This window comes from Emticicia sp. BO119, from assembly GCF_013912375.1.
Lineage (GTDB): Bacteria > Bacteroidota > Bacteroidia > Cytophagales > Spirosomataceae > Emticicia.
In genome coordinates this window covers 230,687-288,357 of sequence record NZ_JACETV010000001.1, presented here as the reverse complement: position 1 = coordinate 288,357, position 57,671 = coordinate 230,687, and the positions used below count along the sequence as shown (strand labels likewise).

Genomic DNA, 57,671 nt, shown 5'->3' with positions numbered 1-57,671 from the left:
GTTAATGACTCTTCAAAAAAACTACTCTTCTGAGGGTCACTAAAGATATTTGCCAGGTCATTCAGGGTAAATTCTTCTGATAAATCATTGCTTCCTGATTGCGAAAGGCCGAAAGCATAATTTCTGAATTCCTTAAATTTAAAGTAATCTGCAAATGGATAAGAGGTAACGAGGTTATGTTTGTTGTAGAAAAGCCTGGCGCTTTTGATTTTCAAACCATAGGTTTGGATGATCTCATGGGCTGTTAAATCTACACCGATATTTATACTGCTACTGTTTTGAATGCCATTGACATTCTGGAAGAAGTCTATGCTTGGCTTTGCATTAAACGGATTACTATAGCAGATTTTATCTTCAGGGTTATTTCTTTGTAAATAAGCCTGATACATGGCAAGTATCAGGGGTTTGAGCCCTCCGCCTGTGTTCCAATAGATGGTATCATGAGGTTTGGTTTTGGTTTGAATATATACGTTTATTTTCTCTAATACGGAGAGTATCTGGGTATCTTCGCCACCTTTCCCATCGCCAACTTTTAAATTGATTTTATCTGTTTTCTTGCCTCTTTTCTGCAAGACTCTTATCATGCCATCAGCCCATTTCTTATTTTCAGCAATAGCAGATTCTATAATTACTACTTCCTTAACTTCGGCAATTTGAATTGCAGGAATAAGATTAGTGGTATTTTGTTCGGTTGAAAAGCAAATCATTATCATAGTCAAAAGCATTAAGTAATTTAGATAATAAATAATTCTACTAATAATAAAAATCCTATCTTGAAAAGGTCTTCATTTCTACAGAAAGAGCTGAACAATTAGTAAGTAAAATGGAAGGTCGTAATCCTATCTTGAAAAGGTCTTCATTTCTACGAGCAAGAAAAGCTTTTAAATGTATTGAGGAAGTCGTAATCCTTTCTTGAAAAGGTCTTCATTTCTACGCTGTGCGAAGACGCCGATGCGGCGGACGGTGGGTCGTAATCCTATCTTGAAAAGGTCTTCATTTCTACTAAATGAGGAATTTAAGTATTTCTTAGGTGTGGAAGTCGTAATCCTATCTTGAAAAGGTCTTCATTTCTACAAATAAAATGAGTCAGACTTCTCAAACTTCGTCCAAGTCGTAATCCTATCTTGAAAAGGTCTTCATTTCTACGATTGCTTTTCTTCTGCCTGTATTTCTTTTTTCTGTCGTAATCCTATCTTGAAAAGGTCTTCATTTCTACCTTTGCTAAGGATAGTATCAAAAATCCTTATACAGCGTCGTAATCCTATCTTGAAAAGGTCTTCATTTCTACAATTCCCGAGCCAAGTATTGGAGGCACTGTACCAGTCGTAATCCTATCTTGAAAAGGTCTTCATTTCTATGCCGTACTAAGATGATTGATCTGGAGCAGTTAGCAGTCGTAATCCTATCTTGAAAAGGTCTTCATTTCTACTTTTTATACTTTCGCTCGCCCAGGCGAAGAAATATGGTCGTAATCCTATCTTGAAAAGGTCTTCATTTCTACGCCGTCAGAAAAAGCTTAATGAAGTTGCAGATGTGTCGTAATCCTATCTTGAAAAGGTCTTCATTTCTACGGCGCTGCTGCGTGGGTTGCAAAGCCTGAAGATATGTCGTAATCCTATCTTGAAAAGGTCTTCATTTCTACCGAAAGAGGGTTCCGAGATTGTGTTCGTTGGAGAAAGTCGTAATCCTATCTTGAAAAGGTCTTCATTTCTACTGCAGTCACATATCGACGAGGCATTCGAAAGAAACGTCGTAATCCTATCTTGAAAAGGTCTTCATTTCTACTCTTAACCCCGTAAGCTTATGCGAGTAATCGACAAGATGTCGTAATCCTATCTTGAAAAGGTCTTCATTTCTACCTTATGACAATACGAAGAAGGCCGTGAAGATAGTGAAGCGTCGTAATCCAATCTTGAAAAGGTCTTCATTTCTACGGGGAGCGTAGCACTGAGCGTGATGACGATGACTGTCGTAATCCTATCTTGAAAAGGTCTTCATTTCTACTCACCGAGCGAATTTATGCCTGGAAAGAAATTGGAGTCGTAATCCTATCTTGAAAAGGTCTTCATTTCTACATTGGTAGCGAAATACTAATAGCAGAAGAGAATGTCGTAATCCTATCTTGAAAAGGTCTTCATTTCTACCCATAAGGGGTAAAAAAGCTGGGCCACTTAGACTTTTTTGTCGTAATCCTATCTTGAAAAGGTCTTCATTTCTACTGTGAAATGTTTTATTTTCAGTATTTAAGTTATTTTGGGTCGTAATCCTATCTTGAAAAGGTCTTCATTTCTACAGCGAAAGGCAAATTGATAAGATTGCCTAATGGTGTCGTAATCCTATCTTGAAAAGGTCTTCATTTCTACGTTGCTTTATAAAAAAAGCAGATTCTCTAAGAGGTCGTAATCCTATCTTGAAAAGGTCTTCATTTCTACCTACTTAGGAAAGAAAGACGATAAAGTCTTCAAGGTGTCGTAATCCTATCTTGAAAAGGTCTTCATTTCTACTTTATATATAGCAACACCATCTAAAAAGGAAGCGTCGTAATCCTATCTTGAAAAGGTCTTCATTTCTACAGGAAATGGACGCTATAGGTATAAACAAGGAAGAATGTCGTAATCCTATCTTGAAAAGGTCTTCATTTCTACACTCCTACTCAACCTGACTCTGGCATAGCTAACGGTCGTAATCCTATCTTGAAAAGGTCTTCATTTCTACCATACCAAACCTGATTGGAACTTACCATCACGAAAAGTCGTAATCCTATCTTGAAAAGGTCTTCATTTCTACCCATATCGTAGCAGATAGGGAATATAAAAATGACAGTCGTAATCCTATCTTGAAAAGGTCTTCATTTCTACTACGATCACAGCATCACATGGCTATCTATGCGGAAGTCGTAATCCTATCTTGAAAAGGTCTTCATTTCTACCTTATGAAGAACCTATTGTTCCAGATATTATTCAGTCGTAATCCTATCTTGAAAAGGTCTTCATTTCTACGTAGTTGAGTGAATGAAATGGTGGCTCTGGAGGATGTCGTAATCCTATCTTGAAAAGGTCTTCATTTCTACCTTATGAAGAACCTATTGTTCCAGATATTATTCAGTCGTAATCCTATCTTGAAAAGGTCTTCATTTCTACGTAGTTGAGTGAATGAAATGGTGGCTCTGGAGGATGTCGTAATCCTATCTTGAAAAGGTCTTCATTTCTACTGAAAAAGAACTGCACGGAGAATTCATTTTGCAAGGTCGTAATCCTATCTTGAAAAGGTCTTCATTTCTACATTATTTCCTGGGCATGCCGCCTGCACCGAAAGGGTTTAATGTCGTAATCCTATCTTGAAAAGGTCTTCATTTCTACATGACAACATTAATTTCAGAGCAACTGCAAGTTATGTCGTAATCCTATCTTGAAAAGGTCTTCATTTCTACTTGCTCTATTTTTACATTACGCCCTACAGTTGAGTGTCGTAATCCTATCTTGAAAAGGTCTTCATTTCTACATCATTGGCAAGACGCTTATGTGAAACCAGAAAGGTCGTAATCCTATCTTGAAAAGGTCTTCATTTCTACATTTTTTCAACAGTTGTCGGGTTGGTGGAGGGTACTGTCGTAATCCTATCTTGAAAAGGTCTTCATTTCTACGGTTTTTCCTTTACGATTACAGCAACACTAGGTGTCGTAATCCTATCTTGAAAAGGTCTTCATTTCTACAGTCCTATTGTCTCTATTAGGATTGGGATTAATTCTGTCGTAATCCTATCTTGAAAAGGTCTTCATTTCTACGTAGTTGAGTGAATGAAATGGTGGCTCTGGAGGATGTCGTAATCCTATCTTGAAAAGGTCTTCATTTCTACACCAATCAATTTGGTTTTTACGTCGATGGCAGCTTGTCGTAATCCTATCTTGAAAAGGTCTTCATTTCTACATGATGTTGAGACGAGTGAAGAGGAGGGAGAGGAAGTCGTAATCCTATCTTGAAAAGGTCTTCATTTCTACTCTATCACCGAATGGCGATGCAAGCCGGGCATAAGGTCGTAATCCTATCTTGAAAAGGTCTTCATTTCTACAGGAATTTGGAACAACTCCAAGAAGACTATTTAGTCGTAATCCTATCTTGAAAAGGTCTTCATTTCTACCCAAAGACATGTCTTCGGAGGAGGCTTGGCTAATACTGTCGTAATCCTATCTTGAAAAGGTCTTCATTTCTACACTGCAGCCCAGTCTATTGCAGAGCTTATTTACCAAAGTCGTAATCCTATCTTGAAAAGGTCTTCAATTCTACTTACTATGGTAGTGGCCAGCTATATCCCCGAATAGTCGTAATCCTATCTTGAAAAGGTCTTCATTTCTACCATACGGCGACGGCAATAACATATACGGAAATGTCGTAATCCTATCTTGAAAAGGTCTTCATTTCTACAGTTTGATAAAACATACGAAAATTTTGAAGCAAAGTCGTAATCCTATCTTGAAAAGGTCTTCATTTCTACCCGGTAGTAGATCCGAAGCCAACCAGGTCAGGAACGTCGTAATCCTATCTTGAAAAGGTCTTCATTTCTACAGAAAATGGAAGATTTAAGTATAAAAGTAACAAGTGTCGTAATCCTATCTTGAAAAGGTCTTCATTTCTACAAGCGACGGCTACGCATGGTATTCAGTTATCTGACTGTCGTAATCCTATCTTGAAAAGGTCTTCATTTCTACAACGCAAAAAGACGTGAAAACAGCCAAAAACTTAGTGTCGTAATCCTATCTTGAAAAGGTCTTCATTTCTACAGAAATATTAAAACAAACAAGTGCCGGAGTGTCGTAATCCTATCTTGAAAAGGTCTTCATTTCTACGCTGTTAGGTGTAACCGACGCTAAGCGTGTGTTCACTGTCGTAATCCTATCTTGAAAAGGTCTTCATTTCTACCGTGTGTTCACAGCTATCCGAGTATTCACCGAGGGAGTCGTAATCCTATCTTGAAAAGGTCTTCATTTCTACCGCTCTTTTGATAAGGGTGAGGGTGTGCCTAAGATGTCGTAATCCTATCTTGAAAAGGTCTTCATTTCTACTTCCTGGCTCTTGCCAGCCATAACTGACTTCCTCAGTCGTAATCCTATCTTGAAAAGGTCTTCATTTCTACAGTACCATTAGTAATGATGGCAATTTGTAAACATTGTCGTAATCCTATCTTGAAAAGGTCTTCATTTCTACATTGCACACGATAGCATAGTTTCCTCACCGAGCGGTCGTAATCCTATCTTGAAAAGGTCTTCATTTCTACATCACTTGCTCAATCTGTCACCATTAATCCGGGTGTCGTAATCCTATCTTGAAAAGGTCTTCATTTCTACAGTCAGGTTTACGAGCAACCAGTAATTTAACTAAAAGTCGTAATCCTATCTTGAAAAGGTCTTCATTTCTACGAAGAAAAACTGTCGAATCAAGCCCCAAAACTATGGTCGTAATCCTATCTTGAAAAGGTCTTCATTTCTACACAGCGCTTGGAGGCGAAAATAAGATCACCCCAACGTCGTAATCCTATCTTGAAAAGGTCTTCATTTCTACTCAATACAACCGAAAACAAAGACGTCATTGTAGATTGTCGTAATCCTATCTTGAAAAGGTCTTCATTTCTACGAGTTACATCAGCATATATTGGCCGAATACAAGACGTCGTAATCCTATCTTGAAAAGGTCTTCATTTCTACAGTAACAATCACTGGCAAGACGCCATATATGCAACACAGAGTCGTAATCCTATCTTGAAAAGGTCTTCATTTCTACATGGACACCAGTAGAAGAAGATATTTTTGAGTATATGTCGTAATCCTATCTTGAAAAGGTCTTCATTTCTACTGCGGACGTTATTCTCGGATTCGTTCGTTCTGAATTCGTCGTAATCCTATCTTGAAAAGGTCTTCATTTCTACGTCGTAGAGATCTATAAGACTTCAGATATAGAGGTCGTAATCCTATCTTGAAAAGGTCTTCATTTCTACAGAAAAGTTACATGTGAACATCCAGGATGATGAAGAGTCGTAATCCTATCTTGAAAAGGTCTTCATTTCTACACGTAGTGTCGGAGACCTACATTTCCGACGAAGATGTCGTAATCCTATCTTGAAAAGGTCTTCATTTCTACTACGCCTAAGAGCTATCAGAACGAAGAGGACGAGTGTCGTAATCCTATCTTGAAAAGGTCTTCATTTCTACACAAAGAGCTTCTGAGAAACAGATTATTTAAGTCGTAATCCTATCTTGAAAAGGTCTTCATTTCTACTTGTTATTTTCATTTCACTACAAAAGAACGTACTGTCGTAATCCTATCTTGAAAAGGTCTTCATTTCTACTTCAAATCATCGCCTGCGTTCAGGCGGCACTTTTAGTCGTAATCCTATCTTGAAAAGGTCTTCATTTCTACAATCAGTACGCTGATTTGAAGTCGGTATTTTTGTGTCGTAATCCTATCTTGAAAAGGTCTTCATTTCTACAACTATTTTCAAATCCCTGGTTAAGTATGTTGTTGTCGTAATCCTATCTTGAAAAGGTCTTCATTTCTACTTGGCTGAATCAATTGAAGCCGTAGGTGTTCAGTGTCGTAATCCTATCTTGAAAAGGTCTTCATTTCTACAAGGGTTTTTGGGCGGGTTTGAGCCTGATGAAAAAGTCGTAATCCTATCTTGAAAAGGTCTTCATTTCTACAGAAAAGTTACATGTGAACATCCAGGATGATGAAGAGTCGTAATCCTTCTTGAAAAGGTCTTCATTTCTACATTGAGGAAAATGTACATCAAGAAAACGAAATTGTAGAGTCGTAATCCTATCTTGAAAAGGTCTTCATTTCTACCATAGGTATTGTAAGTATTTCTTACAATAAGAATTGTCGTAATCCTATCTTGAAAAGGTCTTCATTTCTACCTATCACCGTGTACACGGTGTATACGAGCGAGAACAGTCGTAATCCTATCTTGAAAAGGTCTTCATTTCTACACAGAAAAATCTCGCCAGTTCTCTCAAACAGTAGTCGTAATCCTATCTTGAAAAGGTCTTCATTTCTACCTAACTACAACGCGACTTCAGGACGGAACAACTGGTGTCGTAATCCTATCTTGAAAAGGTCTTCATTTCTACCGGACAAATCGCGGACGATTTGTACCGCCCCACTGTCGTAATCCTATCTTGAAAAGGTCTTCATTTCTACACCACGTTCCTAAAGCAACAGGGCGTGAAGAAGTGTCGTAATCCTATCTTGAAAAGGTCTTCATTTCTACGAGAACAATCCTCTGGATTGTTACACTACTCTTAGTGTCGTAATCCTATCTTGAAAAGGTCTTCATTTCTACACCACGTTCCTAAAGCAACAGGGCGTGAAGAAGTGTCGTAATCCTATCTTGAAAAGGTCTTCATTTCTACATACTTCAAATGACTGTTGAAGATTTACTTAATGTCGTAATCCTATCTTGAAAAGGTCTTCATTTCTACTTTGATAAGGGGGAGGACGTCCCTAAGATTGTAAGCGTCGTAATCCTATCTTGAAAAGGTCTTCATTTCTACGTCGCACCATTACTCTGTACGAGTATAGTCGAGAGTCGTAATCCTATCTTGAAAAGGTCTTCATTTCTACATTATCAGAAGTAACGAGACAGAACGTGAACTGTCGTAATCCTATCTTGAAAAGGTCTTCATTTCTACCGCTAAGACATCTGATACACATAACTTCAATGAACGTCGTAATCCTATCTTGAAAAGGTCTTCATTTCTACAAGTACAGAAAAATCACACATAACACAGGACAAGTAGTCGTAATCCTATCTTGAAAAGGTCTTCATTTCTACCTGTAGTTGCTCCGGTAATCCAACCGCTCGTTATGTCGTAATCCTATCTTGAAAAGGTCTTCATTTCTACAATGGAGAGAGTTCCAGACTAAGGCGATAGAAGAGAGTCGTAATCCTATCTTGAAAAGGTCTTCATTTCTACAACAATTTTTCTAATCTTATGGCATTATTAAATTATGTCGTAATCCTATCTTGAAAAGGTCTTCATTTCTACGAAAGCACAGGTGAAAAAGGTAGACCAATTAATCGTCGTAATCCTATCTTGAAAAGGTCTTCATTTCTACCCTTAATGGGTTCTAATGTACTGATAATCAATAAAATACTACTTATTTGTTTGTTTTTAGAATCAGGCAATTGATGCATTTGGTCTAAAATAAGCAATCAGATAATAAGTGTTAGCTGCTTCCCTAAAAGATACTCCCAATCTGGGGGTGTCTCTCCACAATGGTAAGCGTTTTCAATGTTTGTGGGGCTGAGGGGTATCAATAAAAAATTACTTTTAGATAAATCTCCTACTATTTTTTCGATGTCGGTCAGCAATTTCTTTTTTTGAGTATCGGTCAGGGGGCCAAAAAATACAGAATATTGTATCCGCTCAAGTCCTGCTCTGAGCAGTTTATCGGCTACCCGTGTTCTGATTCTATCTATTTCAATATCATAAAACGCCAGGTACATTTGCTGTATTACTCTGTAAAGTTATTTAATATTTCCAAAAAATCACCTGCTATTCTATAAATCTGTGCATTTCTACTGAGTGTTTTGTTTCTGAAGATTGTTTTCTCGGCAAAGAAACTATCAAAGCGGGGGATAAAAAATTGTTTGCCTGCCTTGCTAAGCCAGATACCTTCGTTTCTGGGTTCAAAAAAACTATCTTTCATCTCTGATTTCAGAATCGCTTCTAACAGGAGCCTGTCGGCCCAGGGCCGGAAGGGTTCTATCATGTCGAATGCGAGTGTGGGTTGGTTGTACTCGTCGGCATGGAGCAACCCCAGATAAGGGTCAAGACCTACGGTAAACAATGCGTTTTCGATTACTCCATAGAGCATGCCATAGAGGTAGTTCAGGGCGGCATTAAAATTATCGTGCGCGGGTCTTCGATTCCTGTTATCGAATTGCATATTGTCTGGCATACATAGGGTTAATGCCTGCCAATAGCAGCGTGCGATAGCTCCCTCTTTACCCATAACTGATGCTGCGCAATCAGAGAGTCTCTGGGTTTTGTGTGTATGCAAATCTGTTATTTTACCGGTAATTTGTTCAATGGCTTTTTCGATAGGGTCTGCCTGGGCTGTTTTTCTTGATTTCAGGTATCTCAGGTTTTTTATCTGCTCCTGTGCTTTGTAATCAAAGAGGCTGATTATCCATTCGGTGGCCTGGCAGGCTGTACTAAATAATACCTGCTGGCGCCGGTTGGTTGCGAGATGGCCAAAAGAAGCACTCCAAAGCCGAGCTTCGATATTGCCAAGCCCATTATGAAAGTAAATCGGGATACGATGCTGCACTGCCAAGCGGATAGCCGAGCTACTGAGCCAGCATTGCGAAAGAACCGATATGCTTGAAATCTTATGCGGATTGATGATCCGCTCGTGTTTATCGGTTTTAAGATAGAAGCAGGCGTTCCGCACCTGCATATTAATTCCTTTAGTATCGAGTACGAGGTGCATTTTCAGATAAATTTATGATACCCAAAATCTAACCAGCTGGTGGGCTGATAATTTTCTGCCATTTGTTGAGACTCTGCGTAGTACTGCCTGATCTGCTGGTAATCCGGGCTCTTAGAGGTTTCTATCTGACGTATAAATTCGATGGCGCCTTCGATTTGCTGATGAAACCGCTGCACCCATTCTGAGGCCTGCCTGCCTGTACGGTAATTGATTTCAAGCACTGTTCTGAGCTTGTCAATTTCTTTCCGGAGGTCTTCGAGATAGGTATGCGGTATGTCTACGCGGTTTGTGACGATTAATCCGGTTACGATTTTGGTTTGATGAGGCAAGAAAAAATTTATTTTATTTTCATTTAATTTCAGGCCGTAGAAGGCACAAATCTGCCTGATTCCGGTGAGGTGTTCAACCGAAAGCGGACTATTGGCAGAGAAGGTGAGGTCGTCGGCGAATCTGGAATAAACGAGATCTTTTTTTGTGGCAAAACCGAGCAGATCCTGATCGAGCAAAAGTGTTGCAAAGTTTGACAAGACCGGTGAGGTAGGCGAGCCCATCGGGAGGCGTCCTTTATAAGTAGTCAGTTTTGAAAGCAGAACAGCCAGTTCTTCACCGAAATTGAAAGGTGGGCACACAAATAATTCGTATATTTCTATCTGTTTTATCTGGTGGAAAAAATCAAGAAAATCTACATTGAGCATCCAGGGCCGGTTGCGGTGTTTTTCGGCATTTGAAAGAATATTACGGGGGGCTGTATCGTTGTCGGGTACTCTCACAAATCCATAAGCGGCATCGGATTTCCGGAAATAGTACACCGCTTGCAGGTAATCATTGAATAGGCGAAGTACGTTTTTAAGCTCATTGTCAGGGTCTTCGATGTGCCTGAAACCTCCGTTCTTTTTAGGCACATCGAATTCATTGTATTGGGGCCTTTCGGCCAGATAATCAAGTGTTCTGTGTTCAATTCCGAGGAGGCGTGCCATTTTTTCGACGGTTCGCGCCTGCAAAAGCTGGTTTTGAAGAGATTTAAAGTACCTGATATTTCCGGTTGCGCAAGCCATTGATTCAATACGGTTTCCCTGAAAATTTTTATTGCCGATATGTCAAAGAACGATTGTTTGAGCATTATCTGCTCCGTCGCCAACTCTTTTGCTGTTTTTGTGCCTGATAGTCTCTGAGCCTCTGAGGGTCTATCAGTTGATGGTGCTCTGTTCGGGTTTGCCAGCCAAAGCCTTTGCTCTTGCCTTTGCCCATGCCGAGGTATTCGGGCAGTTGAATATTGGCTTCGTAAATGACATCAAATGCTTCGTACTTTACTTCGTGGTGGTCGTTGTTGGGATATTTTATTTTTCCCAGTGTCCGGTAATCGAGCAGGCTTACTGTCAATTGTCTGTCGGGGATTCTAAAGCCGATTTCGCTACAAAAATCTTTGATATGCCCTGCCACAATTCCTTCAAGAAAGCTAATGCGCCCGGTCATTTTCATTTCTGTTTTCCACTTTTCATAATTATCCGTTTTTTGGTTTTCTTCTTTTCTGAAAATGGTATTAAGCGGCAGCCAATGGTTAATTTTATATTTCTGAGGGGTTTCTGTCATCATCACAGGGGTTTGATATTCTTCTACCTCAAAATGATACAAGCTTTCAGGTTTGCCTGTATGGTAAATCTGGTTGAGTAAATCAAGAATTAGATCAACGCCATCAGCAACGCCGAATAATGCGGCCAGATGAAAGTTTCGCTTATCGCCGAGATCATTCTGCATCAGGGTTTTAATAGAACGATATTGTATGTAGGGATACCCCAGCCTGGTTTGTTCGCTCCCTGCGATATGGTTATGGAACTCCTCCACCTGGCCATCCAGCAAACGGTTGATTTTAGTTTTAAAGTCCTGAATCTGGTCTGGCCGGAGTTCATATTCAAGGAACCGGACGAGGATGGAGGGGATGAGGAGGCTAATCATATATTGCGTTTTAGGCGTTTTTTTTCATATTCCATTTTTACTTCTTCTAAAGTAATAGCCTCTTTTCTTGGTTCCAGAATTAATTCTTCATTGCCAGAAACTTCACTATTATTATCAAACCATATTTTATATTCTTTAGGGTCGAATTCTTGACTTTTACTTGAAATTGATTTATAATTGCCACTTTCATCGAATTTTAAATAAATAGTCAATTCATAAAGCATAAAAGATTTTTTATTGAGTCTATTTATTTTTCCTATAAGTTTTTGACTCAGGTAAGGATAAAATGAAAGAAAATTTCCAAGGTTCATTTGTTGTCCGATTTGTTGTCCCCAATTTCGGATATCAGCCGGGCTTGAGAGATATACTTCAAAGCATGACATCACATAATGTTCTTTAAGCTTAAAATGTACTGTCAATTTTTTGTCCAGACTATCTTTCCATTCTTTGTCTAATAGAAAATACCACAGTAAAACTGGCACCAGAAAACCAAACAGCGTAAATACAGGATCAATGACATCTGTCCACAAACCATCTATATTACAGATACTATTGCGTTTGTTAATGCCCCAAAATATTACAAGGCAAATTAGAAAGGCTACAATCCAAAATGTAATTTTTCCGGAATATTTTTCTCTGATAAACACCCAAAGTTCTTTGTTCATAGTCGCTATACTTTAAATTATAAATCTATTAAATCTCCAATGTGAAATTCGGTTTCGTGTGTTTCAATCACAACCCCGGCATTGAGGCGAGGCTCAAAAGTGGCTATAAAACGTGTAGGGTGAAAATGATGAATCAATACTCCGTATAGCCAGATAGGGCCACGGCCGGAAATGATAACGCCTTTATTATAGAATTTTTTTATATCAGGCATTATCATTTTTTTCAAATCGGCGGGTTCTATATTCTTAGCCAATTCAAACTCCACGAAATTCCATTTGTCAGTTTGTGTAATTTTGTATTGTATCATGGTTTAGTTAGTTCTTCGTATAGTGCTTTTGCTTTGTCTGGGCCCAACCATTTGATAATATCTGACCAAGGATATTTTGGGAAAGCCCCTTTTTGCCATTCGGATTTTTTATTATTTTTCTCATGAACATAATTCCTCTTAAGCGACTCTTCAATTTCCTTTCTCCATTCCTCAGAAAACGCAATATTTTTTTTCTCACGTTTTTTTAATTCCGCTTTTATTTTATCAAAAGCAGAGTCGTCAAGGTTTAATTTTTCTTCTGCTGCTAATTGTAAAAGTCGTTTTCTTATATCAGTTTTAATCTGTTGAATTTTGTTTTGAAGTAGCTGATACCATTTAGTATGGTAAAAATCTTTTAATGAAGACTCCAATACACTTAGGTCATCAGATGTATTCAATTCTGTAAATTTTATAAAAAGTTTCTTAATCTTCTCAATCTCTGAAAGTGTTGTCTTTAAATCAAATTTTCGATTTGATTCAGCATATAACTTATAGCTTTTTGAAGCCTCATCGTAGGCATCGTTTTCCAGTTGATTTTTAGCAAGATTCAAATAATATTCTTTTCTTTCTTTATTAACATTTATTTCATTTTTGATACGTATTCTTGCCTCCTCAATCTCCGCAGGAGTAGCTAAAAACCTGATATTTTTGTTAATTTCACTTATTTTGGAATACTGTTGCAGATATAAACCCTGATTTTTAACCTTTTGAAAATTTTCTAAAGTCATATAATCAAGCGTTCTTTCGTCAGCAGCAATACTACTCATTGCCAATAGTTCTTTGAGGCTATTTTTCCAGGCATTTTCATTATGCACCCGCATAAACTTTTCAAATTCTTTCATCAAAGAATCTTGATCAAAATTCGTATCTATAGCAATTTTTACTCTACCAAAACCTAATGGCTTGATAGCACCAATATTATAAAACACATTCTCAGAGCCATGTAATGTAAGAGATGATATTAGCGCACCGATCTCTGTTCTTTTCAAGTTATGAAATCTGATTTTACCTTCAAAGACAGTTCCTTTTGATAAAGGCATCGACCTGGAAATTAATTTTTGTTTAGAAGAATCAATAGTTTGTTTGCTCTCATTTGCCCTTATCGGATATTTTTTAAATCCTCTAAGGCTTGGATTCCCAACCTGATATGTATTGTATGCAGATAAAGTTTGCTGATTAGTATCTTGATTTAAATAAAACGGAGAATAAGAAGATTTAGGACTTGAAAGTACGTTATCCAGAAGTGGCAAAACCTTCACTTTTCCTTTAGCTTTCATATCCGAAATGAAAACTCTTCCTTTCAGTTCATAATTCTTTTGAATTGAACCAAATATACATTCAGCTAAATCTAAGTCTGGTTTATAACTTAAAATCTCTTTTGTCGAAAACCTAACCGGTTGCTTATACATGAATGTCAATCCAAAATCTATTAGTGTACTATCTTTTTTTCTAAAAAATACAGGGATACCTGTTTTAATACTGTCTTTCCAGTATTTCCAGTCTTTCAGTATTTCCGAGTCTTTTTTCCCATCTCTATTCAGAAATAGAAAAGTATCCATTTGTTTTTGTAATACTTCTATTTTCCTTTTATCATCTTTCAAAATTTCCTCTTTTCTTCCTCTAAAAACATATTCCCCTCTTCTGCTGATTTTTGCCGAGTATTCACTGGCTTGTCCCGTGCAAACAATCCTTCCCCAAAAAGCATTTTTATCTACGGATTTTAAACGTACATACTTTAACCGCTGAAAAATGCTTACCCATGCTTTTTGCTTATCGGTCTCATCAAGTGGATGCTCTTCAAATATATGCTCCAGCTCAGTTCCTTTAATGATGTTTTCATATTTGAATGCACCAGTGCGTTCATCAAAATTATTACTTACGCCATTCTCAAAATTCCTTGAGAATCCACCATCAAAAATTTTGTCAAGGTCAGTGTACCTAATTTTATAGGGTTTATCACAAGAATAAATCCAATATCTATCATCTTTCTTTATCAGATACCCGCAATAAATATCATCTTTTTTGCCAGTTAGCTCATAGCCCTCATCTATAATTACATCTTTTGTCTTCATAATCTGACGAATAGAATGTCTACTATCATCAATTTGTTTCATTCCAGACTGACTTATTACTTCTAATGTATTCCTTATCAATCCTTTAAATGTAGTTGCCGGTATAAAATACTGCTTGTCAGCTTCTTTTCCCACATGACAAAACTCATTCATTTCCTCTCCTTCAGCATGTCCATTTCTCACAAAAATCGGAGTTTCAGCCGTAATACATACTGAAATTTCTCCGCTCTCGCCATCTTCAAACGGAATATCGTGGCTCACATCATCTGCCCAATGGGGTGTGAATACTTCGCCCTCAGAAGGCGCAGGAACAAAATTATAAGGTGACTTTACCATAATTATTTAATGTTTTCATAGACAAAACCAATAAACACAAGTGCTTTCATTTTTAATACTTCCATACCCTCGCAAAGAGGGTCTGTCTCAGGCTTCCATACTGGTTTGAACTTAAGTTTTTTGATACCTTCAATTTTATGAGGCAAGTATTGCTTAATATCTTTAGATAAATCTGAGGCATTCATATCATATTTATGAATTAAATACCTGCCTGTGTGCCTTATGTGTATAGATATACCTTCTTTTTTAGCCCAAAGAAGCCCCTCAACTATGAAAGGGTTTTGTTTAATTTCATTTGGCTTAAATTTCACATCTTTATATACAATTGGCTTATCATTATCCGACAGCCACACGTACCCCTCATATACGTAATCAGGTATGTCAGTTAGTTGATTGAGTTTCATAATTGAAAATTTGGTTGGAACCTTTTTTTAATATACCTGTAAAAATACCGTGACCCTTGGTGGTCATTCCTCCTAAAGGCAATAATCCTTTGCAAATATCTATCAGGGCTAATTCTAAAGCTTCTATAATTTTTGTATCATCAAAGTCATTTTTCTCCAGATAAATTTCGATTTTCAATCTTGATTCATCATTGGTAAATCCTGAGACTTTTTCAGAAAATAAAGCGCCTTCCATTGCCCCTCCTGTAAAACGGTCGATTGCTACATGATTAAATATTTTGTCGTTTTTTACCTCTTCATCGAAGTAGATATCATCAATCAATACAATACCTCTTTTGCCATCCGTGTCATTTTTTTCAATACCAAACAAAGCCTTTACTGCTTCATTGTTAGTACCTTTTTTCGCCTCTATGGTTCCACCTGCCCATCTGCCAAGAAGTTTATTATAATGAAAGGCCACCCGATGGCTTATGGCTCCTTTGATGGAAGAGGCAGGAATCAGTGTCTTGTTTTTGAATACCATTTTACCATTTGCATCATAAGAAACGGTATATTCCATTACAGGGCGGTTATCAACTTTATCATCGCCGTAGCCTTCACTGAAAATAAAGAAACTATCCGGCTTTAATTCAAGCGTATAACTTTGAAAACTGTATGCCTGTGCTGCTTTGAATTCAGTCAGTCCTTTATTCTGTGCGTTAAATGAGGGGTCAAAGTTCAGATAGTTATTGAAGTCTACGGCATCTGTCAGATTATAGCTTCTTTGTTCAATTCTTTTGATTTGTAAACTACCAAAGCCGTTTCTGGAACCCTGCCCTATTCTGAATGAAGGTTGATACAAGCGGGTAAGCATCTCTTTCCAGGTATTCTCATCTTCCTTTGTTCCAATCAGCTCTATCTCAAAAATGAACCGTGTACCGGCATATACTACTTCGTGGTTAAACAATCCGTGTTCATCGGCCACACCCTTATCGGTAATTCTGACGTGCTGCCTGGCGGGTAAATTCGCAAATTTTGTGAGAACCGATTCCACTTCACTTCTATCCAGACCCTCAGCTACCTTAGCTCTTTCATAGAGCATGTAAGCCGAGCTAATTTTAAGCCTTGAACCATAGCCTTTGGGTATTTCCTCATCTTTTTTGCCGTGATTATTTTTTTTAAAATAGAGATTATAGGCTTTTTGTTCATCCTTCGATAATTGGTACCCCCATAGTTTGATGAGTTTTTCTTTGGTTTCATCAAATTCTTTCTCAAACTCGTCAGGGCTATACCGGTCAAAAAATGAATGTCTTAATACTCCGGTCAAAGATGTACCCTGTATCATCGGCAAGCCAAGATGGTCTTTCTGAACGATGGCATCTTTCAGCAGAGATGTTTCTCCCGAGCCTACAAAAAGGCTTGTTTTGGCTTCCAGAACAACTCTTGCTATATATCGATAGTTATTTCCCATTTTCTTTGTTTGGTTTTAAGGATTTCTTAGCCATTTCTTCGGCATATCTGGTAACGAAAACAGTTCCTAAAAGGCAATTGGCTTTAATTATTGCCTCAAGTTTCTCTCTGTTGCGGCTTTTATCCCAGTATTTTTTTGCCGAAACGCCGGAAGTCAGGATACCTTTTTCCTTATCAAAGAGCAAGTTGTGTAAATCAAATACAGAGCTACATTTTGAAGCTTCGGCACGAATTGAACCCCACTGGCTTGCTGTAATATTTTTTGGGTTTTCATTACTTATGCCATAAACAGCCTCATGCACTGATTTGGCTATTACCACCTCTTTTTCACTTTCTTCTTTTTTGCTTTTGAGGTATAGCCCAAGCATAGAGCCAATTTGAACGGCGTTTGGCCGCTCATTTCCATTATCATCCGGTTCGGTTAAACTAAAATCCCATGTAGCATCATCTTTAGCTTTTAAAAAAGCCGGATTATAAATTACCCTGCCAAGGCCTTCATTGGTATATTCGCCCACAACGTTATACGGATTGTTGATTGTGCCGCCTTTTATATAGAAAACGGAGCCTTTCTGAATACAGTGTCTTTGTGTATTTGGCGTATTTCTTTTAAAATTCCAGGGTGCATAAGAATAGGTTCTTACCTGAGATTTTTCCCAGCAAATCTCACCTCCATCTATACCTAAATCATTGGCTGATGGTTGAAAGGTAGGGTGCCCTGACTCATTAAAGAAACATAGATTGCTTTCGGCATAGATGATGTGATAGCCATTATTCGATATCTGCCTGACAACAGGATTTACATCAATTGGCTGAATATTAACCTGACCAAATTGAGCCGTTTTTGACTTACCGATTTGTTTTTTTCCAATCAGAAAAGCTTCAACTTTTGCCTTTAAATCTTCTGATGCATATTTAACAGCAAATGTAAAAACCTGCCCCTTTGCCAAAGAACTAACACCAAACATCTGTCCTTCTGCCGAGCTTCTGGTTGAACGGTCCTGAGCTGATTTTAAAGCGAAATTCTTTTTGACATCCTTAAAAAATATTCCTGATTCAGAAATGTATCCAATACGCTCTTGTTTTAGCTGCTTATTCTTTAATCTAAGGTTCTCATCAATTTTTTCATCAATTTCATACTGAACCCAGGTTTGGCTTTTGTCTAATTTATCTTTAAATAATACCAAGGGCATTGCATAACTTCTTAAACCCGCTATATTGGAAATATGGGCATCGCCAAATAAAACTTTGTTGGAGTGCAGCATATCATAGGCTTCATCAGGCTTATAATTCTTATAGATATTGTTGGCAACTATACCTAAGAAATTACTTCCCGGAATAAAATCTAAAGTCTCCATATTGCCTTCTGTAGCCAGTTTGGCGTTCAAGACTATATCTGTCTCCAACGTGCATGTATATACTATTTCAATCATTTTCTTCTGGTGTTAGAATCTCAATAAATTTACATCTGCCCAATCCTCTGTTTCGGTTTACTCCTAAATGCCTTACCCATTTCAGCGTTTGCAGGAGTTTATCTTTTATTTCAGGGGTTTCAATGTTTGCTATAGTGCCTGTGAGTTTAAGCGGAATACATACTTCCATTACCCGTAGTGCTTGCTTTTGGGCTACTCCATTCGCATCAATAGCAGTGGAGGCTATATTTCTGTAGAGAAAATCACTGAGACCATTGGCTGTTATCTCCAGTTTTTCCTTAGGGCTTAGTTCTGCATTTGAAAAATTAATTACTGAACGGGTTCCAGAGTCTTTTTTACCAAAAATCTGTTCAACAATTATTTTATGTCCGGTTGCCTCCTGAATATCTTCCAAAGCATCACGCAAAAGCCCTTTGATTGTTTTACCAGGTATATAAGGCAGACTATCTTTATCTTTCAAAACGATGGCATCAGCTTCAGGGCCGCCTGCAAGCCCGGAACCAATGTGCCAATCGCTTAAAAAAGTAATTTTGTAGTGAATTTCTAACATATCTTATAAAAATGAGAATAATTGTAGTACATCATATATAATTGTTTTTCCTTTAAGCCCGGTTGTTTTGCCATCCGCATTAGTCATGTCTTCTTTTGCAATAGCTGAATCCAACTTCATTTTTTTGAAGAAGTCCCCATCAATTTCTTTCATACGCTTTAACATAAAATCAGCAGTTGATTCATTTTTGTAGAGTTCGGAAACCCATTGCCTTAGCTTCGAGACACCCTTCGATTTTTCGTCTTTACTGGCTTCTAATACCTTTATAAGGTCTGACAGATTATTGACCGTTGGATGGTTATAGCGTTCGCTTAGAAAATAAGGACCGTAATCAAAGCTCAAACTTCCGGCAGTTAAAGTCTTTTTCTCTATTTCCTCCAAATTTTCAATAAAAGAAGAATGGACTTTATAAAATGAAAGGCTCGATGGAGCTAATACTCCTTCAGGCACTGTGCTTCTGGAGGTTCTTTTGGCCTTCTTGGTTAACTCTTCTGCCAGATGTAAACCATAATGAATGGGATATGAGTATTTTATATAAGCAATGCCTGCACAGGCCGTCAGGCCTTCTTCAAATTCTGTCAATCCAAAATCTTTACTTAGAAATGATAATTTACTTTCCGTTTGGTTCTCAAACTCTTCTAAAAAATTTACAGTAAAATCAAAGGCTAAATCGGCTCTGATAATCAGTGTGATGTCATCACCACCTAAAATAATTGGGCGGAGAGGGTATTTTTCTTCTGTTGATATTATTAAGTCTAATTTTTCAAATGCTCTTTTGGCCGCGGTCTGTGTAGCATTATCCAATTCTCTTGAAAATCTCGCAAACGTATTTTTTGATAGTTCAGTATCTTTTTCTTTTAAAACGTTCCCTAACTGTTGAACCAGCTTGCCTAACCCGTTTCCATCGGCATGGATTACAGCCAGCCAAGGGTTCGAGGAATCTTTGCTTATTTCATTAAGATCAAGAGGAATTTGTTGCGCCTTTAGCTTACCACCGAAAAATTTCAGATATAAATTAGAGTAAATTTCAGAATTGCCCTCTCCAGGAGCTTTAGAATTGCTTGGTTTAATGCGTTTAATAGATTCATCAAACGCATCTAATTTTGCTTGAATTGAAGCGTCTATAACTTCATTTTCTAAATACTCCACCCCCACCCCTCCTGTTCGCCTTGCTCTTTCTAAACCCATAAATCCTATCTCAAACGGACTTTGAACTTTATTCCGTTGGGCTTTTAGACTATCTTCAAGTTTATTGATGGCATCTGAAAGTTTCTCAGATTCATCAAACTTCACAACCGCCTGACTAAGGGTAATTCCAGGAGCAAATTCAGCAATTGATTTAGGAAATTTTCTGACTAATGCCTTGCATTTTACTTCATCTTCGAAAAGATATTTTATATTGCCTGCCGCATTGATGATAATGTTTCCATCATTCGGAAGGATACCGGCTTCTTCAAAAAATTTCGAGGAACAGATTTGTTCTACCAATTCGCTTCCTCCACCAATTTCTTTTAGTTTATTGGTCTGGAAAATAAAATCCTGGATGCCCTGTACACTGGCACCATATAAAAAATAGCTCATTTGTTTTTATAATTAAAAAATAAAATTGTGGTATCTAATATAAAAAGGCGCTGTATTCATCTACAGCAAACTAAAAACCTTGCAAAGAAAAGTTCTTAATTTAAGATGCAAGTCAGTATAAGTATTTAACCTTATTAGATATACGAATCTGATATTAAGTTCTTTGTCAGCACCTAATAAGTTTTAAAACGACTCCTAAGAGAATATTTTATTGTCACAAATCTAAAGTTAAATAAAATTTATTGATTGGGACAAGTATTTTTTCAGATTTTTATATTTTTGTATCTATCCTATATACAAATACTTATGCTCTCTTCTAAAACACAAAGCGATCAGATTGAACGGGCAAAAAAAGCAATTACGAGAAAAAAGTATGAAGAGTTACCAGAGGCCATAAGCATTGAAGAGCAGCAAAATGAGCTTGAATCAATGAAGGAGGTCATCAGGCACGAAAAGTTTTTTTTTGTAGTGTCTTCAATTGAAAGCAGGATTGAACATGCTCATGGAGTTGAGAGGTGGCTGGGCTACGGTGAACAAGAGTTTACTCTTGAAAAGTACCTGAGTATTATTCATCCCAGCTATCTGGAATTTTTAACACATTTAGCGCAAATAACTTTCCAGATAGTTAGTTCTAAGGGTTTCAGGGTAGGTTTCAGAGAACAAAGATATGTAGTCGACGTTGCTTTAAGGCATTCGAAAGGACATTATGTTTTATGCAAACGGGCATTAAGCCCGTGGCAATGGCGTTATGACAAAATCCGTCAGGAACTTACTCATTATTTCAATGAATTTACTGTCATAAATCCTTATCTTGATGATATAAGTCCTGAACTACTTCCAAGAATAATAGATGCTAATGGTGACAAAATGTTCAACCTTGAAGATTTACTACACAAGAATGCATCTTTGTATTTTGAAGCCAATAAAATATTTTTCAGTATCCAGGAAATACGGATTATACGTAAGATAGCTTATCAACCGGATATAAAATCTTCAGATCTGGCAGCCATTTTTAAAAATCAGACAGGTACAATTAATACTCTAAAAAAAAGGATTATCAAAAAAGGGAGGCTACTCTTCAACGACTCTGAAATTGATAGTGCCAAAAGTATAGCAATACTGATGAAAAAAAATGGCTTTGTATAATTTTATCCCTAAAAATAACCTTCGGACATACACTTAAACCATTTGTATTATAACACCATTGCAATATTGGAATTATACGTAATTTTGAAGCAAATTTTGTAATAAATGTAACCGTAATAGGCTTGTTAAATCGTAAAATGCAAGAAATATAAGACAAATATCGGGTCAGGCTCTCATTGAAAAATTGGCAATCAATTTTTTAATAAAATGAAGAGTAAATTAGCTGAAAACCCATTAGATGTATTATTTTTTGCAAAATCTTATGATAGAGCTTCAGGTAACACCACCAATAATCTAAGTTATCTTGATAATGCCAGACCAAGAATGTTTTATGATACTAAACATCAGTTTTTGGGAGGTTATGTAGTTTCAACAACCAACCAGAATCAGAGTTTAAGGTATTATGATTTCCTCTCTTTCGAACAGCGTTCAAACATTTTGAAGCAAGGCTATAAAGAAGAAGAATGTGCCGAGATTACTTTTATTTTTTTTGAAAAACACACTAACCCCATTCAAAGATTATCGATTTTGATTCGTTCTTTGTTTGAGGCTCGTGCAAAGAAGAAAAAATATATTCTTGGTGGAGGTGTAGTAACCGCTTTTAATAACCGAATGAGAAGGGTGTTAAATGTAGAATTATATAATGGAGAGGTGCTGGTTTTCGGAAAAGTAAAGCCATTTAAAATTCTTTGCGTAGAAAGAAAACACTTTTTTTTCAAAATGTTTACCGCCTTTTTATCTGAGGTAAGGGTTTTATTATTTTAGGTAAAGAGATTGTAAATTAAACTGTGTTAATGTAAAATTTAGCTAAAATGTTAATTTTACTTTAAGCACAGTTTTTTTATGGAACAGAAAGAAGAATCTGATTTTGAAGAGTTTAAGAAACAAGTTATTAAAGACGTATATGATTTAAAGCCTTTTAGTGAAAAAACAAAATTTTTGCGCCCTTGATGAATCGGATCGCCGAAACGACATTTCTTAGAAACAGCTTTAGCCTGGAATTAAAAACCATTTGACAGAACCTAAGGTAAAAGGGGTATCTAATCGTATGCGTACAAAAAGTTACATTGTGCATGCGCTTTTTTGTGATATTGCATTCGTAAATCCACGGTTTATTACAAAAACATGGGCTTCAACAATCCTATGAGTTACAATCTAACTTACAATTTGAGGATACATAAAATTACGAATTATTTAATCTGCGCGTTGGAAGTCTCATTCTTTTACCAAGTTTAATTATTTCAAACCAGACAACCACTGTAAATCCGACCACGACACTAAGTGATAATTGCGATAGTGTTGGTGGATAAAACTGAAAAAAATCAGACAATGGCTTAATATAAAGAATAAGCCCAGTGAGTATTACAGTAATGCTTATGATAACCGCAATCAGGTTATTCTTGTATCGCATTGTTGTAAAAACTGAATAGTAAAACGACCTGTTTTCTAAAGTCAGAAATATATTCGCTGCTATCAGGGTAATAAATACCATTGTCCGGGTAATGGATTCGTTAAATCCTTGATAGGTAGCATATTGATAAATAAAAAGAGTACCTGCTGTTATTGAAAACCCTTGCGAGATGCTGTTGATCAGCTCTTTCCAGTTGAAAAACGTATTAGTAAAAGGTCTTGGTTTCTGAATCATTGTATTCTTTTCTATGGGCTCATTTTCATAGATAATTGAGCATGTAGGACCCATAATAAGTTCTAAAAAAATGATATGGACCGGAGAAAAAATATTGGGGTAAATCCAACCTAAAACCAAAGGCAGAAAAACTGTCAGAATAATCGGGATATGAATAGAGATAATATATTGAATGGCTTTTTTCAGGTTTGCATATATTTTTCTACCAATAGCGATAGCATCGACCATTCTTGATAAATCATCTTCTAATAAAATAAGTGAGGCGGCCTGTTTTGCTATTTCTGTTCCCTTTTTACCCATTGCAATACCAATATGTGCGGCTTTTAATGCAGGTCCATCATTTACTCCATCGCCTGTCATGGCTACAATTTCATGGTTCCTTTTCAGGGCATTAATGATTCTTAGCTTGGCTTCTGGAAACATTCTTGTATAAAGATTTGTCTCTTTCACTACTTTTTGCAGATCTGTTTCAGACAATTGCATCAGTTGGTCGCCGGATATACTTTGCTCATAGCCTTTAAAAGCGATTTGCCTTGCAATAGCAGCAGTAGTGGCGGCATTATCGCCTGTAATAATTTTCACCTCTATTCCTGCTTCATAAAAACTCTTTAATACTTCTGGAATATTCTTTTTTGGAGGATCGTAAAAAGAAACAATACCTTTGAACGTAAATTTAAAATCCTGTTGTTTTTCAGGGAAATCTGTTCCCTCAAAATTTGCTTCCCCTACTCCTAATACCCTATATCCATTTGAAGTGATAACTCTGATGCTCTCCTCGATCTGTTTCTTTTCAGTTGCTGTCAGATAACAAACGCTCATAATAGCCTCAGGTGCACCTTTGGCTACTATAATTCTATCTTTCTGTCCGTTCTCAAATAAATGAGTCATCATTGGTGGTTTTCCTTCTAACGGATATTCATGAATCATTTTATAAAGCTGCCTTTCATCAATGTCTGCAATTCTGACATAAGCATTGTGTAAGGCTATTTCCATCGGGTCGAATGGAATAGGTTCACTGGCAAACATGGCTAGTTTAATCAGTTCTTTTTCTTTATTGCTTAAAACCTCATCCGGGTTGGTTATTTTTTGAGAACCAACAACAAAAATATCTGCCAGGCTCATTTTATTTTCAGTCAGTGTTCCGGTTTTATCAGTGCAAATAACCGTAGCGCTACCAAGGGTTTCAACGGTTTTCATTTGTTTTACAATAATTCCGGTTTTCATGAGTCGCCAGGCACCAAGCGCCATAAAAGTGGTAAAAGCAACAGGAATTTCTTCAGGTAAAATACTCATTGCTAAAGTAAGTGCCTGTAGTAAACTATCTAAAATATGATGAGAGGTAATATAATTTATGAGCCAGACAATAATGAAGATAATAAGCCCTACGAAGATCATCATTTTCACGAAGTTGTTTATCTGCAACTCTAACGGAGTCTTCTCTTCTTCAATGTTTTCAATGCTTTTCCCAATCTGCCCTAAGCGAGTCTTATTTCCTATCGCTGTAATAGTAGCAATAGCTAATCCGCTTGATACTGTAGTACCTTGATAGATGAAGTGGTCTTGTTTGTCGTGGTCTTTGAAAACAGGAAGAGACTCCCCGGTAAGAATTGATTCATTTACAGAAAAATCATTTGCATGAATAATGATGCCATCGGCGGTTACAGAAGTGCCTTCTTCCACTACCAATTTGTCTCCTATTACCAACTCTTCGCTCGGAATAGCAATAACCTCCCCGTTCCTGATAACTTTACAGGTTGACTGGCTGTAGTTTTTTAGTTTTTCTAAAGCATTCAGGCTTCGGGTATCCTGATAAATAGAAATGAGAGAAACAAGAATAATGGCTGAAGCGAGAAAAACACCATCAGAAATGGATCCATTAATAAAATAAATGCAAGAAGTAGCCAATAACAAAATTATCATTGGCTCTTTAATCAAGCTTTTTATAACACGGATAAAATCATTTTCCTTTTTGTAAATTAACTGATTTGCCCCGTGTTTCTGACGAGAAATAAGGACTTCTTCATTGCTTAACCCTTGAATATTAAATAAGTTATTTATCAAAGTAAAAAGTTATTTATAAATAAAATTTTCTAAGTAATAATCAATTATTCAGGTATATCACAATTGTATTGAACATTGGAGATATTGAAAATTCCATAACATAAATCTCCTTCGGGATATTTGTATATAGCCTGAGCATAGCTGGCTAATTTATATCCGTTTCTTTCTTTATAATTTTTGAGAGGAGTTTCCCACGGAATTTTTCTCATCGCATTTCCTTCTTCAAAGGCGTACCGATCATCTGAAACAAAATTGATGAGTTCTCCGTTGTCGTTAAAATATAACCACGCCACAATAGTTATATGGTTATTCGTAAAAGACGCTTTCACCTGATTTCCTCTGGTCTCTAACCATTTAATTCTACTGTCTATCAGCGTGGCAGGGGCAAGGCAACACATATCATTAAAAAATGTTACGGTCTCGGCTTTCCCCATTTCATCACCTGATTGGTACTGAACTTTAAACAAAGATAATAAACGTATATCCATAAAAGCACTACCATTGTTAAAAAAATGAAACCCTTCTACAGGCAGGTGCTTCATGGTAGCCTTCATAAAAAAAATGCGTTTGGCGGTTTCTATAAAATTATATTGTTCTGAAGTTAAAGGCATCCATTCAGATTGTTTATTTTTTCTTATTTTTCCACTAAACTCGGCTTTAAAATCCTCAATTTTAGGTTTGTCTACAGATTGAGTGTAATACAGATATTTTTTAACCGGCTCTGGCAAATGTTTAATTGATACTTCATTTAATAATGTCTCCTGGTGGGTAGTTAGCTGTCTGAAACTCTTTCTTACTTCTTCTTTATATTTGTTATTAAACCTCCATGTGGGGTAAAGAATAAGGATAGCGAAAAGAATAATGATATTAATGATAGTTCCGAACCTGGCGTCATGCCACGAGTAATAAATAACTATCTGAGAAATAACGATTCCGAATACCCCATAAAGCATCCAATAAGGGTTTTTAAAAATAAATAACAGGGCAGAGTAAAATAGTAAAATGAGGGCTACTAACCATAAAATACCTGTTATTTTTGAGATCGGTTGCTTAAGAATCGTAGATTCGGATAACCCGAAAGCTATAAGGAAACCTATCAGATGAATACAGCTATGGATAACCAGAAAGATAAAAAATACGATTCTCATAACTACTAACAAAAGAGGTTAATTTCAAATGAAGATATTGGCATTTTCTTATACGAGGGTAAAAAAAAGTATATTAATTATTATTATGCCTGGATAAATTTTTGACAAATGCCTCAAAATTAAATTTTAAAGTCTGGTACTCCTTTTCAAGATAATTAATCTCCTCTTTGCAAATAGAAAGATAGGGGTTCCTGTCATCAGATGAAGCATTGTCAGGTTCGATTTTCAACTTAGCTTCTTTATCAATAATCTGCAATAGCCCATTCAGATGTTTAACCACATCAGATACATGTTGAAAATAATTAAAAAATATTGCTGTTTTTGCGTCGTGTCTTGCTGTAATCACATGCTCAATCTGTAATGTTACCAGAAGGTTTAATAAAAAATCATTATCCTGTTCAATCAACTCTAATTTGTTCCGCCAGAGTCTCCGTTCCCGATGAATAGGGTTCAGCAATTGATTGTTATGTGTTTTCATGTGAATAATGGCTTTTGCTTAAGCGAATATGTGTATTCGGCTTTAGTTCTGATTCAATAATCTTCTTCTCCATCACTCAAAAATCTTCATTTTTTTTATCATAAATTATGAGCAAGGTCATTGAAACAGATGAGGAAAAACAGATAAGTAAGTATTGGGTCAGGAAGAATACCTGCCGTGAATGAACCTGAATAATCAGCAAAATTTATAAATTAAGCGCTAATAAGAACTACTTTCACAATTCAATAATCGTATTAAGAATTATGTATTACTAAAAAGATATTCCGAGGGGTTTAAAAATTTAATCAAAGTAAGTTTCTATTTATGGCAAACTTTATCATACATAGAAACTTCCCTTAGTTAAATTCTGAGCAGATAAAGCTTTTAACTTTTCAGGCGCTTTCTTCTGGTAGAACAAGTAGAAATGCCTCCTGCCCAGTATAAAGGGCAAAATCCCAGAAAGGCCGTAAGGAATAAAATTACAGCAATAGTAATTAATACTATTGCCATCGTACCGGAAATAATACCGTTTAAATATAAGATGCCAATAGAAATAGCAATTAATGACCGTAAAATGCTATCAACAAAACCAACATTCTTTTTCATGATTACAAAATTTATTAAGATAATGATGAGTATTTAAATGATCTATACATCCTATAAGAAGAATAAATTTAATCAGTTTATTATTTTAGTTCTTATTTTACCTTGTTGCCTGATTCTGGCTACAAAGTGAGTAGTTGCATCTTAGTATCTATTGTTATAGTATCAGAAATACTAATAAGTGGAAGGGTTGGATTAAAGGCAAACTTCCGAGTAACTGAACGATTAAAAATAACATCGTAGAAGGAATGATGCCGGGTAAGCATTACTAACAAATCGGTACTTTTGAATTGAAGATATTCCATAATCCCGGCTTCAATACCTGATGACCAAATATGATCTGTAGCTATACTTAATGGCTCAAAATAGTTGATATATTGGTCTCGGGTCTGGCTATCTCTTTCACCAAAAAGGGTATTATCTGTGATTATGGTTAATAAAGTCAGTTGAGCCTCTCTCTCAAGAAGAAATTCTTTTAAGGAATCAAATTGACTAAAAGACTGGACAGGTAAGTAGTCAACTGCTAAGACAACATTTTTAACAGGCCCGGGTTTTAGCTCAGAAGGCACAACAACCGTATTTACATTTGTGTTTAAGATAACCTCAGTAGCTGTGCTTCCAAATAGTATATCTTCTCCTTTTCCACTGGCACCTACCACTACAAAGTCATAAGGATGTTTACGATTCAGAATTTCAATGGCACGGCCTGTCGAAGTAGCAATAAACTCTGTTTTAAACGAATGAATTTCCCTTGTATCAAGCTTTTTAATTTCCTTCAGTTGATGTGACAGCTTTTCTTTAGCACGCAGATACAATTCTCCCATCAAATTGAATGCAATTTCGGCGGACCCATAAAGAGGAGTTTTATCGCAAGCGTGCATAAGCGTAAATTCACAGGGAGTATCACCAAATTGGTGAAAAGCATACTGAATTGCTTTTTCTGATGACTTCGAAAAATTTGTAGCAAGGAGAATCTTCTTCATAATATGAGCCTATGTATTAATAAACAAATCTATGCTACCTTCCAGAATTAAATTATGATTATACGCAAGTATAGAAATGATTTTAATCAGCCTGAAAATTGTTCTTTGCTTAAAGAATTCTGAATTTGCCCTTCTCGATTATTCTACGTCGGTACATAAAAAAAGCAGTACTAATTGCACTGCCTTTTCAAATCGTCCTTAGCTATCTGATTATTCAATAGAAATTGTCTTTTTTGCAGTTTTTATCTCTTCTTTTAATTTAGGAAGATTTATTCTTAAAACACCTTCGGTGTAGTTTGCTTCAATTTTATCTGTATCAAGATTATCTGGTAAGACAAACTGTCTTGAAAAAGACTCAAAATTATATTCCTTACGGTAGTATTTTTTGGTTTCTTTCTCTTTCATATCTTCGGCTTCTCCAGAAATTGTCATAATTTCATTATCGATCTCTAACTTAAACCCATCTTTTTTAATTCCGGGGGCTACCACTTCTAATTCAAAAGCATTTTCGCTTTCTTTTACATTTACTGCCGGAAAGCTATCTTTAGTCAAGAAATTCGAAAAAAATAAATTATCATCGAAAAAAGATGTCACATCGGGTAATGATTTTCTGATGGTTGATTTCATGATATGGTGAATTATAAATTGTTTAAAAACAGGTATAAAACAGTTTAAAGACGTAGCCTGCCTACAGCACAGCTAAAGTATGATTCTGCTTTTTGTCTAAGATTAGTTGTACCGGCTTTTGGATAACCAAGATCGGCCAGTTTATCACTAATACTTTCAATATCTGTGAAATCTTCGTGCTCAATTTCCACCCATCCTTCGTCGGGGTTGGAATACACAGAAATTACTCCGACCATATTCATCAGTGAATCCTGGATAGTTTTTGCACAGCCTTTGCATTTCAGATTATCGACATATATTTTATCAATTACTGCGTTCATGATTTTTGTTTATTTAGTTGGCATTTATTTAAGAGAATGCATTTCATCTACTTAATTTTCAGATTATGAATTGGTAGCGAAAATTCTGTATCTGTTGAAATTTATGAGTATTAACAAGATTCAGGTTATGCTAAAGGCCAAATTTTCAGTATGTGAGTTTAAAAATCATCCTGAAGGATTACATCATTTTCTAAAAATATTAGTTTCAGGTCTGCGTTATTAAATTATGCGGATAAAAAACTGAAAGTTGATGAGACCCTTGTTTTCTATTTCGCTCAAATAACAAAACAAAGTTGCAGGATAAAAGAATAAAAAAACCTGATCAGAAATAGTAAATCACATGATTTTGAGCAGACTTAGACACCATATTCATCTGATAGCCACAATTCATGTTATGGTTTTGGCACAACAGACCTCTATATTATTTTCACCGAAAAAATTACAGCCAGCCACCTTTTATGGAAGTACCTGACGTTTATTTGAAGAAAGGTTATCAGCCTTAAAAATGACTATAATAAGAATACCCCAAATCGTAATTAAAAAACCCATAGTATTTATAATTGCGTTGTCTGCAAAGTCGGCAGTAAAGACGATGTCGACGGTAGAATGAAAAACAGCACAAGCCAGGATACTTGCGCGAGAGGCATTGTAAAGCCAGGTTAACAGAACACTTCCTGTAAGTAAACTAAAAAACCAACCTATTGCACCTGTAATGCCCATTGTCATATAATTAGGTCTGTAAAAGAATAGTGGCCAATGCCATAATGCCCAGAAAAAACTAAGAAAAATACTTGCTGCTAAAGCAGTGTTCTTTGCTTGAATCCTTGGTAGGGCAAAGCCACGCCAACCGACTTCTTCACCAAAGCCGAAGAAAACCAGATTATAAATAAAAAAAGTAAGAGTATTCAAATGAGGAAATTCTCTTACAGTAAATAGAGCAGACAAGTTAACTGGCGTTTTAGCTATAAGATTGTTGATGACTGCGGCAAAAACAGCTAATAGAAAAGGACTAAATAATGCAGTACAGAGGTAGATTAAAGGTTTAAGCCGAAAACTCTGTTTTAACAAAACCTTCAATCCATCTTTTTTGAGGTATATCCATGTTGTAAGAAAAGAGGCCAAGAGTGGGCCTAAACCTCCTATGGCATGCTGATAAGGTATTACATAAAGGTTGTTTAACCCGAATAAATGACCGTAAAAAGGAAGCCATATAAACCAGCTGATACAATAACTGAGTACAAAGAAGGTAACTAATTGTTTCATTATAAGTTTATCTTTTGAAATAATTACTCTTATCAAGCCACTTTACTATACAATAAGCTATATCAGGCAGGTGAGTTTTTATTAATTGATTCTCTGAAAATACCATAAAAAAGACAGGTATTACCTGTCTTTTTTAAACCAAACCCTAATTTTCAGTCCTAACTTAACCTTCACACTATGACTTATTATTTTAACTATTATTATTTGCCACCTGACGACGCAACACAAGAATAATTTATTACTGTTATTTTCCTCTTAAAGTATGCTTAGTTGTAGGCTCAAAAGTAAATAGCAACTTTTACATAAAAACTAACGGTAATCATAATACGAAATGATTTTTCACGGGTATTAATGATCATATCTTAATGATATGAAGTAAGCCTGGAATTTGATATTGAAATATGTCAGATACTTTTCGGATAATGGTTAAAATAGAATGTCAATCAAGTTTGTGTAAATCTGATGCCATATTTTCTGTGATACGATTCTGGTATTCTAATGTAAAGTGGTTGGTAAAAGAAAGAGGCGACCAGGTATGACCTATTCTTCGAAAAATTGTTACCTGCAAACCCATCTTGTCCCAAAAAAGCTTTTCCACATTTCCGGATGTCATATCTGGCAAAATTGTGAAATTTTCAGGTTCTTTTTTGCTGGACAGATTTGCGAGAGTATGAAAACTATCCCTATTCATTTCTTCTCCATTATTGTATATCTCCATTTTTAACAATGGATATTTTTCAATAAAAGTTTTTGCCAGTTCATTCACTCTCATTTCTTTTCTTACATTGATTTCCATAATGATAAAATTAGAGTGGTTTGTTTAACTACATCAGCAATAACCCACCATCAACTATAATAGTGCTTCCGGTTATATAATCAGAGGCACTACTGGCCAGAAACAAAGCGGTATTTCCTATATCTTCTGGCTCACCCATTCTTTGCATAGGTAGCATTTTCATTAGTTGCTCCATTTGTACTTTTGTTGCCTCCATTTGCTCCTTTGACAAATTGGTTCCTGCAATTTTCTGAACCCCCGGTGTATTTACACCTCCTGGTGCTATGTCATTTACGGTTATACCATATTTCCCTACTTCTTTAGCAAAGGACCTTGTAAGCATTCTGACGCCTCCTTTTGAGGAATCATACTGAGCCAGATTACCTGTAGGTTTTAAGCTATCAATTGATGAAATATTGATTATTTTCCCTCCATGTTTTTTACTGATCATGGTATTAACAGCCAGTTTCGACAGAAAGGCAACTGCTTTTAAATTCAGGTTTATGGTTTTATCCCATACTTCTTCTGTTAATTCAGTAACAGGCATATAATTAAATATACCTGCGTTATTTACAAGAATGTGAATATCGCCAAAGACCTGAATAGTTTTTTCAATGACTAAAGGCAGATTAGAAGTAATACTTAAATCTATCTGTATATAATCAACAATCCCTTCATTATTCCTGATTTCCTCAATGGTCTCAGAAGCTTCTTTATCAGCCACAATATCGACAATCATAACAGATGCTCCTGCTTCTGCCAATTTTATAGCTATCCCTTTACCAATACCCATTGCCCCTCCGGTTACTATGGCAGTCTTACCTGTTAAATTAAATAGTTTCTCAATTGAATTTTTCATTAGATAGTGAATCTTATTGTAATTGGGGATCAAAGGTTTTCTTAAAGTTCAGGAAATTTCACTCTCTGAACATATGGCAAATTAAGTTACTCAACAGAAAATATTACATGACTGTAATCATTTCTTCTGATGATTCCAAACAGGCTTTTCAGGTAAATTATCTGTTTTATTGCCTTTAAATAAAAGAGCTGAACTCTATACATTCGTTATAATACACCTGAGGTTGTTTATGATTAATAATAATAGGTATTGTGATTTGTATCATTTTTAGAAATAATAACTTTGCCAACTTTTGCCAAAAATGTAGTTACCGTACTTATGGCAAAAAATAATGAACGTCACTTTTTGGAGGGGCCTAAATCTCGTTTGGACGAATTAAAATTTCTCTTTTCTACCTTTATTGAATTTATAGCCGGATTCAGAAAACTACATTTTGTAGGGCCATGTGTTACGGTATTTGGTTCAGCCCGGTTCAAAGAAGATAATGACTATTATCAACTTGCCCGGCAAATGGGTGTGATATTAACAGATCTGGGGTTTACAGTCATGACCGGCGGGGGGCCGGGCATCATGGAAGCGGCAAATAGAGGAGCTAAAGAAGCCGGTGGGTTATCAATAGGCTGTAATATTGTGCTTGAACATGAGCAACATCCTAACCCTTACTTAGACCGTGTAGTTGAATTTGACTTCTTTTTTGTCAGAAAAATACTTCTCTCAAAGTATTCTTATGGTTTTGTAGTTTTTCCTGGTGGATTTGGCACAATGGACGAAATGTTTGAGGCAATGACTTTAATCCAGACTGGTAAAATGAAGCGTTTCCCCATCGTTTTATTTGGCACATCATATTATGCAAACTTAAAAGAGCAAATAGATTATATGGCTCAAATAGGAACTATTGATGAGTCGGATCTAAAACTATTTTTGTTTACAGATTCTTTAGAGGAAGCACGGACGCACATTGAAAAATATTCTATCCAGGATTTTAAGCTTTTACCTGCAAAAAACAGAAGAATAGTACCATTTAAGTGGCTTTTTGAAAAGTAAAAAAGAAGAGAATCTATTTGGATACATCCTGAAGATGGCAAACGAGATTTATAGTATTTCTCAGATTATAATTCGTATAAGACCCTGACCATTGTTCCTATTGAAATATTATGCTCATGCAAGTCGTTGATTGTAATATTTATTTTATTCAGATAGTTACGGTTAAATAATTCTACTCGTTGGTTAGTTATATCTGTGCCTTTAGACTGGTGCTGTTTCATTGACTTCTGCTTCAGTTCGTTGGCTTTTAACCGCCCCACACCATTGTCTTTTATCAAAAACTCTACCATCGAATCGTTAATTTTCTTGACAAATACCTCTATTCTTTTATCTGCCTTAGTACTTGGCATTAATCCATGCCAGATGGCATTTTCTACAAATGGTTGCAATAACATAGGAGGTATCTGCAAAGCTTCAATTTCAATCTGTTCATCAATCATAATCGCGTAGTTGAAATTATCACCAAAACGTCTTTTCTCTATATCCAGATATAATCGTAGTGCTACCAGCTCTTCTGACAAACGAATTACATTCTTTTCTGAATGATTTAATATCATGCGTAATAGTTTTGAAAATTTCGACAAGTAATCAGTAGCATTTTCGTTGTCGTTTACCATTACCATATATCTGATAGAGTTCAGGCTATTGAACAGAAAATGCGGGTTCATCTGACTTCGCAAAGCCATCATTTCTACCTGCATGGTTTTTTGTTCCAATTCGGTTTTAACGTTTCTTTCTTCTTCAATTTTTTTTGCTATCGCCAGAGCAAAGACAATAATTTCGAGCAAAATAGCCAATGGAAGAGTAAATAAATGATTGAATACCCCATACCAGTGCTGATGGTTTAAAATACCCGCTTTTAACCATGCAATCATGCCAAATACAATAAGAAGCACATTGCCGATAATCAGGTATTTCACCATTGATGAGCGAACATTGCGGGCTATATAAATCAATATTCCTGCATAGAACAGAAAAAGCGGAATACGGTTATTGTTAAACAACCATTTTTGCAACCCAGAGTCATTCGTTAATAGAAGCCAGGCAAATATTGAGAGACTATAAATTGTGAAAATTTTACCGAGTCTGTGAAGAAACTTCTGGAAATCAGGATGAGTTTTGTTAAGATCAAGTAGTTCGGCAACAAAAAACAGATATACTGCAAACCCTAACCACATAATAGTTTCGGCGGCATAAAATTTCACAATAGGTATCAAACCCAGTAGTTGGCCTATATAAGTAAAGCTTCGGCTCTTGAACAAAGTAAAGGCAAATGCAGAAAGCACATAAAGTAAATAATACTTATAGATTTTTTCCTGTCGGTTTCTGTAAAAAATCAGGAAGGCAATGGCCATAATGATTCCAAGAGCCCCTTGGTAAAAGGTTCTTACCTGTAATTCTTCCAGATTATGGGCATAGTAATTATTAAGCCATTGTTCGAATCTTTTTTGATTTAATAGCGCATAGGTGGTCTTGATATTTTTCTGTGGAAAAACTCGTAAAAATGGCAAAACACCTTCATGATTGGAAGCTTTAATATATACTTCAACTGTTTCGTTGGCGGCAATTGTAATAGTACCTACACCCAGTAGTCCGGTTTCATTCATGTTTAAAGTAGAAACGAACTCTCCGTTTCTAAAATGAATTACTTTTTTTCGCTGCCCGAAAATATAATAATCACTGATTTCATTATCTGGATTCCTGATAAAATATTGCTGAGAAGTATCCAGTGGATTTTTCAGATAAAATCTTATCCAAACGGTCTGATTTCCGGGAATCTGAAATTCTTTAGTAAGGGTCTGCCATTGATTTTTTTTTCTTACCTCATTAATCGTTTCAACAGATGATGAAGTATAAATTTCACTCCAATAAAATAGTGGAGAGTAATCAGAATCATCTTTTACAATCAATGTGTCTCTCTTCCCGAACACAGGAAAAGTTACCCATAAAAACAAGGCTATCTTTAGGTATTCTCTACTCATTCAGCCAGAAAATCATGAACCCTTAAATAAATAATATTGCCAAATTGGTAAATCTTAGGCAGATTATCTTAGTTTTTTGTGTATTTAAAATTTACTTTTATCCGGCAGGTTGGCAAGTTGGGTATCTTGAATGTATAATTCATAGTGCCTTCCATAGTTTTAGGGGTTAATACTTTTACATCATAAACTGTTGTAACAACATCGCTTTCTGTCAATTGCAATATACACTTGTAGATATTGGGTTCTACCGGAAACCATTTTGCCTCCCTGGCTGGTAATAGGGTAAAGGGCGAGAAGGGCTTATCAAATACTTTATTACCACTTTCAATCATTCTGGCTTTTTCCAGTTGCGTTTCAACACCTTTTGGGCAATTTCTTACCTGCGGTTTTTCGTTTGCTATAGTCCACTTACCGTCTTCTGGTTGTATATTCTGATGAATAGACAACGACCACGGCACTACTAAGGGCTCACCTTTACCCCCAAAATACTCATTCAATTCTTTTGGAGATCTTTTTCGGTCCGGATAATTCATTCTTTCGCCAGTAGCATCAGTTACGAATGTTAAAATACCTTTTCTATTTTCATAATCACCCAAATAATTAAACATTAAATCTAATTGTTTATAACTAAATGGGTGGTCATAAAAAACACAACCTTCCGGACGTTGGCAAAAAGCTACTTTGGGTTTTTCATTACTCTGAGCAAAAGCTTCGAAATCAAGAGTCAGTATCAGAGTTAAGATAAAAAAGTTTTTCTTTAAAGTGAAAGTTAGTTTATTCATGGCTTGGGTATTTCTAAATATATTCTTTAATAAATAAAGTTTAAAGTTATTGCCAGATGTTATTTACATTTTTTCAAAATCTCTAATGCAAGTCTCTGCGCAATAGCGATATTTTCATCGGTATTAGCACTTACATTCACAATTACTCTGAAAGTAACTTTTCCGGATAACACAATCAGATAATTACTGCTATACTCCCAAGCTGCTGCATCACCAACTCCCTCTATCCTCAGATACCTGGTAGTAGAGGCAAGATTTTTTGCTATTTTAACTGTATTCTGCACATCTTTCTGGGGTACTCCGCGTTTTACTAATTCTTTATCCGCTTCCTGAAAAGCCTTTTCTTTGTCTGCTTCTGAGGGGTTTCTATATAAATGATTGAATGTGATTAGCGGAGGTTCTTTCTCTTTATAAAAATCAATAATTTTTACCCATTTTAACCCAATTTCATTTGATTGATAAAAGTCAAACCCCTTCATTTTCCGATCGCTCGGCCATCTATAACTGTAAGAATCTCTATCGTAGTTACCATTTTTTGATGGTTGATAGGAAAGTTTTGCTTCTGATATGTTAATAGTATAATATCTCTTTATTGTTGCCAAAGGCAAAAGGTGGTCTAATTTAGGCTGATAAGACAGCAAACAATCATCTGTTTTAATAAAAGAGGACTTATCTGAATCATCTATCGTTAAAGACGATTGAGTAATGCTGAAAACACTCAGCAAAAAAAATAAAATAATTTTTTTCATGACTTTTATTGGTATTGATACGTAATGACTAAACTATGAAAGCGCAAAGTATCACCTGTCCAGTTACCAACAGATGAGACATTGACATAATACGAATTATCCAGATTACTGATAGTTTCATTAGCAACACTATTGATACTTCTTATACTACTAATCGCACCACTACTTGTCGCTGTGGCAATGGTGGTAAAATTATTAGTTGTATGTGCGTTACGGCTAAAAGTAAACGATATGTCTGATGCTGAGTTGTCTAAAACATACATCCGGATATTTGTTATTTTTACTCCATCAGGGAGATTAACAGGCAGATACATCGTTCCGCCAGTTGTGGTGGTATTAAACCAGGCATATCCACTACCTTTGCGTAATTCGTCGTCCCAGTCCTGCACTTGTACATGGCTGAAATTATAACTCATATATTGATTTGAGCTATTATCTATTCGTAGAATCCCGTCTTTGTCGGCAAATACTGGCCGACGTTCGAGCGCATTTACTTCTGTAAAATCCAGAATATTGGAACGTATGGTTCCGCCTACATCAAGATTAGCCTTGGCGGGAATATAATCACTACCAGAATAGATGGGTCTGACAGTCACCATTCCATCGTCATCTATCCGCATGGCGTAATTACCATTTACGTTATAGTTTTGTTGTTTAGCTGAGGTAAAAAATAAAAAGCCTTTGGTAGATAATGCCCCAAAATCATCAAGCAAACCTCCTGAAAAGATTTTCCCTGCTCTCAAGGTTAGCTGGTCATGGATGAGTATCTGAGAGAAACTATTGAGGGTATTCTTAAATTTAGCTAATGTATCACTTTTAGCTTCCACATGAAATGCATATTTTGGGGTGCTCGTGCCGATACCTGTAAAACCATTATTACCATTAATGATAAAACGGTTTAGATTATCAGACCTGAACAGAAAAGAACCAGTTGTGCTGGATTCAATCGTTACTGCGGCATCTGTGGCAATTTTAAAATTACCTGTGCCTGATGTCAAATAAGCCTTGTTATTCAGACTGATAGTGGCATTACCATTAGTATTACCAAAAAAAGCAACGTTTTCATCATTTTCGAGGACATTGAGCCTATAAAAGCCATCGCTGGCGTTGTCGGCCAAAACCAGTTTACCATTGGCATTCAGATTAAACTTTGGGCCAATAGTAGAGTCCACACTTGGGAATAGCAAAACGCCGTTTTTTCCATAAATCTGCATACTACTATACGATGTTCGGATACGCCCATGCAATTGGGAGTAATTATAAAAGTCAATTGGCGTAAGGTGTAAGTCTGAAGTAATTTTTAGCGGTTTTGTATGCTCCGATCTGATTTCGGTTCCAATTGTTGAATTGGCAAAAATGCTTCTACCCGGCTCAACAGTTACTGATTGACCCATTACCTGTACACTTAGACAGGACAAAAAAAATATTAAAATTTTTATTCGCATTTTTTAATCAATCTTCGTAAGTGACTAAAACCTTGAAAGGTTTAGATAATATATTAGTACTGTTACCTGGTTTATTCAGGATATAAATAGCTCCGGATATACCTCCGTAGATAAAATAATTAAATTCATATCCATCAGCTGCTCCATAATTTGCTGAGAGAAAAGAATTTGCTCCATATTCCACCAGTACTTGTACTCCCAATATTTTATAAGAAGCAATACCTAAAGGAATTGTTACATTGCCCCCCTGAGATGAGGCGGTTGTTCCAGTAATTTTTCTCATCTTAATAGCAGGGGCATTTTCTCCAAGCCTGGTAAAGCCAACACTTGTAAATTTGGCGGAGGCATTACTTGCAACGGGTCGATAAGTCATATCCCCGTTGGGAAAAATTGACAAATCAGAACTTGTTGAATCACTATAACTCTTTAGTTTTACAGGCAGGTTAAAGGAAGATGTAACCATACCATTTGTGTGGTCGGCTGTTATTTCACCTACTTGTTTTTTTTCATATAAATCCGGGTCAGGTAAATTATACAAATTGGCAAACCACATAAATCTGGCAACCGGATTTTTGGTTTCTATCTCTACAATGCCATTTGCAAACCTAACAGTACCGCTCAACGTAGCCGAATCAGCCGATACCATTCCTACCTGCCCAATAGCAGCATTACTGACATAGCACAAGATTAAAAGTAGTTTTTTCATCAATTCTTATTTAAAGTTTAATAAATTCTACTCTTCTGTTGTTGGCTTTGCCTTGGGCTGTGTTATTAGGTTCTGAAGGTTCGCTTTCACCTTTGCCATCGGTTTCCATTTGTGAGGCAGCAATACCAAATTCGGTACTAAGTGCTGTTTTTACGGCAGCAGCACGGCGTTTCGATAAATCAAGATTTTTGGCATCATCGCCGTCACTATCCGTATGCCCGATTATTTTTACTTTTAATGTTGGATTTTCTTTCAGTACCGTGCCAATTTCTTTCAGCACCCCATAAGATTCGGGTTTGAGTTTGTCGGAGTTTATGTCAAATAATATTCCTCTGGTAACCAGTTTACCTTCGGTCAGTAGTTTATTACGCGTATCAGGAGCACCTACCGCTACACGTAAGTTAGTAATGTAAGGCAACCCTCCGTTAGTATAAGTAGCAAAAAGTAACGAGTATTTTACATCTGTAATGAAGGCTCTTGGCAGATCCCAAATCTTAAGTTCATTGATATAGAGTCTTATACGATTTTTTTGTCGCCAGATTGAAATACGGTTAGGTTCTCCGACATTCCAGCTTATTTCATTAGAGTTATCAAGTGTTTTAGTATTCTTATTATCAATTACCCAAGCATAGGATATTCCTTTGCCTTCTGGTAATGGGTGTATATCAAAATTAGTTCTTGCTTCACCATTAAAGTGTTGATCATAGCCTGCATTCCTTTGGCTTAACTCCGGAAAAATCACTTTCAGACCCGAACCATTATTATCAAATTCTTCAGAAATCATCATATCAAACTCTATGGTGAAGTTATCAGGCAATTCATTTATAAACTCCGGATAAAAAACCCCCTGAGTAGGAAATTGTAACCACTTAAACGAATTTCCTTCAACACTTACTATTTCTCCACTGGCATTTGTGTTCCATTTAGCCGGGAAATCGCCAATAGCATCTTGTGAAAAATCTTCTTCAGCGATTACTTTTTCGCCGGGTATAAAATCAAACTTTGAGTAAGATTTCATTGAAATTTTTGTTGAAGCCTTTGCGGTAGCTTTATTAGAAGCTGACGCATCTGCTTCTTCATTCATTTCTTCTTCACTTTCAGATGATTTTTTCTTTGTTTTAGTTTTGTTGTCTACTACCTCTTCTTCTGAATCTTCATCTGCCGACTTCTTCGTTTTTTTATCTTTTTTCTTGAAAATACTCCCGATACCTTCTTCAATTTTATCTAAACCTTTATCAATATTACGGTCTATACCATTATTAATACGGTCATTTGCTTTACGTTTAGCAGTTTCCTTCGGATTGATAATCTGCGAGAAGGCTGTGCCTGACACAATCATTAGGGCAAAAAATAAATAAGCAAGTTTTTTCATGGTCTGGAATACTGGTTTGATAGTATTCCAAAGATATAGTAAATGGTAATTTCAGAGGTCTGGTATTTATTAAGTAGAATATATGAATGATTAAGCAGTTATTCTCATCGAGTATCCGGCATACTCCGAATCAGGGAATTTATAATTTGAAGACTTTTGGTATTATTTTTAATAATTCAGAAGACATTAGTATCGAACTTCTTCATTAATTAAATGTAAGAAAGTTTAATTTATTTAATAGTTCATCTTTACGGCTTCTTGAAACCGTTATTTGTGTCCCATCTTGCATTTCAATATAACCGCCCTCGCTTTTTACATATTTACGGAGGTATTTAAGGCTAATAAGATGCGACTGATGCACCCTTACAAAGTTCTGGTCTTCTAATAGCTCGTCAAAATCTTTTAGTGTTCGAGACACCAGCATAGGAGATTGATTAATAAAGAAAATACGGGTATAGTTGCCATCAGATTCGCAGCGAATAATATCTTTTATTTCGATAAACTCAAATCCTTGCGAAGTAGGTACAGCAATTTTATCAATTCCTGAGCCTGATTGTCTAACCATTTTTTGCAGATGTTCTAAGCGGGCTTTTAATTGCAGTTTTTTTTCTTCATACTTTGCAATACAGGTAGTCAGGTCTTCCAGATCAACGGGTTTCAGCAGGTAATCAAAAGCACTATATTTAAAGGCTTTTAAAGCAAACTGGTCGTAGGCGGTTACAAAAACAACTTCAAAATCATCTTTCTGAACCTCACGAAGTAAATCAAAGCCATTCAGAGTTGGCATTTCTATATCAAGAAATAACAAATCGAAATGATTTTTTTGTAAAAACTCAAGGGCCGCCAGTGGTTCATTAAATTTAGCAATAACCTGTATATCCGGAAATTTTGCTTTTAGTAATATATCCAGCGTCTCTGTGCTGTCTTTTTCATCATCAATTAATACAACCTCTATCATAGTTCTAAATAAACGAGACAGCAATATAAGACTATCTGTGAATTTAATATTAATTGCTTGCCTTAAAGTTGAGGGTTTGGTTCAATACAATAACTCATTTCTTTGTTAAAGAAATTCTACTAATTATTGTTTCACTTAATTCATTCTTGATTTTCATGCATTTAATTTAGAAAGGTTAACCGCCTTTATTAGCGTGTGTCAATATTTCAATTATTCCTATCTTCGAATCTCCGACAATAAAAAAACTTTTGTCAGATTTTATTCGTTTAAAACACTACGGGTCAAGATCCAAGATAAAGTAAATACCTAACTCAAAATATCAATCTGATATAAAGCCGTAATTATGAATAAGGTAATGTATTTATTTTTGCTCATTGCAACTCTTGCATTCGGGCAAGTGCCCAAGAAAAATAGTGTCTATGTTAGTGTAAAATCTTTTGGTGCGAAAGGAGATGGTAAAACTGACGATAAGTTGGCAATACAAGCTGCTATTGATGTTAATGCTCATGTATATTTTCCTGATGGAATTTATATAGTAAATGATGAGCTGATAATTGACAAAAAAATAACTGTATTAGGCAGTAAAAATGCTAAGATAATCAAAAACTTTACCGCGCCCAATACTGCATTGCTTAAATGTAGAAACTCGGACATTGAAATTTCAGGTTTAAAAATAGAAGGTATTACGCAATCAAAATTCGTTCAGAACGAATACAGTATTCATGTGGTGGGTAATGCCTCAAATAACTATACCAGAATCAGAATTCTTAATAATACTATTTCAGAGATAGGGCATGGTGCGATCTGTGTAGAGTATTGTAAAGACTTTCTGATTAGTGGTAATCGAATCAGTAACATCAACAGTACGGGAATAGAAGTGCTTTCTTCTGAAAAAGGTATAATTACCCGGAATACTGTCAGAGATATTATTACGGGGTCTGCCGGAACAGCTTATGGAATAATCATGAGTTTACGACTATGTGATATTGATTTACCGTCTAAGAATATAGCCGTCAAAAATAACGTAGTTGACAATGTGCCGCTTTGGGAGGGTATTGATACACATGCCGGACAGGATATTCAGATTATCGGCAATACTATTCTTAATTGTGCCTATGGCATCAACGCAAGTAAATGCAATAATAATTCATCAATGGTACCTCAGAATATTATCATTTCTAACAATATTATCAAGAAGGGGACGGTTAAAACACCGGGTCGGGGAATTGGTAGTGGTGGTTCATCTTCTATGTATGCCGGGAATATTGTGGTGAGTAATAATACGATTGACGGATATGGTATTGATAATAATTCAGAAGGAGCTATCATGTTTTATTCTACAAAAAAACTACAAATAAGAGCTAATACAATTACAAATAGCCTTTCGTCCGGCATTAATATTCAGAATAGAAATGAAGACTATTTAGTATCTAAAAATAAAATCAGAAAAATTAACAAAGGTACTACCAATGCTGCTGGTATTATTATCAGAAATGAAGGACAATCAGGAATTGTACAGGATAATTATGTAGACGCTGATAAAGAATTAGGAATGATGGTTTATGGAAAAGGTTCTAATTACTTTAAGAATAATACTTTTCTGGCTGGTAAAGGCAAATATAAAGGAGCAGAGCACGTAAAAGGTCTTGAATTGATTGAATTGTCAGCAAAGGATTTACCCCCAATTGATGCTCATTCAGTTGCTACTTTTACTATAAATGTTAACGCTGCAAGAGAGGGAGATAAGGTAAGTGTTTCAATAGAAAAAAAAATAGCATATATTTCAGTAGAAGGCTATGTCTCTGCCACAAATGTAATAACAATTAAAGTTGAGAATAACTCAGGTAAAAAAATTGACCTCCCGCTTATGAAATATACTGTAAAAGTAACCAAATTATAGACTACGAAAGCCGAAAGGAAAGTTTTTCAGGTCATGCCATAAACAGCTCATTGGAAGTAAAATTAATATATCCTTCACAGGGATTTTCATTAGATATAATTTTAAATGGATTACCAATAACAATCGAATTACATGGTATATCAGCATTAACATACGTATTTGGTGCGATTAATACGTTAGATCCAATTGTGATACCTCCAACGACCACAGAGCCTGTTCCAATCCAGACATTATCTTCTATTGTCGGGCAACCCTTCAATTTGCCTCTGAAAGTCTCTCCTATTGTTACACCGTGTGCTATATTGCAATTACGTCCGATTTTAGCTCTTCCATTAACGACAATTGTTCCAAAATGCCCAATATAGAACCCCTCTCCCACCTGAGTATAACGTGGAATCTGGAATCCATATTTATAGCTATATCTTCTAAGCAGAAGTGCAAAGAATATTCCGCTTATTGAGTATTTTTTATATTTACTGGCTTTACGGTGCAGATACATATATCTGAATCCGGGAATCATAAGACCTTTCAAAAATCCTTTCATCCCTTTTAATCCACCATATCGGTATAAATCAGCTGCAATTGTTCTGGTCATTTCAGATTATATTTAAATTTCAATTACGGTCGTAACCATATCAGACAAATACTAAGGTAGTCATTAAAAGCACTTTATAGCCACTATGTTCTACTAATAAATCTTCAATTCTTATTATAAAAAACATAAAAGTCTTATTTAAGGTGCTCTAAAACCTGTTTCTCAAAAAACCAGTAGATTTAACATCTTTTAAACAATACCTCCTCCTGAATACCATGCAATTAAATTTGTTAATGATACGGCCATAGAAGTTTCATTGCCTTCCTGCTTTATTATAAAGACGTCTCCCGCGATTGAAGTAGGTTTCTGACAATCTTTTCTAAAGCCTTTTATTGTTTCACATCCAAGAATCACTGTTGCATTCGTATCCTCTAAGAGCAAATATCATTAAAAACAAAACTAATACTTTCTTCATCTTAGCAAACGATATAATTACATTTATCAATTAAAATACCGTGGGTAAAAATCGAAAATATCAATGAAATACCTAAGAATATAAAAGTATTTATTTTATCAACTTTTTTTTAAACAACTGCTTGTGCCAAGAAAATGGAAGGTTAAAATTGCTCTATTATTGCCTTATTTTCAATCTAAAATCTCAATATTTTCGTTTTTTTAATATCTTTACAACTCCTTTTTACTAACACGACACACTATAAACTGCTAATGCCCTTTCCTGAATTAAAAAAAAATCAGACTCAAAAGCTCGTGTCTTTTTGGAAACATCATCCGGTTGCTGACCAGAAAGGAGAGACACTTGCTGCAAAAACACTTGAATTTCAAAGAAAATTTAAATGCGACTTCATCAAAATTACTCCTGCGGGAAGTTGGCAGGCTGTGTGTTATGGCGTGGCTGACACATGGAATGGAGACTCACTTGGTCGCAGGGTCATTACTCAAAATATTATAAAAAGGCCAGAAGATTGGTTAACACTTCCTGACTTTTCGAAAAAACAAATACCTTTTTTTCAGGAGATTCTAAAAGCGTGTTCGCTTGTGTGCCAGGATTCGGATGATAATACACCCATTCTTTCTACGGTTTTCTGCCCGATTTCGCAAGCGATACAAATGGCAGGACTCCCAGTATTTCTGAATCATATAATTGAACATCCGCGTGAGGTTCTGGAAGGGCTTGAACACCTAACACGAAATACCCTGTTTATTATCGAAGAACTGATTAAAGCAGGTTCAGATGGAATCTATTTTGTTGCACAACATATGCAGGATGGTATTCTTAGCCCTGATACCTATAAAATCTTTGGCGAATACTTTGATGCTCAATGCCTTGATGTGTGTAAAAATCTTCTGTTTAATATTTTTCATATTCATGGCACCAATATTTTTCCTGCTATCGGCAATATCCCGGCTAATTGCTATATTCATTACGAATATGCCTCAGCCGCAAACTTCTCTTTGAGTTTTCTAAAAAAGTATGAACAGCAGATACTGGTTGGGCTACCACTTGCAGAAATGGTTCAATGTAGAAATGAAGATGAAATTCAACAATTGATTATCGGTAAATCAAGGGGTAATATTATTACGAGTGGTTGTGTTCTGCCTCTCGGCTTTCCTGATGAAAGTATTTTGGAATGGATGAGAGTTTCTAAAAATATATCATAAAAATGCAGTTAGATTTTCAAGGCCCGGTAGATATTAATTTTAGAAAATTTGAAAAAGCATGGCTCGATATTCCCGTTTTCAATATTTTCAGCGATGTTGTAGGCAGAAATCCTGCACAAATAGCCATTAAGTGCGGATCAAAGCAACTGACCTATCAGGAAACCTATAATTGGGTAATCAATATAGCCAATACTATTAGAGCATCACATTCCTTGGGTGAACCGATTGGGATTGCTTTACCTAATGATGTATTTTTTCCTGTTGCCATGATGGCGGCCTTAGCCGCAGGTTGCCCTTATGTACCTTTAGATATTGACTTGCCAATTGCTCGTAATCAACTCATCATTGAACAATCAGGAATAAGGTCTGTGATAACTAATAGTGATTTGCCAGTGTTTTCAGATGAACTTACTATTATTAATATTGAGAATTTGGCTGGCTGCGAGAATAAGGCTTCTGATTTCAACCCCTCTTCCGACGATATAGCTTATATTATTTATACTTCGGGCTCAACAGGCTCTCCGAAAGGTGTTTACCAAAACCAGAGAAATCTGCTGCATGATATTATGCAATACACTAACTCTACGCATTTGAATGAAAGCGACCGGTTAACGCTGCTATACTCACCAAGTGTAAATGGTGCAATCAGGGATATATATGGGGCATTACTGAATGGTGCTACACTGGTAATCAAAAACCTGAAAACAACAGGTTTATATAATATAGCTGAATTTATCAGACAAGAAAAAATTACAATCTATCATTCAATACCTAACATTTTCAGAACATTCTTAAAATTAAGTACTGATAAAATTGATTTTGTATCAGTGAGGCTCATTTATCTGGCAGGAGATAGGCTTTATAATACTGATGTCGATTTATATAAATTGTTTTTCCCATCAGATAGTTTTCTTTATGTTGGTATTGGTGCTACAGAAATCGCTACTATTTACCGTCAATGGTTTATCAATCATACTACTATTATTAATCAGGAATTAATCCCCTTAGGACACGCAGTAGAAGATAGAGAGATGGTTTTATTGAATGAAGAAAACAGGCAGGTTTCTGATGGAGAAACGGGAGAGATAATCGTGCGCAGCCAGTATATTTCAATCGGATACTGGAAAAGTCTGAAGCAAACAGCAGAGTCTTTTTCAATAAACTCCGAAATTACCGATTTACGCACTTATAGAACAGGAGATTTAGGTAGAATTAATCATGATGGCCTATTAGAATTTATTGGAAGGAAAGACAATCAGGTAAAAGTAAATGGGTATAGAATTGAATTAGGCGAAATTGAAGCGATACTAATGAATTATCCTTCTGTTAAACGCTGTGGAGTTGTTTTGCACACCTCTGATAAGCACAATTCATTATTTGCATTTTTCACAAGTGAAAAAGGAATACCTGAAATAAAGTTAAAAAACTGGATGGCTGAGCGTCTTCCTGACTATATGATTCCACAAAGGTGTATTCAACTATCTGACATACCTCTTTTACATAATTTTAAAAACGATAATAAATCTCTTAAAGTATTAGCCGAAAAATATGCAGGCTTACCATTCGAAAATCTTGAACCATCAAATAAAAAGGAGGATTTCCTACTAACAACACTGCGCAGAACATGGTGCAAATTTTTAGACGAAAAATCATTTGAGGAGAATATGAGATGGAAGGATGCAGGTGGAGACTCTTTAAATGCTGTTAATTTTCTGGTACAATTAGAGTCTGATCTGGGAACGGCACTTACTACCGACTGGATACACGGTGCTATGACACCTCATGAAATTTACGATTACTTAAAAACGCTGAACATACAGGAGAAAATAAACCAGAATCAAATTATTTATGTTTTCCCGTCAATATTAGGCATCACAGAGAATACACGTGTATTTTTAAAAAATTTATCAGACTATGCCACCGTCAGAATAATTAATTATCCGCGAATAAGTGATACTATTCCAGAAAATAGAAATTTAGACTATGTAACATCATTTATAATTAATCAGATTCCGACATATAATAGCCCTGATGTAGGTTTTCTGGGTGTATGCTCAGGAGCGATAATTATGAATCATATTATATCAAACATACCACTTAATCATTGCAGTTTTTTAGGGATTGTTGAAGGAAATGAGAAATACAAAATTAAACCGCTCAACGAAAACTTCCTGGAGCGTTCCTTCAACTTCATCAGGCGAGGAAATGTATTAAACAATAGTATTAATTACCTCTATAATTATTCTACCTTTTCAAAAAAAATAATTCATTGGTTTGAGAAGGTACTCAGAAAAGATTATCGAAGCGTAATTCTATGGTCATGGCACCTGAATCTTACTCCTACTTACATTGATAATATTGTATTTTATTTTGGCTGTGATAACTCTATGCTTGACAGAAATGGGGAGCATTGGAAACCTTATTTTAAAAAGCTAAAACCCGTTGCCTTAAAAGGTAAACACATAGATATGCTGAATACAGACAATGCAGCCGTAGTGCTTACTACAGTAGATCATATTCTTAAAAGTAAAGAAGTCTGTTTATAATTTAGTTTATAAACAGACTTCTTTACTTTACTGTATTTACCCCTTATAATCTCCCTATTCAACCACAAAATAATCAAACTCACCTCTATTGCAGCGGGCAGTGATAGTTTTATCGCAACTTTGCCAGACAAAAGAATCTCCCTTCTGTTGAAATTTACCTTCCATTTTCAGCAGATCATCACCTAAATAAATAGGAGTAGCAGGTAATGCATTATAGAAGCCATCTCCTTCAATGCTATAATAGTTGCCGTCAGATAATTGTACCAATACAAAAAAAACAGTTTTATCTTTATTCTGATATTGACCTATTCGTAAAGGAGCATTCCGTATATTCATTGATGGAGAGTCACAAGATTCTTTTAAAACAAGCCCCATCAGGGCAGGCTGAGTAGTAATAGCATTAACAATAATAGCCCGGTAAGAAAATTCCAGGCTTTTTAGTTCATAATAATCATTTTTAATTGGTCTGAAAATCTTCTGATAAGTCTCTTGTTCTTTTTTATCTGTAGTCACATATTTGGCATATACATACCCCATATCATCTAAATTAAACAGGTAACTTATAAAAGGGAAATCGCTCATAATAACTTTATAGAATGCGCCTTGCTTTTCGTTAGAATAGAGTTTCAGTTCTGCAAAAGTCAGCACTTCTTTATTATCTCTACCTTTGGCTTTTCCGAACAGATTCATGCTACCCAATACTTTCCCATTTTTATCAGACGATGTTCTCACTAATAATTCATCAGTTAACACATAAACAAATCCTAATTTCTGATAAGCAATAAATTTGTAAACCGTATAAACCGATGCTAATACAAAAAAAACGACCAGACCAATGCGCCAGAAATTATATTTATAACGTGTTTTAACTATTTGTTCTTTATTTACAGGAGGCTTGGGCTGAACGGTATTACCTGCAGACTTAACAGGTGCTGGATTTACCACTGGTTTTTCAGGAATATAGGGCAAAACAGTTTTTGTGGGCAAAGCCGTTTCTTTGATCACAGTAGAGCTTTCCTGTTTTGTAGGTTCTGGCTCTATTGCAATAGTAACGGGCTGTTGCGTTATAGCTTTTTCTTCTACCTTATCAGATTCATCAATGGGCAGTTCTTCTGCTTCTACCTCAATTATTTCAACAGTTTCATTTATCCTATTAATAGTATTCAGAAAACTCATTTCCTCATATGCTCCGTTGAGCTCAAATTTCTCATACAATAACTGAAGATATTGATTAAGCTGCTGATCGTTCAATTGCTTTAGCTTAGCTAATTTCTCCGGCGAAAGTACCAGTTTCGGGTATCTTTTACCTAAAAAGCTGAGATAGTCAATAAAATATGCGTGTTCGATCTTAGTCATAAAACATACTATTTATTATAAGCCATTTCAGATAGTTTATAAACGACATCAGTGGGTACAAAAGCATACTTTTGTTGATTAATGCTTTCAATTTTAAAATTGGCGACTACCTTGTTGCCTGTACGTTTAATTGAAAAACGCTTATCCTGAGTTTCTAATAAACGAGGGTTATCATTATAGAAATTACTGATTTCATTGCCTTGATTCTGTATTTTTACCACATAATTTTCAGAATCAGATAGCGAAATAGAGGCATCATTTCCATATACCTGATGAACGATGTTCGTCAGACTATCCACCTGAATACTAACTATATTTCTATCTGATAATTCTTCTGTGACAGTATTTTTTACCGATTCAAAAGCTGTTGGTTTATGTCCGAAAAACCAGAATAAAATAGTACCCACTAAAACTAAAAGCCCAAGAAAAATATAGATTTTTGAAGTATTTTTCATTCTTTCATATAATTTTTAAACGACTCAGAAGCTAAAATCCGGTCGATGACAATTCGATAAGTACTCCATTCCTGATTATTGGCTTCGTTGGCTGTAAAATACACCGTATAGAATTTATTTTTCTTTAGTGGCGTTTCTAACAGATTATTTTTTGCAATCACTAAGGCCAATCGTTTGGAGTCGTTCTGTTCACCTTCTTTAATTGTTCCTGTTTTTCCGTAGAAATAATAGCCTTTATAAACATTACTTCCGCTAAACATAGCCGCAGCAGTCCCATTAATCATTACCTGCTCCATACCTTTTATGACATTATCACGTAAGAAATCATTAAACCCATTTTTCCATGTAATGCTATCTACTTTCCAGGCAGACTGCTGCTTTTCTCTTTTTGTCAGGTATAACTGATACTCACTATTCTGGCTAAATAACTTGCCGTACATCTCTGTCATTTTCAGGGGTGTAATACTATAGGGTGTACCACCAAGCGTCGGATTTTTCAACCCGTTAAAAAAGTTGGTAAGTTTATTCGTATGTTTACGTTCGGCCTGAATAAAAAATGATTGCTCAGGGAAACTCCATAAAAAGCCTCCTGATTGCTGTTTATAAAGTGTGTGATATACCATTGTATCGGCATAATTTACTCTACCTCTGTCTTTGATATTGAAATCTGTCTTATCAACATCCTCAACAATTAAGTTCAGGTTTTTATCTAATCCTTCGGCCAATAAAGATTTTTCATTACCAAAATAGGTAGTTTCATCACGTGAGCTTCTCGGCCAGCCTTTTTCCTTCAGAGATTTTAGTCGATACGGTACTCCTGCTACTTCTAAGGCAGGAAATTGATTCTCAGGGTCGTTCAATTTTCGGGACAGTAAATTTTGAATCTGATATTTCTCATTCAATTTAAAATCGCTTCTGGGGTAAGACCCTAAAAACATCAGCACAGAATGATAAAAATTACTCGACTGCCGAAGATATTCAACTGCATTAATATTACCAAAATGCTCGCCATGTTCATCTATCCAACCTTTTCGTTCTGGTAATTTGTATCCGGCATATTGCCCGACAGAAGCTTTGGCGTTGCCGGGTTTTATTTCAAACTGATCTGAAGCCTGTAAAATCAGATTCTCCCAACCTGCATTCAATCTTGAAGCTATAGAGGCAAAGACCAGGGGTTTAACTGAAGACCCGGGCCCATAAGCAAGATGCAATAAGTTAGTATTGCCCCACTGATCCCTTTCATTCTTATTATTGCTAAAAAAGAAATGTCGCTGATTCATTTTGTCTATGGCTAAGGCATTGTTTGGGTCAATCATGGTGCGATTTTTTACAAAATCCTGCATCAGACGTATTTTCCCATCTCCATCTGCCGCCATTACAGCAAATTTGAAGTTCGGTGTTTTATTAAACTTGTTGCTGAATGCCCTCTCTATGGTATCCCCCACTTCTTTATTCAGCTTAAAATCGAGTGTTATAGTGGCATCATTAAGCAAAAGACTATCGGCAGTATAGGCTGTTTTCAGCGCATGGGAATAATGATATACCCAGAATAGTTTATCTGCCATTGGATACACCATTCGCTGTTTACCATTTATCCAATAACTCGCCATAAAGGCATAATTATTATCATTGGCATACGATACCAGAAAATGGTTTTTACCTTCACTTACTTTGGCAATTTCATCTAAACTCAGCTTATTTACAAACCCACTTACCTGCTGATTCAGTATTTTTTCATTGCGGCTTGATACTATATCAATAGTTGCCTTAGTATGCTTTACTGTATTTTCAAGATTCATCAATACTAACGGCTCTGCTGTATTGCTAAACCATGAATCAGGTAAAACTGCCACTTTTAAAGTACCACCCTGTGAACCTGTAAAATAAGGCAGTCCTTTACCTGTTACCGGTTGATTATAGATTCTTAGAACAGGATATTGCAATGAATCCAGACTTTCCTGGTACAGATTCCCTTTCCAGACAATACGATCTTCATAGGGAGGTAATTCAAGATACAAATGCTTGTTATAAACTGATTGATAACGGTCATCATCAAATCTAAGATAAATAGGGCTATCCTGTTTAAAGGCCGTAGCAGGATTCTCTTTAAGGATATCCAGAATACTTTGAGAATATTTATCTGATTGTTCGTATAAATTGCTATAATCTTTAGAATTTAACAGAATTGAAAGGATTTTAGACAAATCCTGTGGGATTCTGTTCGTCTGATTAAAAACTGCCCGATTATCAATTTTAACAGTATCCTGGATATTATTCAATAGTGTATTTAGTTTGTCATTAATCATTTCTTCCGTTTTCTTTAACGAAATCTGAAAGTTGGTTTCCTGTAGATTATTTGAACGCCCGCTTAATAAAAGGAAAATGGCAATAATAATAAAAAAGATACCCATTCTCGAAAAATCAAAAGTAGGTGAAATAATCTTTATTTTTCGTTCAACAGGTTGATTGAGCAGCGGAATAAAGAATAAAGTAAGTGGTAATAATAAGCTTAACTTACTTGTAAGACTCAGAAATGGAAAATCCTGCCCGAAAAACACAAACCGATTGGTAGATGCCAGCCAGACAAAGAAGCCTAAAGTAAAAACTAAAATCAGGGCAATACTGCCATTATAAGAAGACGGAGCAAAATTTACTTCACCATTTTTTCCCTTCTGATATAGTTGATAGGCTATCAGGTAAAAAATCATTGGTATGGCCAACACAATTAATATCCAGATGATTATCCAGTTGCCAAACTCTGCAATAATATATCGGGGGACAACCACGTCTCTTGTTTGGGTAGAATAGTTTACCCCTCTGTTAAAATGGGGCTTGAAATCAATACGTTTTGATTCATTGCGTGTCTTGTTCAGATAATTATTAATAAACCATTGGCCCTCTGCAGTTTCTACAATTTTGTGTTCTCTGAAAGAATCATAATCATTTTCACTGATTAACTCGTCGACAGGTTGATAAATAAGCGATGCACGATGCACTACATTCTTCAATTCGTTATCAACAAAAGCATCTAATCTAACCTTGGTAAATGGTATTAAAAGTAAAGCTATTAACACTACACCACCTATCAGGAATCTGCTTTTATATTTGTTCTGTGCCAAATACACATAAGTTAATACCAATACAATGACAATTATGAGCAGAATATCTCTGTGAATGAGTATTTTATGAAAGAGCGGCTTATACCCTATAAACAAAATATAAATGACAAACGAAAGAATACCATAAATCCAATAATTATCAGGTCTCCAGAACATAGCAAAGCGATTTCCAGCTTTGGTTGTATATGGTTTACGTAAGAAATTGGTAAACACATTTTTCAATAATAAAAACAGGAGAAAAAGCACTGCAAAGCCTCTGTCAAAAACGGCAAAGAAGACTAATGTAGCAACAGTCAGATAAAACTCATTATTTACAGTAAGGTAATAATAAAACTGATGCAGATAATTGAGAAGCTTTGCACGAGTTTGGTTGGGAACAAAAGTTTGTTGCTGATATAGTTGATTAACTTTTGCCGAAAAAAATAAATAAGCGATGAGAGGAATAAAAACCCCGCCTATACGATAGATGAGGTCATAGCCTGTAACCATTAATACAACGGCACAAATACCTAATACATTGAGGTGATAATAAAGGTATTTCTGATGCGAATTCTGTACTTTCGCTACCAAATGGATAATGGTTTCTTTCTGAAAACGGTAAATGTTCAATAGTATAATGAATATTACCGGAAGTAGAAAAGTTAGTGGCAGAGAGAGCGTATATTTAATAAATGAGAAGTCGAAACGGATGAGAGTGGTCTCTAATTCATATTTATTGATGTTTTCGAGTGGTGGGAAAGTGGCTACACGCCAGAGTAATATAAAACGATACGTAAGCAAAGCATAGACTACCGCATAAATAATTGCTTCAATCCGCTCTAAGCCATAATCAGCATTGAATAAAAGCGTAAAAACAAATAGCAAAAATAAAACAGAAAGGTAAATCAGATTATGATTCAAAGAAAAACCGTTGTCTGAAAAATCACGAATCTGAAAAAGCCACTCATACTCAGCATTTTGCGAATGAAGAGAGAAGTATTTGCTGAAAATTTCGCTTTGCTGGTCATTTTTAAAGTTATCTGTTACTTCTCCTGAAAACTCTACTCCTGTTGGATTCAGGGTATAAATCATGGTCCCTGAAAACACATTCGAGCGTGCATTGCGCAGGTCTTCATGAAACAAAAAACCTTCTTTTAGTGAAGAATTCAGCAACTGAGTATAATGATTGTCTAAAAAACGGATTTGTTTCGTACCTATTTCAGCTCTATCCTTTTGGGCTGAAAGAACGAAGTATTGTGGAAAATCAAAATTCAGAACGGCCGTATTAGAGCTTTTTGGATAGAGGCTTTTATCAAGTGCATTGAAAAAATACTGTTTCCGGGAATTGTAAAATCCAACAAAGAACCTATTTCCAGCCTCAATGCTTGTAGTCGATTGCAATTCAGGAGTATTACGGCTCCCATCAATATTCAATGTGAATCTATTCTTAAAGAAATCATTAGTAGGGAAGATAGTAATATTTTTCTCCTTACCTCCTGGATTCGGACTGGCTAAAAAGTACAATTCTCCGGTGGTTTGGAGAATACGCTCCAATACCTGTTTTGACTGGACTTTTTGCGAAACAAAATCATCATTTTCAATCAGTAATGAATAAAAGCTTTTGCCCTTTTCAATTGGTCGGTCTTTTACTTCAATTTCATCCTCATAGGTATCTGGAATATTCAATTGCCTCAAAATACTCTTTGCGCTACATCTGATGTGGATATGATAGATTTTTCTGAATTTCTTTTTGAATAAGAAACCCTCATCTTTGGTCTCAATACTTTTGCAATTAAGACTTATACTATCATTACTTATAACAAAACTGTTTTGGACTGGTGTCGGGAAAACAGCATTTATAGGCCTGAAATCTTCCTCGCTGGTAGCTCGGCTAAAAACTGGCTCTAAGTATTTGTCGAAACTAAAAACAAACTGCCCCTGGCTATTTTGTCTGACTGTGAATTTGCCACTCTCATTACTCCACAAGCCGTTTGAACTACTCTGTTTTTCGTTAGTTGAAAGCACTAAATTATGCTTAAATGCTACACCAGTATTAGTAAGGGCATGATGGTCGGCATTGTTAAAATAAGGCTTTACTTCATCAGGTTGTTGAAATTTCTTCAAGACAAATACCGAGATCAGATAAATGATTGTCAATAAGCTAATGCCCAACAGAGTAGTTGTAAACCTATAAGCCTGTAGTCGTTTCACATTCAGTGAAGCTGTTTCAAGTTTCGGAAATTTTTTCCTAAAACTTTCTCCATCAATATTTTTTTCAGCAATAATAACCCCTAAAAAACAAAGTGAGCAAAAAACAATTACACTAAAAAAAAATAGCGAAAACAGATTAACAAAAAAATATAATGTCAATACCAGTCCGATACCCAGTAGCAAAAATATCAATGATTTTATCTTAGGCATTCGGTTTCTCGTTTTTGATAATATATCCGTTGATATTTACTTTTTCCAGTTCTGATACACAGTATTGTTTTAGTAGTTCAATAATATGCAATACCAGCTTATTATCTGTATTGGTAACATTGGCAGAAAAATCAACTTTCTTTAACAGACTTGAGAAAAACGCTGGATTCAACAATTGTTGCATATTCATTTTATCGTATTCTATACCCTCTTTGTTTTTGAGTTTCACAAAACTCATAAAATGGAAAGCCAGTGGAATCAGATTTCCAATAAGTTTTTGTTGGGTTTCTTCATCCGCCGGATATGGTGTATCGTCTTTAAAATGACGTACAAATGGTTTGATATATGCTTCTGAAATGAGCCTGAAATACTGTTTCTCCTCTTCAGTTTCAGTACCAATTTGTGCTATATAATTCTGGTAATTCTGCCTGGTGTTTTCTAATTCAGCACTTAGTTTAGTGTAGTCTTTACTAAGGCTTATCTGATCGTAGTAGCGTTGGCAAAGTATATCTATTACCTCGGCATCTGTTATTTCTTTATTTTGTCTTTCTTCTATCAATTCAGCCTTAAAACGTTTGATTTTTTCTTTCACCAGTCTGGTTTCGCTGGCAGGTTTTTTAGATTTTTCCATAGCATATAAAATGATTAAAACGAGTACACTAACGGCTAATACCCCGACCAATATCCAGGCAAGCTGGTTAGTTTCAAGTGTGGTAACTTCTGTAACAGAAAATTGAGGGGTTATGACAAGTGTCAGCTGATGTTTTGGCAAATTAAATACTCTGTTAATCAGGTGATTGAAAACAACAGTACCATAACGAGGATCTGCTAAATAATACTTTTGCTGCAAGTCAGATTCCTGACAACCCAGAAGGCTGTAAATTTTATTAAGGGCATTCTGGCTTGAATCCTGCATGATAAAGATAGTATCATTAGCCATTACTTTACTATTTAATACAATGCCGATACTATCATCTTTGGTAGAAATCTTCAAGGTGCCGTTCTGGAGTTTGCCCTGATTCGGATTCAACTGTATTTCAAAAAAAGCCGTTCTCGGTACAAAATCAGTTTCAACACTTGTAATTTTAAGTGTGTCGACTTCAGCCTTACTTAATAATGGAACAAAAGACAATATGATTATTACAATGTTTTTTAACATATGCGTAAGCTATTACGGTTTTGAGTACTGAAAATTAATCAGGCAAAAGGCTTATCAGTGTCGCCAATTCTTCGTCGGGCTCCGGTACTTCCTGCTTTAAAGCCTGAATATAATCGGTATCAATTTTAGCCGGAAACAAAGAGGGTATCAGATATTGTAGTGTAACATTATCAATAGCTGAGTTCTGAATAAGGTTTGAATATCCTATTATCTTGTTGTCTTTATCGATGTTCCGGGCAAAAAAGCCATCTTTTGTAAAAATCAGATCTACTGACTCAACCCATTTATTATCATAAAATATATTGTCTGCTACTGTATAAAGGGTATTACCAATCAGAAATTTCAATGAATCGAGCTTGTCTATACGATAGCTGTTTTTGGTCTCGTCGTAGTTATCCTGCATGTTAGCCAATCTCAGAATAAAATCAAAAAATGCCGGGAACTTTGGTTTGCTGCCATCTGAGACCTGAGTTTGTTTTTTGGTAGAAATGTGAATCGGAAAACCAACTAATTCCGGATGTATAACATATCCATTGGTAAATATCCCATCTAAGCAGATGGCCTTTAACTGGCTCGCTTCATCAGGCATTTTAATCAGATCAGGAGCAAATGCAAGTTCGGTTGTGAGCCTTCCTTTCAGTTTTTCTAACAGTGGATTGAACAAGAAACCCCTACCCGTAAGTAATATACCATCGCACGAAATGTTTTTGTCGATATTATTAATAACCCCCTTGATATTTTCAATAATATTGGCTGTAATAGCTTCACAAGCATTTTCAATGTAGCCACCCCAGTCATAAAACCCATCAACTTTTTCTAACAATAGTGCAAGATTATGAACGGTAGCCGTGATTTCGCTGTTGGCTAAGTTCTTTAACGTAGTATCACCACTTTTAGCATTATTCCAGTTGTTTTCAACCACCCGTTGAGTTGTGTTTGATTTATTACTATACTGAAACTTTAAAGATTCTAACTTTTCAAAAATAAGATTCATCTGTGCTTTTTCCGACTTTTCTATTGCCTGAAAGAATGCTTTGGTTTCAGCAGGGTTATCTGCATTTTTAATAACAAAGTCTATCATGGCTTCAAAAAAAGCATAGCTTATCAGGTTACCTGCTCCTGCAAAACCATTCCGATACAGCGATTTGATTTTTTTGGCATTATTGCTACTTGTCTGAATAATTGAAAAATCTGTTGTACCCTTGCCGCAGTCGATAATAATATAATATTTATTTGGGTTTATATGATGCATTCCCTGGTCAAAATACCCCAGGAAAGCTGCATCACTCTCTGAAACAGTAACTACTTCCCACGCTCTGATTTGCCCTTCATAACCGGG

The 57,671-nt window shown here is 35.8% G+C and carries 42 protein-coding genes and 2 CRISPR repeat arrays (2 of these 44 running past the window's edge); of the genes, 6 read left to right on the top strand and 36 right to left on the bottom strand.

Translation table 11 applies throughout. The features are described from left to right. The 13 genes from H1R81_RS01180 to H1R81_RS01120 form a co-directional block, all read right to left on the bottom strand. Positions 1–713 carry the 5' portion of a hypothetical protein gene (locus H1R81_RS01180; protein WP_181838842.1) on the bottom strand. 820 nt of this gene lie to the left of the window's left edge, so 713 of the gene's 1,533 nt are visible here — the first part of the coding sequence; its start codon is at positions 711–713; the stop codon falls past the left edge of the window. Positions 714–759: 46 nt separating this feature from the next. Then, positions 760–6,691: a CRISPR direct-repeat array (repeat unit 36 nt; unit sequence GTCGTAATCCTATCTTGAAAAGGTCTTCATTTCTAC). A gap of 108 nt (positions 6,692–6,799) precedes the next feature. Continuing rightward, positions 6,800–8,108: direct repeats of the CRISPR family, unit length 36 nt; unit sequence GTCGTAATCCTATCTTGAAAAGGTCTTCATTTCTAC. Positions 8,109–8,205: 97 nt separating this feature from the next. Then, positions 8,206–8,499 (bottom strand): CRISPR-associated endonuclease Cas2, encoded by a 294-nt coding sequence (gene cas2, locus H1R81_RS01175; RefSeq protein WP_181838841.1) that lies wholly within the window; start codon positions 8,497–8,499, stop codon positions 8,206–8,208. A gap of 8 nt (positions 8,500–8,507) precedes the next feature. Beyond that, complete coding sequence (gene cas1, locus H1R81_RS01170; protein ID WP_181838840.1) at positions 8,508–9,488, bottom strand: CRISPR-associated endonuclease Cas1; 981 nt, start codon at positions 9,486–9,488, stop codon at positions 8,508–8,510. Positions 9,489–9,490: 2 nt separating this feature from the next. After that, positions 9,491–10,465, bottom strand: a complete 975-nt coding sequence (locus tag H1R81_RS01165) for a reverse transcriptase family protein (protein WP_181838839.1) — start codon at positions 10,463–10,465, stop codon at positions 9,491–9,493. A gap of 142 nt (positions 10,466–10,607) precedes the next feature. Beyond that, positions 10,608–11,441, bottom strand: coding sequence for a CRISPR-associated endonuclease Cas6 (locus H1R81_RS01160; protein ID WP_181838838.1), 834 nt, complete (start codon positions 11,439–11,441; stop codon positions 10,608–10,610). Next, positions 11,438–12,106: a hypothetical protein gene (locus tag H1R81_RS01155; protein ID WP_181838837.1), complete on the bottom strand. Its 669-nt coding sequence runs from the start codon at positions 12,104–12,106 to the stop codon at positions 11,438–11,440. The genes H1R81_RS01160 and H1R81_RS01155 overlap by 4 nt, the downstream gene beginning before the upstream one ends. Before the next feature lie 17 nt (positions 12,107–12,123). Further along, complete coding sequence (gene crn3, locus H1R81_RS01150; protein WP_181838836.1) at positions 12,124–12,414, bottom strand: CRISPR-associated ring nuclease Crn3/Csx3; 291 nt, start codon at positions 12,412–12,414, stop codon at positions 12,124–12,126. Continuing rightward, on the bottom strand, positions 12,411–14,822 hold the full coding sequence (locus H1R81_RS01145; protein WP_181838835.1) for a TIGR03986 family CRISPR-associated RAMP protein: 2,412 nt from the start codon (positions 14,820–14,822) through the stop codon (positions 12,411–12,413). The genes crn3 and H1R81_RS01145 overlap by 4 nt, the downstream gene beginning before the upstream one ends. Positions 14,823–14,824: 2 nt before the next feature. After that, on the bottom strand, positions 14,825–15,226 hold the full coding sequence (locus tag H1R81_RS01140) for a TIGR04423 family type III CRISPR-associated protein (protein WP_181838834.1): 402 nt from the start codon (positions 15,224–15,226) through the stop codon (positions 14,825–14,827). Then, positions 15,204–16,676, bottom strand: coding sequence for an RAMP superfamily CRISPR-associated protein (locus H1R81_RS01135; protein WP_181838833.1), 1,473 nt, complete (start codon positions 16,674–16,676; stop codon positions 15,204–15,206). The genes H1R81_RS01140 and H1R81_RS01135 overlap by 23 nt, the downstream gene beginning before the upstream one ends. Then, complete coding sequence (locus tag H1R81_RS01130; protein WP_181838832.1) at positions 16,666–18,105, bottom strand: hypothetical protein; 1,440 nt, start codon at positions 18,103–18,105, stop codon at positions 16,666–16,668. The genes H1R81_RS01135 and H1R81_RS01130 overlap by 11 nt, the downstream gene beginning before the upstream one ends. Beyond that, a complete protein-coding gene (locus H1R81_RS01125; RefSeq protein ID WP_181838831.1) occupies positions 18,098–18,655 on the bottom strand; it encodes an RAMP superfamily CRISPR-associated protein in 558 nt (185 codons plus the stop codon). The genes H1R81_RS01130 and H1R81_RS01125 overlap by 8 nt, the downstream gene beginning before the upstream one ends. A 3-nt stretch (positions 18,656–18,658) precedes the next feature. Next, the gene (locus H1R81_RS01120) at positions 18,659–20,236 is read right to left on the bottom strand and encodes a Cas10/Cmr2 second palm domain-containing protein (RefSeq protein WP_181838830.1); all 1,578 of its coding nucleotides are present in this window, start codon (positions 20,234–20,236) and stop codon (positions 18,659–18,661) included. Positions 20,237–20,542: 306 nt separating this feature from the next. Between H1R81_RS01120 and H1R81_RS01115 the strand changes: the two genes are divergently transcribed. Together H1R81_RS01115 and H1R81_RS01110 are read left to right on the top strand one after the other, a co-directional pair. After that, positions 20,543–21,382, top strand: a complete 840-nt coding sequence (locus tag H1R81_RS01115; RefSeq protein WP_181838829.1) for a hypothetical protein — start codon at positions 20,543–20,545, stop codon at positions 21,380–21,382. Positions 21,383–21,589: 207 nt separating this feature from the next. After that, positions 21,590–22,147, top strand: a complete 558-nt coding sequence (locus H1R81_RS01110) for a hypothetical protein (protein WP_181838828.1) — start codon at positions 21,590–21,592, stop codon at positions 22,145–22,147. A 418-nt stretch (positions 22,148–22,565) separates the two neighbouring features. Here the strand turns inward: H1R81_RS01110 and H1R81_RS01105 are convergent, their stop codons facing one another. From H1R81_RS01105 to H1R81_RS01060, 10 genes are all read right to left on the bottom strand, one after another. Beyond that, a complete protein-coding gene (locus tag H1R81_RS01105) occupies positions 22,566–25,088 on the bottom strand; it encodes a cation-translocating P-type ATPase (protein ID WP_181838827.1) in 2,523 nt (840 codons plus the stop codon). Positions 25,089–25,132: 44 nt separating this feature from the next. Next, positions 25,133–26,236, bottom strand: a complete 1,104-nt coding sequence (locus tag H1R81_RS01100; protein WP_181838826.1) for a DUF6544 family protein — start codon at positions 26,234–26,236, stop codon at positions 25,133–25,135. A 73-nt stretch (positions 26,237–26,309) separates the two neighbouring features. After that, complete coding sequence (locus tag H1R81_RS01095; protein ID WP_181838825.1) at positions 26,310–26,714, bottom strand: hypothetical protein; 405 nt, start codon at positions 26,712–26,714, stop codon at positions 26,310–26,312. A 384-nt stretch (positions 26,715–27,098) separates the two neighbouring features. Further along, positions 27,099–27,320: a DUF2892 domain-containing protein gene (locus H1R81_RS01090; RefSeq protein WP_181838824.1), complete on the bottom strand. Its 222-nt coding sequence runs from the start codon at positions 27,318–27,320 to the stop codon at positions 27,099–27,101. 119 nt (positions 27,321–27,439) lie between these two features. Further along, positions 27,440–28,300: a universal stress protein gene (locus H1R81_RS01085; RefSeq protein WP_181838823.1), complete on the bottom strand. Its 861-nt coding sequence runs from the start codon at positions 28,298–28,300 to the stop codon at positions 27,440–27,442. Between the two features lie 210 nt (positions 28,301–28,510). Then, positions 28,511–28,927, bottom strand: coding sequence for an Hsp20/alpha crystallin family protein (locus H1R81_RS01080; protein WP_181838822.1), 417 nt, complete (start codon positions 28,925–28,927; stop codon positions 28,511–28,513). A 44-nt stretch (positions 28,928–28,971) separates the two neighbouring features. Continuing rightward, entirely contained in the window at positions 28,972–29,247 is a 276-nt protein-coding gene (locus H1R81_RS01075) for a heavy-metal-associated domain-containing protein (RefSeq protein WP_181838821.1), read from the bottom strand. 456 nt (positions 29,248–29,703) lie between these two features. Next, positions 29,704–30,510, bottom strand: a complete 807-nt coding sequence (locus H1R81_RS01070) for a type II CAAX endopeptidase family protein (RefSeq protein ID WP_181838820.1) — start codon at positions 30,508–30,510, stop codon at positions 29,704–29,706. Positions 30,511–30,949: 439 nt separating this feature from the next. After that, complete coding sequence (locus tag H1R81_RS01065; RefSeq protein WP_181838819.1) at positions 30,950–31,306, bottom strand: hypothetical protein; 357 nt, start codon at positions 31,304–31,306, stop codon at positions 30,950–30,952. A 28-nt stretch (positions 31,307–31,334) separates the two neighbouring features. Further along, positions 31,335–32,144: an SDR family NAD(P)-dependent oxidoreductase gene (locus H1R81_RS01060; protein WP_181838818.1), complete on the bottom strand. Its 810-nt coding sequence runs from the start codon at positions 32,142–32,144 to the stop codon at positions 31,335–31,337. A 318-nt stretch (positions 32,145–32,462) separates the two neighbouring features. On the opposite strand from H1R81_RS01060, the gene H1R81_RS01055 reads away from it, so the two are divergent. Further along, positions 32,463–33,188, top strand: coding sequence for a TIGR00730 family Rossman fold protein (locus tag H1R81_RS01055; RefSeq protein WP_181838817.1), 726 nt, complete (start codon positions 32,463–32,465; stop codon positions 33,186–33,188). 65 nt (positions 33,189–33,253) lie between these two features. Here the strand turns inward: H1R81_RS01055 and H1R81_RS01050 are convergent, their stop codons facing one another. The 7 genes from H1R81_RS01050 to H1R81_RS01020 form a co-directional block, all read right to left on the bottom strand. Next, positions 33,254–35,170 (bottom strand): histidine kinase, encoded by a 1,917-nt coding sequence (locus tag H1R81_RS01050; RefSeq protein ID WP_181838816.1) that lies wholly within the window; start codon positions 35,168–35,170, stop codon positions 33,254–33,256. A gap of 68 nt (positions 35,171–35,238) precedes the next feature. Beyond that, the gene (locus H1R81_RS01045) at positions 35,239–35,952 is read right to left on the bottom strand and encodes a hypothetical protein (RefSeq protein WP_181838815.1); all 714 of its coding nucleotides are present in this window, start codon (positions 35,950–35,952) and stop codon (positions 35,239–35,241) included. Between the two features lie 59 nt (positions 35,953–36,011). Next, positions 36,012–36,701: a hypothetical protein gene (locus H1R81_RS01040; RefSeq protein WP_181838814.1), complete on the bottom strand. Its 690-nt coding sequence runs from the start codon at positions 36,699–36,701 to the stop codon at positions 36,012–36,014. A gap of 5 nt (positions 36,702–36,706) precedes the next feature. Next, a complete protein-coding gene (locus tag H1R81_RS01035; RefSeq protein ID WP_181838813.1) occupies positions 36,707–38,095 on the bottom strand; it encodes a hypothetical protein in 1,389 nt (462 codons plus the stop codon). Between the two features lie 58 nt (positions 38,096–38,153). Then, positions 38,154–38,852, bottom strand: coding sequence for a hypothetical protein (locus H1R81_RS01030; protein WP_181838812.1), 699 nt, complete (start codon positions 38,850–38,852; stop codon positions 38,154–38,156). A 10-nt stretch (positions 38,853–38,862) separates the two neighbouring features. Then, on the bottom strand, positions 38,863–40,224 hold the full coding sequence (locus H1R81_RS01025; protein ID WP_181838811.1) for an OmpA family protein: 1,362 nt from the start codon (positions 40,222–40,224) through the stop codon (positions 38,863–38,865). 205 nt (positions 40,225–40,429) lie between these two features. Beyond that, positions 40,430–41,182, bottom strand: a complete 753-nt coding sequence (locus H1R81_RS01020) for a LytTR family DNA-binding domain-containing protein (protein WP_181838810.1) — start codon at positions 41,180–41,182, stop codon at positions 40,430–40,432. Positions 41,183–41,525: 343 nt separating this feature from the next. Here H1R81_RS01020 and H1R81_RS01015 point away from each other — a divergent pair, with 343 nt between their 5' ends. Beyond that, positions 41,526–43,082: a glycosyl hydrolase family 28-related protein gene (locus H1R81_RS01015; protein ID WP_181838809.1), complete on the top strand. Its 1,557-nt coding sequence runs from the start codon at positions 41,526–41,528 to the stop codon at positions 43,080–43,082. A gap of 31 nt (positions 43,083–43,113) precedes the next feature. On the opposite strand, the gene H1R81_RS01010 is transcribed toward H1R81_RS01015, so the two are convergent. Next, complete coding sequence (locus H1R81_RS01010) at positions 43,114–43,677, bottom strand: serine acetyltransferase (protein WP_181838808.1); 564 nt, start codon at positions 43,675–43,677, stop codon at positions 43,114–43,116. A gap of 708 nt (positions 43,678–44,385) precedes the next feature. Here H1R81_RS01010 and H1R81_RS01005 point away from each other — a divergent pair. Together H1R81_RS01005 and H1R81_RS01000 are read left to right on the top strand one after the other, a co-directional pair. Beyond that, on the top strand, positions 44,386–45,297 hold the full coding sequence (locus tag H1R81_RS01005; protein WP_181838807.1) for a uroporphyrinogen decarboxylase family protein: 912 nt from the start codon (positions 44,386–44,388) through the stop codon (positions 45,295–45,297). 2 nt (positions 45,298–45,299) lie between these two features. Next, on the top strand, positions 45,300–47,843 hold the full coding sequence (locus H1R81_RS01000; protein ID WP_181838806.1) for a non-ribosomal peptide synthetase: 2,544 nt from the start codon (positions 45,300–45,302) through the stop codon (positions 47,841–47,843). Positions 47,844–47,897: 54 nt separating this feature from the next. On the opposite strand, the gene H1R81_RS00995 is transcribed toward H1R81_RS01000, so the two are convergent. The 5 genes in view from H1R81_RS00995 to H1R81_RS00975 are tightly spaced (at most 34 nt apart) and all read right to left on the bottom strand, a layout consistent with a single transcriptional unit that may run on beyond the window. Further along, positions 47,898–49,199, bottom strand: coding sequence for a hypothetical protein (locus H1R81_RS00995; protein ID WP_181838805.1), 1,302 nt, complete (start codon positions 49,197–49,199; stop codon positions 47,898–47,900). Positions 49,200–49,207: 8 nt separating this feature from the next. Beyond that, complete coding sequence (locus H1R81_RS00990; protein ID WP_181838804.1) at positions 49,208–49,654, bottom strand: hypothetical protein; 447 nt, start codon at positions 49,652–49,654, stop codon at positions 49,208–49,210. After that, complete coding sequence (locus H1R81_RS00985) at positions 49,651–55,173, bottom strand: hypothetical protein (protein WP_181838803.1); 5,523 nt, start codon at positions 55,171–55,173, stop codon at positions 49,651–49,653. Before H1R81_RS00985 ends, H1R81_RS00990 begins: the two co-directional genes overlap by 4 nt. Beyond that, positions 55,166–56,332, bottom strand: coding sequence for a hypothetical protein (locus tag H1R81_RS00980; RefSeq protein WP_181838802.1), 1,167 nt, complete (start codon positions 56,330–56,332; stop codon positions 55,166–55,168). The genes H1R81_RS00985 and H1R81_RS00980 overlap by 8 nt, the downstream gene beginning before the upstream one ends. A gap of 34 nt (positions 56,333–56,366) precedes the next feature. Continuing rightward, positions 56,367–57,671: the 3' portion of a hypothetical protein gene (locus tag H1R81_RS00975; protein WP_181838801.1), read on the bottom strand. The gene runs 1,173 nt beyond the window's last position; 1,305 of the gene's 2,478 nt are visible here — the last part of the coding sequence; the start codon falls outside the window, past its right edge — the gene reads right to left on this strand; it ends in the stop codon at positions 56,367–56,369.

Excerpts from the sequence above, each read along its gene's own strand:
- cas2 (WP_181838841.1), bottom strand. The coding sequence starts at position 8,499 with ATGTACCTGGCGTTTTATGATATTGAAATAGATAGAATCAGAACACGG.
- cas1 (WP_181838840.1), bottom strand. The coding sequence starts at position 9,488 with ATGCACCTCGTACTCGATACTAAAGGAATTAATATGCAGGTGCGGAAC.
- H1R81_RS01165 (WP_181838839.1), bottom strand. The coding sequence starts at position 10,465 with ATGGCACGCCTCCTCGGAATTGAACACAGAACACTTGATTATCTGGCC.
- H1R81_RS01160 (WP_181838838.1), bottom strand. The coding sequence starts at position 11,441 with ATGATTAGCCTCCTCATCCCCTCCATCCTCGTCCGGTTCCTTGAATAT.
- H1R81_RS01155 (WP_181838837.1), bottom strand. The coding sequence starts at position 12,106 with ATGAACAAAGAACTTTGGGTGTTTATCAGAGAAAAATATTCCGGAAAA.
- crn3 (WP_181838836.1), bottom strand. The coding sequence starts at position 12,414 with ATGATACAATACAAAATTACACAAACTGACAAATGGAATTTCGTGGAG.
- H1R81_RS01145 (WP_181838835.1), bottom strand. The coding sequence starts at position 14,822 with ATGGTAAAGTCACCTTATAATTTTGTTCCTGCGCCTTCTGAGGGCGAA.
- H1R81_RS01140 (WP_181838834.1), bottom strand. The coding sequence starts at position 15,226 with ATGAAACTCAATCAACTAACTGACATACCTGATTACGTATATGAGGGG.
- H1R81_RS01135 (WP_181838833.1), bottom strand. The coding sequence starts at position 16,676 with ATGGGAAATAACTATCGATATATAGCAAGAGTTGTTCTGGAAGCCAAA.
- H1R81_RS01130 (WP_181838832.1), bottom strand. The coding sequence starts at position 18,105 with ATGATTGAAATAGTATATACATGCACGTTGGAGACAGATATAGTCTTG.
- H1R81_RS01125 (WP_181838831.1), bottom strand. The coding sequence starts at position 18,655 with ATGTTAGAAATTCACTACAAAATTACTTTTTTAAGCGATTGGCACATT.
- H1R81_RS01120 (WP_181838830.1), bottom strand. The coding sequence starts at position 20,236 with ATGAGCTATTTTTTATATGGTGCCAGTGTACAGGGCATCCAGGATTTT.
- H1R81_RS01115 (WP_181838829.1), top strand. The coding sequence starts at position 20,543 with ATGCTCTCTTCTAAAACACAAAGCGATCAGATTGAACGGGCAAAAAAA.
- H1R81_RS01110 (WP_181838828.1), top strand. The coding sequence starts at position 21,590 with ATGAAGAGTAAATTAGCTGAAAACCCATTAGATGTATTATTTTTTGCA.
- H1R81_RS01100 (WP_181838826.1), bottom strand. The coding sequence starts at position 26,236 with ATGAGAATCGTATTTTTTATCTTTCTGGTTATCCATAGCTGTATTCAT.
- H1R81_RS01095 (WP_181838825.1), bottom strand. The coding sequence starts at position 26,714 with ATGAAAACACATAACAATCAATTGCTGAACCCTATTCATCGGGAACGG.
- H1R81_RS01090 (WP_181838824.1), bottom strand. The coding sequence starts at position 27,320 with ATGAAAAAGAATGTTGGTTTTGTTGATAGCATTTTACGGTCATTAATT.
- H1R81_RS01085 (WP_181838823.1), bottom strand. The coding sequence starts at position 28,300 with ATGAAGAAGATTCTCCTTGCTACAAATTTTTCGAAGTCATCAGAAAAA.
- H1R81_RS01080 (WP_181838822.1), bottom strand. The coding sequence starts at position 28,927 with ATGAAATCAACCATCAGAAAATCATTACCCGATGTGACATCTTTTTTC.
- H1R81_RS01075 (WP_181838821.1), bottom strand. The coding sequence starts at position 29,247 with ATGAACGCAGTAATTGATAAAATATATGTCGATAATCTGAAATGCAAA.
- H1R81_RS01070 (WP_181838820.1), bottom strand. The coding sequence starts at position 30,510 with ATGAAACAATTAGTTACCTTCTTTGTACTCAGTTATTGTATCAGCTGG.
- H1R81_RS01065 (WP_181838819.1), bottom strand. The coding sequence starts at position 31,306 with ATGGAAATCAATGTAAGAAAAGAAATGAGAGTGAATGAACTGGCAAAA.
- H1R81_RS01060 (WP_181838818.1), bottom strand. The coding sequence starts at position 32,144 with ATGAAAAATTCAATTGAGAAACTATTTAATTTAACAGGTAAGACTGCC.
- H1R81_RS01055 (WP_181838817.1), top strand. The coding sequence starts at position 32,463 with ATGGCAAAAAATAATGAACGTCACTTTTTGGAGGGGCCTAAATCTCGT.
- H1R81_RS01050 (WP_181838816.1), bottom strand. The coding sequence starts at position 35,170 with ATGAGTAGAGAATACCTAAAGATAGCCTTGTTTTTATGGGTAACTTTT.
- H1R81_RS01045 (WP_181838815.1), bottom strand. The coding sequence starts at position 35,952 with ATGAATAAACTAACTTTCACTTTAAAGAAAAACTTTTTTATCTTAACT.
- H1R81_RS01040 (WP_181838814.1), bottom strand. The coding sequence starts at position 36,701 with ATGAAAAAAATTATTTTATTTTTTTTGCTGAGTGTTTTCAGCATTACT.
- H1R81_RS01035 (WP_181838813.1), bottom strand. The coding sequence starts at position 38,095 with ATGGGTCAATCAGTAACTGTTGAGCCGGGTAGAAGCATTTTTGCCAAT.
- H1R81_RS01030 (WP_181838812.1), bottom strand. The coding sequence starts at position 38,852 with ATGAAAAAACTACTTTTAATCTTGTGCTATGTCAGTAATGCTGCTATT.
- H1R81_RS01025 (WP_181838811.1), bottom strand. The coding sequence starts at position 40,224 with ATGAAAAAACTTGCTTATTTATTTTTTGCCCTAATGATTGTGTCAGGC.
- H1R81_RS01020 (WP_181838810.1), bottom strand. The coding sequence starts at position 41,182 with ATGATAGAGGTTGTATTAATTGATGATGAAAAAGACAGCACAGAGACG.
- H1R81_RS01015 (WP_181838809.1), top strand. The coding sequence starts at position 41,526 with ATGAATAAGGTAATGTATTTATTTTTGCTCATTGCAACTCTTGCATTC.
- H1R81_RS01010 (WP_181838808.1), bottom strand. The coding sequence starts at position 43,677 with ATGACCAGAACAATTGCAGCTGATTTATACCGATATGGTGGATTAAAA.
- H1R81_RS01000 (WP_181838806.1), top strand. The coding sequence starts at position 45,300 with ATGCAGTTAGATTTTCAAGGCCCGGTAGATATTAATTTTAGAAAATTT.
- H1R81_RS00995 (WP_181838805.1), bottom strand. The coding sequence starts at position 49,199 with ATGACTAAGATCGAACACGCATATTTTATTGACTATCTCAGCTTTTTA.
- H1R81_RS00990 (WP_181838804.1), bottom strand. The coding sequence starts at position 49,654 with ATGAAAAATACTTCAAAAATCTATATTTTTCTTGGGCTTTTAGTTTTA.
- H1R81_RS00985 (WP_181838803.1), bottom strand. The coding sequence starts at position 55,173 with ATGCCTAAGATAAAATCATTGATATTTTTGCTACTGGGTATCGGACTG.
- H1R81_RS00980 (WP_181838802.1), bottom strand. The coding sequence starts at position 56,332 with ATGTTAAAAAACATTGTAATAATCATATTGTCTTTTGTTCCATTATTA.